The 57,671-nt window shown below is 38.7% G+C and carries 51 protein-coding genes and 3 pseudogenes (1 of these 54 running past the window's edge); 34 read left to right on the top strand and 20 right to left on the bottom strand.

Translation table 11 applies throughout. From position 1 onward, the window contains the following. From FTU79_RS00270 to FTU79_RS00240, 7 genes are all read left to right on the top strand, one after another. Window positions 1-499 carry the final stretch of a DUF932 domain-containing protein gene (locus FTU79_RS00270; RefSeq protein ID WP_180048648.1) on the top strand. Its footprint begins 536 nt before the window's first position, so 499 of the gene's 1,035 nt are visible here — the last part of the coding sequence; the start codon falls outside the window, past its left edge; the stop codon is at window positions 497-499. 132 nt (window positions 500-631) lie between these two features. Next, complete coding sequence (locus tag FTU79_RS00265) at window positions 632-1,705, top strand: YqaJ viral recombinase family protein (RefSeq protein ID WP_180048647.1); 1,074 nt, start codon at window positions 632-634, stop codon at window positions 1,703-1,705. Between the two features lie 206 nt (window positions 1,706-1,911). Next, window positions 1,912-2,796: a hydrolase or metal-binding protein gene (locus FTU79_RS00260; RefSeq protein WP_180048646.1), complete on the top strand. Its 885-nt coding sequence runs from the start codon at window positions 1,912-1,914 to the stop codon at window positions 2,794-2,796. A 76-nt stretch (window positions 2,797-2,872) separates the two neighbouring features. After that, on the top strand, window positions 2,873-3,103 hold the full coding sequence (locus FTU79_RS00255; RefSeq protein ID WP_180048645.1) for an AlpA family transcriptional regulator: 231 nt from the start codon (window positions 2,873-2,875) through the stop codon (window positions 3,101-3,103). A gap of 73 nt (window positions 3,104-3,176) precedes the next feature. Further along, window positions 3,177-3,761 (top strand): bifunctional 2-polyprenyl-6-hydroxyphenol methylase/3-demethylubiquinol 3-O-methyltransferase UbiG, encoded by a 585-nt coding sequence (locus tag FTU79_RS00250; RefSeq protein ID WP_180048644.1) that lies wholly within the window; start codon window positions 3,177-3,179, stop codon window positions 3,759-3,761. Continuing rightward, window positions 3,754-4,767 carry an HNH endonuclease domain-containing protein gene (locus FTU79_RS00245; protein ID WP_180048643.1) on the top strand — a complete coding sequence of 338 codons (1,014 nt, stop codon included), beginning with the start codon at window positions 3,754-3,756 and terminating at the stop codon, window positions 4,765-4,767. Before FTU79_RS00250 ends, FTU79_RS00245 begins: the two co-directional genes overlap by 8 nt. Before the next feature lie 90 nt (window positions 4,768-4,857). Further along, window positions 4,858-6,468, top strand: coding sequence for an HNH endonuclease (locus tag FTU79_RS00240; RefSeq protein ID WP_180048642.1), 1,611 nt, complete (start codon window positions 4,858-4,860; stop codon window positions 6,466-6,468). A gap of 41 nt (window positions 6,469-6,509) precedes the next feature. Here FTU79_RS00240 and FTU79_RS00235 read toward each other — a convergent pair whose 3' ends face one another. Then, window positions 6,510-6,923 (bottom strand): hypothetical protein, encoded by a 414-nt coding sequence (locus FTU79_RS00235; protein WP_180048641.1) that lies wholly within the window; start codon window positions 6,921-6,923, stop codon window positions 6,510-6,512. A gap of 252 nt (window positions 6,924-7,175) precedes the next feature. On the opposite strand from FTU79_RS00235, the gene FTU79_RS00230 reads away from it, so the two are divergent. From FTU79_RS00230 to FTU79_RS00220, 3 genes are all read left to right on the top strand, one after another. Then, window positions 7,176-9,938 (top strand): type I restriction-modification system subunit M, encoded by a 2,763-nt coding sequence (locus FTU79_RS00230; protein ID WP_180048640.1) that lies wholly within the window; start codon window positions 7,176-7,178, stop codon window positions 9,936-9,938. A 1-nt stretch (window position 9,939) separates the two neighbouring features. Continuing rightward, window positions 9,940-11,178 carry a restriction endonuclease subunit S gene (locus tag FTU79_RS16650; protein WP_228737896.1) on the top strand — a complete coding sequence of 413 codons (1,239 nt, stop codon included), beginning with the start codon at window positions 9,940-9,942 and terminating at the stop codon, window positions 11,176-11,178. Window positions 11,179-11,252: 74 nt separating this feature from the next. Continuing rightward, on the top strand, window positions 11,253-14,390 hold the full coding sequence (locus FTU79_RS00220; RefSeq protein WP_180048639.1) for a type I restriction endonuclease subunit R: 3,138 nt from the start codon (window positions 11,253-11,255) through the stop codon (window positions 14,388-14,390). Between the two features lie 37 nt (window positions 14,391-14,427). On the opposite strand, the gene FTU79_RS00215 is transcribed toward FTU79_RS00220, so the two are convergent. After that, the gene (locus FTU79_RS00215; RefSeq protein WP_180048638.1) at window positions 14,428-15,255 is read right to left on the bottom strand and encodes a TIGR02391 family protein; all 828 of its coding nucleotides are present in this window, start codon (window positions 15,253-15,255) and stop codon (window positions 14,428-14,430) included. Window positions 15,256-15,497: 242 nt separating this feature from the next. Between FTU79_RS00215 and FTU79_RS00210 the strand changes: the two genes are divergently transcribed. The 4 genes from FTU79_RS00210 to FTU79_RS00195 are packed head-to-tail and all read left to right on the top strand — an operon-like array spanning window position 15,498 to window position 22,371. Then, window positions 15,498-17,141 carry a PspC domain-containing protein gene (locus FTU79_RS00210; protein ID WP_180048637.1) on the top strand — a complete coding sequence of 548 codons (1,644 nt, stop codon included), beginning with the start codon at window positions 15,498-15,500 and terminating at the stop codon, window positions 17,139-17,141. Window positions 17,142-17,158: 17 nt separating this feature from the next. Then, window positions 17,159-18,121, top strand: a complete 963-nt coding sequence (locus FTU79_RS00205) for a hypothetical protein (RefSeq protein ID WP_180048636.1) — start codon at window positions 17,159-17,161, stop codon at window positions 18,119-18,121. 10 nt (window positions 18,122-18,131) lie between these two features. Further along, window positions 18,132-20,651: an Hsp70 family protein gene (locus tag FTU79_RS00200; protein WP_180048635.1), complete on the top strand. Its 2,520-nt coding sequence runs from the start codon at window positions 18,132-18,134 to the stop codon at window positions 20,649-20,651. Between the two features lie 7 nt (window positions 20,652-20,658). Further along, window positions 20,659-22,371, top strand: a complete 1,713-nt coding sequence (locus tag FTU79_RS00195) for an AAA family ATPase (RefSeq protein WP_180048634.1) — start codon at window positions 20,659-20,661, stop codon at window positions 22,369-22,371. A gap of 47 nt (window positions 22,372-22,418) precedes the next feature. On the opposite strand, the gene FTU79_RS00190 is transcribed toward FTU79_RS00195, so the two are convergent. The 3 genes from FTU79_RS00190 to FTU79_RS00180 all read right to left on the bottom strand — a co-directional run bounded on the left by FTU79_RS00190 (window position 22,419) and on the right by FTU79_RS00180 (window position 25,240). Beyond that, window positions 22,419-22,766, bottom strand: a complete 348-nt coding sequence (locus FTU79_RS00190) for a hypothetical protein (protein WP_180048633.1) — start codon at window positions 22,764-22,766, stop codon at window positions 22,419-22,421. Window positions 22,767-22,931: 165 nt separating this feature from the next. Next, window positions 22,932-24,359: a hypothetical protein gene (locus FTU79_RS00185; protein WP_104426533.1), complete on the bottom strand. Its 1,428-nt coding sequence runs from the start codon at window positions 24,357-24,359 to the stop codon at window positions 22,932-22,934. Between the two features lie 26 nt (window positions 24,360-24,385). Further along, window positions 24,386-25,240: a hypothetical protein gene (locus FTU79_RS00180; protein ID WP_180048632.1), complete on the bottom strand. Its 855-nt coding sequence runs from the start codon at window positions 25,238-25,240 to the stop codon at window positions 24,386-24,388. A 726-nt stretch (window positions 25,241-25,966) separates the two neighbouring features. On the opposite strand from FTU79_RS00180, the gene FTU79_RS00175 reads away from it, so the two are divergent. From FTU79_RS00175 to FTU79_RS00165, 3 genes are read left to right on the top strand one after another with little or no spacing between them, the layout of a single operon-like run. After that, entirely contained in the window at window positions 25,967-27,193 is a 1,227-nt protein-coding gene (locus tag FTU79_RS00175; protein WP_180048768.1) for an efflux RND transporter periplasmic adaptor subunit, read from the top strand. Further along, on the top strand, window positions 27,190-28,413 hold the full coding sequence (locus tag FTU79_RS00170; protein ID WP_180048631.1) for an ABC transporter permease: 1,224 nt from the start codon (window positions 27,190-27,192) through the stop codon (window positions 28,411-28,413). The genes FTU79_RS00175 and FTU79_RS00170 overlap by 4 nt, the downstream gene beginning before the upstream one ends. Continuing rightward, complete coding sequence (locus FTU79_RS00165) at window positions 28,406-29,119, top strand: ABC transporter ATP-binding protein (protein ID WP_004984479.1); 714 nt, start codon at window positions 28,406-28,408, stop codon at window positions 29,117-29,119. The genes FTU79_RS00170 and FTU79_RS00165 overlap by 8 nt, the downstream gene beginning before the upstream one ends. A gap of 259 nt (window positions 29,120-29,378) precedes the next feature. Here FTU79_RS00165 and FTU79_RS00160 read toward each other — a convergent pair whose 3' ends face one another. Then, entirely contained in the window at window positions 29,379-29,687 is a 309-nt protein-coding gene (locus FTU79_RS00160) for a metalloregulator ArsR/SmtB family transcription factor (protein WP_005251415.1), read from the bottom strand. Window positions 29,688-29,807: 120 nt separating this feature from the next. Between FTU79_RS00160 and FTU79_RS00155 the strand changes: the two genes are divergently transcribed. The 7 genes and pseudogenes from FTU79_RS00155 to FTU79_RS00125 all read left to right on the top strand — a co-directional run. Continuing rightward, window positions 29,808-30,224, top strand: coding sequence for a YeeE/YedE family protein (locus tag FTU79_RS00155; RefSeq protein ID WP_005400072.1), 417 nt, complete (start codon window positions 29,808-29,810; stop codon window positions 30,222-30,224). A 1-nt stretch (window position 30,225) separates the two neighbouring features. Continuing rightward, window positions 30,226-30,642, top strand: coding sequence for a DUF6691 family protein (locus tag FTU79_RS00150; protein WP_106986400.1), 417 nt, complete (start codon window positions 30,226-30,228; stop codon window positions 30,640-30,642). Window positions 30,643-30,644: 2 nt separating this feature from the next. Next, complete coding sequence (locus FTU79_RS00145) at window positions 30,645-31,517, top strand: MBL fold metallo-hydrolase (protein WP_180048630.1); 873 nt, start codon at window positions 30,645-30,647, stop codon at window positions 31,515-31,517. A gap of 64 nt (window positions 31,518-31,581) precedes the next feature. Further along, window positions 31,582-32,364: a sulfite exporter TauE/SafE family protein gene (locus FTU79_RS00140; RefSeq protein WP_117008074.1), complete on the top strand. Its 783-nt coding sequence runs from the start codon at window positions 31,582-31,584 to the stop codon at window positions 32,362-32,364. A 100-nt stretch (window positions 32,365-32,464) separates the two neighbouring features. Next, complete coding sequence (locus tag FTU79_RS00135; RefSeq protein ID WP_004988491.1) at window positions 32,465-32,860, top strand: rhodanese-like domain-containing protein; 396 nt, start codon at window positions 32,465-32,467, stop codon at window positions 32,858-32,860. A gap of 55 nt (window positions 32,861-32,915) precedes the next feature. Then, entirely contained in the window at window positions 32,916-33,251 is a 336-nt protein-coding gene (locus tag FTU79_RS00130; RefSeq protein ID WP_180048629.1) for a carboxymuconolactone decarboxylase family protein, read from the top strand. A gap of 111 nt (window positions 33,252-33,362) precedes the next feature. Further along, window positions 33,363-33,680 (top strand): annotated as a pseudogene (locus FTU79_RS00125) (helicase-related protein); the annotation flags it as partial. Between the two features lie 79 nt (window positions 33,681-33,759). Here the strand turns inward: FTU79_RS00125 and FTU79_RS00120 are convergent. Further along, window positions 33,760-34,491, bottom strand: a complete 732-nt coding sequence (locus FTU79_RS00120; RefSeq protein ID WP_180048628.1) for a Fic family protein — start codon at window positions 34,489-34,491, stop codon at window positions 33,760-33,762. A gap of 805 nt (window positions 34,492-35,296) precedes the next feature. Here FTU79_RS00120 and atzF point away from each other — a divergent pair. The 5 genes and pseudogenes from atzF (at window position 35,297) to FTU79_RS00095 (ending at window position 42,657) form a co-directional block, all read left to right on the top strand. Then, a complete protein-coding gene (gene atzF, locus FTU79_RS00115; protein ID WP_180007652.1) occupies window positions 35,297-37,111 on the top strand; it encodes an allophanate hydrolase in 1,815 nt (604 codons plus the stop codon). A gap of 19 nt (window positions 37,112-37,130) precedes the next feature. After that, window positions 37,131-40,730, top strand: a complete 3,600-nt coding sequence (gene uca, locus FTU79_RS00110; RefSeq protein ID WP_180048627.1) for an urea carboxylase — start codon at window positions 37,131-37,133, stop codon at window positions 40,728-40,730. Between the two features lie 2 nt (window positions 40,731-40,732). After that, entirely contained in the window at window positions 40,733-41,422 is a 690-nt protein-coding gene (locus FTU79_RS00105) for a GntR family transcriptional regulator (RefSeq protein ID WP_180007654.1), read from the top strand. Window positions 41,423-41,581: 159 nt separating this feature from the next. Further along, window positions 41,582-41,983, top strand: a pseudogene (locus tag FTU79_RS00100) (guanosine-3',5'-bis(diphosphate) 3'-pyrophosphohydrolase); the annotation flags it as partial. A 536-nt stretch (window positions 41,984-42,519) separates the two neighbouring features. After that, on the top strand, window positions 42,520-42,657 hold the full coding sequence (locus FTU79_RS00095) for a hypothetical protein (protein WP_180007655.1): 138 nt from the start codon (window positions 42,520-42,522) through the stop codon (window positions 42,655-42,657). Window positions 42,658-42,686: 29 nt separating this feature from the next. Here FTU79_RS00095 and FTU79_RS00090 read toward each other — a convergent pair whose 3' ends face one another. Together FTU79_RS00090 and FTU79_RS00085 are read right to left on the bottom strand one after the other, a co-directional pair. Then, on the bottom strand, window positions 42,687-43,382 hold the full coding sequence (locus FTU79_RS00090) for a pirin-like bicupin family protein (RefSeq protein WP_168379153.1): 696 nt from the start codon (window positions 43,380-43,382) through the stop codon (window positions 42,687-42,689). A 192-nt stretch (window positions 43,383-43,574) separates the two neighbouring features. After that, complete coding sequence (locus tag FTU79_RS00085) at window positions 43,575-44,795, bottom strand: L,D-transpeptidase (protein ID WP_180048626.1); 1,221 nt, start codon at window positions 44,793-44,795, stop codon at window positions 43,575-43,577. Window positions 44,796-45,000: 205 nt separating this feature from the next. On the opposite strand from FTU79_RS00085, the gene hemE reads away from it, so the two are divergent. The 5 genes from hemE to FTU79_RS00060 all read left to right on the top strand — a co-directional run bounded on the left by hemE (window position 45,001) and on the right by FTU79_RS00060 (window position 50,991). After that, window positions 45,001-46,071, top strand: coding sequence for a uroporphyrinogen decarboxylase (gene hemE, locus FTU79_RS00080; RefSeq protein ID WP_078191978.1), 1,071 nt, complete (start codon window positions 45,001-45,003; stop codon window positions 46,069-46,071). 40 nt (window positions 46,072-46,111) lie between these two features. After that, complete coding sequence (locus FTU79_RS00075; RefSeq protein WP_180048767.1) at window positions 46,112-46,903, top strand: DUF817 family protein; 792 nt, start codon at window positions 46,112-46,114, stop codon at window positions 46,901-46,903. Between the two features lie 150 nt (window positions 46,904-47,053). After that, on the top strand, window positions 47,054-47,524 hold the full coding sequence (locus FTU79_RS00070) for a DUF3015 family protein (RefSeq protein WP_078190276.1): 471 nt from the start codon (window positions 47,054-47,056) through the stop codon (window positions 47,522-47,524). Window positions 47,525-47,603: 79 nt separating this feature from the next. Next, window positions 47,604-49,508 carry a DUF4105 domain-containing protein gene (locus FTU79_RS00065; protein ID WP_180048625.1) on the top strand — a complete coding sequence of 635 codons (1,905 nt, stop codon included), beginning with the start codon at window positions 47,604-47,606 and terminating at the stop codon, window positions 49,506-49,508. Window positions 49,509-49,614: 106 nt separating this feature from the next. Continuing rightward, entirely contained in the window at window positions 49,615-50,991 is a 1,377-nt protein-coding gene (locus tag FTU79_RS00060) for a diguanylate cyclase (protein ID WP_168379157.1), read from the top strand. A gap of 80 nt (window positions 50,992-51,071) precedes the next feature. Here FTU79_RS00060 and FTU79_RS00055 read toward each other — a convergent pair whose 3' ends face one another. The 11 genes and pseudogenes from FTU79_RS00055 to FTU79_RS00005 all read right to left on the bottom strand — a co-directional run. Then, window positions 51,072-51,428, bottom strand: a complete 357-nt coding sequence (locus FTU79_RS00055) for a cupin domain-containing protein (protein WP_180003198.1) — start codon at window positions 51,426-51,428, stop codon at window positions 51,072-51,074. 118 nt (window positions 51,429-51,546) lie between these two features. Further along, on the bottom strand, window positions 51,547-52,095 hold the full coding sequence (gene folE, locus FTU79_RS00050; protein WP_171262632.1) for a GTP cyclohydrolase I FolE: 549 nt from the start codon (window positions 52,093-52,095) through the stop codon (window positions 51,547-51,549). Between the two features lie 95 nt (window positions 52,096-52,190). Continuing rightward, window positions 52,191-52,880, bottom strand: coding sequence for a Smr/MutS family protein (locus FTU79_RS00045; RefSeq protein WP_180007661.1), 690 nt, complete (start codon window positions 52,878-52,880; stop codon window positions 52,191-52,193). A gap of 111 nt (window positions 52,881-52,991) precedes the next feature. Continuing rightward, window positions 52,992-53,975, bottom strand: a complete 984-nt coding sequence (locus FTU79_RS00040) for a hypothetical protein (protein ID WP_180048624.1) — start codon at window positions 53,973-53,975, stop codon at window positions 52,992-52,994. A 107-nt stretch (window positions 53,976-54,082) separates the two neighbouring features. After that, entirely contained in the window at window positions 54,083-54,889 is an 807-nt protein-coding gene (trpC, locus tag FTU79_RS00035) for an indole-3-glycerol phosphate synthase TrpC (protein ID WP_180048623.1), read from the bottom strand. A gap of 16 nt (window positions 54,890-54,905) precedes the next feature. Further along, window positions 54,906-55,952, bottom strand: a complete 1,047-nt coding sequence (trpD, locus tag FTU79_RS00030) for an anthranilate phosphoribosyltransferase (protein ID WP_180007664.1) — start codon at window positions 55,950-55,952, stop codon at window positions 54,906-54,908. An 18-nt stretch (window positions 55,953-55,970) separates the two neighbouring features. Then, entirely contained in the window at window positions 55,971-56,555 is a 585-nt protein-coding gene (locus FTU79_RS00025) for an aminodeoxychorismate/anthranilate synthase component II (protein ID WP_218945341.1), read from the bottom strand. 116 nt (window positions 56,556-56,671) lie between these two features. After that, window positions 56,672-56,875 carry an AlpA family transcriptional regulator gene (locus tag FTU79_RS00020; protein WP_111884584.1) on the bottom strand — a complete coding sequence of 68 codons (204 nt, stop codon included), beginning with the start codon at window positions 56,873-56,875 and terminating at the stop codon, window positions 56,672-56,674. A 94-nt stretch (window positions 56,876-56,969) separates the two neighbouring features. After that, window positions 56,970-57,227: a hypothetical protein gene (locus FTU79_RS00015; RefSeq protein WP_180026396.1), complete on the bottom strand. Its 258-nt coding sequence runs from the start codon at window positions 57,225-57,227 to the stop codon at window positions 56,970-56,972. Next, a complete protein-coding gene (locus tag FTU79_RS00010) occupies window positions 57,224-57,454 on the bottom strand; it encodes a hypothetical protein (protein WP_180048622.1) in 231 nt (76 codons plus the stop codon). Before FTU79_RS00010 ends, FTU79_RS00015 begins: the two co-directional genes overlap by 4 nt. 107 nt (window positions 57,455-57,561) lie before the next feature. Beyond that, window positions 57,562-57,671: pseudogene (locus tag FTU79_RS00005) on the bottom strand (IS5/IS1182 family transposase); the annotation flags it as partial.

Raw genomic sequence — 57,671 nt, 5'->3', positions numbered from 1 at the left:
TTCAGGTGTGGTCAAAGTGCCGCACAGCACCAAGTTCGATGCAGAGAAAGTGAAACAGCAATTGGGTGTTTCAGTGCGTGCATGGGATGAACACATGTACGAAATGAAACAATTAAGCCAGCGTAAAGTGAGTCAGCAGGAAGCCAAAGCTTACTTTGATGCAGTCTTCAATAACAGCACCATGTCTATTGCAGATCCTGAGGAGAACATTATTCAGTTCTACCGTCAGGTGGCAAGCAACCCACCACAGCAAAACAAAACTGAACCAAATGGAAGAGCGATGACTAAAGCACTCGACATGTTTAATGGTCAGGGACGAGGAGCAGATCTTTCATCGGCTAAGGATACGGCTTATGGCTTACTCTGTTCGATCACGGAATTTGTTGATCATGAACGTCGTGCCATGAGTACAGATCATCGTCTCGACTCAGCATGGTTTGGTGCAGGTGCAAGTCTGAAACAAAGAGGCTTAGAGCAAGCTTTGGCATTGCTTGCCTGAGATACATTTAGCCTAAGCCATATCTAACTAAATACTTTCCACCTCATATCAACCATACCCAGCATGAAGCTGGGTATGGTTTTTTTATGCCGTTCAATATTTACAGAAATCTATATTTATAAGGATGTCGCAATGAATCAAATGATCCCAATAACACACCAGAAAGCTCCACAACCAACAATAAATCCCTTAATCACAGCTAAGCGTTCCAATACAGCCAAACGTTTGGTCAGTACCAAAGATATGGCCTATCAGGATTGGCTTGAAGTCCGTAAACAAGGTATTGGCAGCAGTGATGCTGCAACAGCATGCGGTTTAAACCCCTACATGTCGATGCTCGAACTGTGGCTGATCAAAACAGGCCGTCAGTCGCAGTCGATTGAAGATGAAAGCTCGGGTCTTGCACCACTGTATTGGGGCAAGCAACTAGAACCCTTAGTCGCTGAGTATTACAGCATGCACACCAATTCCAAGGTCCGCCGTGTGAATGCTGTTCTACAGCATCCTGATCCTGACAAGCACTTTATGTTGGCAAACTTGGATTACTCCGTTGTTGGCAATGAGGAAGTGCAAATTCTTGAATGTAAAACTGCAGGGGAGCATGGAGCCAAATTATGGCGAGATGGTGTGCCGCTATATGTATTGTGTCAGGTGCAGCATCAATTGGCTGTGACAGGAAAACTGGCAGCCCATGTTTGTGTATTGCTCTGTGGACATGAAACCAAAATCTTTAAGGTCACACGATCTGAATCAGTGATTGAGCACATCATCAATGCAGAACGTTATTTCTGGGAATGTGTGGAAAACGATACACCGCCATCGGTCGATGCAAGTGCATCGGCAGCGGAAGCAATCCAAAGGCTATATCCAAGTCATGTCCCACTGACAGTTGAAGATCTATCACAGAATGAAACCGCCAATCTCATGTTTGATAAGTTGATCAAACTGAAAGAAGAGATTCAGCATAAGCAGGAGCGATTTGATGAACTTAAGCATCAGATTCAGATGATGATGAAGGATGCTGAGCGTGCAGTATTCAGCCGTGGTTCAGTGGTGTGGAAGAAAGCCAAAGATAGTGTTGGTTTGAATACACAAGCTGTCTTGAAGCATCACCCCGATTTGATTGAGCTTTACCCATTGTATAGAGCTGGAAGCAGGCGCTTCAACATTTATTTAGATTCGTCGCTTTCAGACAGGCCAGCATAAAAAATCGGCAAAGCAGCCCCTTCGCCCCATTCTCAAAAAGAACAGGGCATTGGACAGCTTTGCCAGATCAAAAGACCGATGCACAACATATTCCCCCGTGGCCATTGGTGTGTCTTGTTTTTATTAATTTTAAATTAATCGGCTAAAGGGCGGGTGCTCTATAGATTTGGCCGTTTTGTATAAAAATGCAGAAAGAGGAAAACAGCATGATTAAAGGTTTAGCAATCACGCCGCCAATGCTTGGACGAATCAGCATTGGGCGGGTAGTGGAAAAGAACGGAAAACGTCTGCCTGAAAAAGACGACCAATTCACCATAACCTCCCAAATTCAGAACAAAGAAGGATGGATTAAGCATCCGCTAGATGAGCAGCTGCGGGTCAATGTGCCAAATCAAAAGCTGCGGACGATTCCTGTCCGTATGATCTTCAATGATCCTGATCTGAACTTAAGAGCAGAGTACACCATGTTTGACCGGCAAACGGGTCGACCTGTGTGTATGGGAAATGGTGAAACCTGTCAAAGGCGAACACAGCAAGGGATAGAGAAACTGCCATGTCCCTCGCCAGATATATGTCCATTGGCTCAGGGCGGCAACTGCAAACCTTATGGACGATTGCATGTGAACTTAGATGAGTCTGATGAATTTGGCACCTTCATTTTCAGGACAGCGGGCTTCAATAGTATCCGCACCTTGGCTGCTCGGCTGAGTTATTACCATGCGGCTTCGAATGGCTTGCTTTCATGTCTGCCATTGCAGTTGACGCTAAGAGGTAAAAGCACAACTCAGAGTTATCGCCAGCCTGTGTATTACGTGGATTTAACCTTAAAGGACGGTATTAGCTTGAATGACGCGATTGTCATGGCAAAGCAAATTGATGAGCAAAGTAAACAGGCGGGGTTCTATCAGGAGGCTTTGGACCATATCGCCAGACAAGGCTTTGCCAATGCGCAATTTGAGATGGATGGAGAGGAGGGATTGGAGGTTGTTGAAGAGTTTTATTCGGATGATCAACAGCAGCCGAAAAGTAATGAAACCAATGCTTTTGATATACAGCAGGAGTTAAAGGGAGCAGTGACTGCATTGAATTAAGCCGGCAGGTAAAAACACACAGATGTGCCGTATCTCATGAGCGAGGAGCTCGTCAACATGAGATGAGGAAATAAACATGAATGCATTTACAGGTCAGACATTTCAGATGCAGCAGCTGATTAGCATTAAGCAGGTTGTAGAGTTCGTTGGTGTGGGCCGTTCTACTATCTATGAAATGATGGATGAAAACTCCCCCTATTATGATCCAACTTTTCCAAAGAAAGTAAAGATCACCAAAAATCGTATCGGCTGGTCAGCTTTAGAGATCCATCAGTGGATTGAAAATAAGTTGGCAAGCCGTGAATAATTGGGGAGCTGATGCTCCCTTATTTTTTGGTTTTCGAGTAGACTGAATATGTCTTATAACCTAATAGTTGTTAATGAAAACAATAGATTACTACAATAATTTTGCAGATGATTTTGCTGAAGCAACTTTGCACGTTGATATGGCTAGTTTATACCAACCATTTTTAACAGAGTTGCCTAAAACAGCTCGTATCCTTGATGTTGGTTGTGGGTCAGGTCGTGACACTTTAGCTTTTAAAAATAAAGGTTATGAGGTTGATGCAATTGATTATTCAGAAGAGCTTGTAAAGAGAGCGACTCAACTTACTGGTGTTCACGTGAAGTTTAAGAGCTTTTATGAAGTTAATGAACTCGAGGTTTATGATGGAATTTGGGCATGTGCATCTTTATTGCATTGTGAGCGTGATCGCTTAGCTGAAGTCATTGGGCAGTTGATAACAGCCTTAAAACCAAATGGTGTGCTGTATATGTCATTTAAGTATGGCGACAGTGACCGAGAAAAAGATGGTAGGGCTTTTACGGATTTGGATGTGGCTCAGGCAAAAGCATTACTTCAGCTCTTTGAAGATGTTGAACAAATCCAGCAATGGATTACAGTGGATAAGCGACCTGATCGTGATGAAAAGTGGCTGAATATACTTTGGAAAAAACATGCCTGACTTTATTCCTACTGCACAGGAACAGCTCAAATTTCTAAAGAATATTCAGCTGATTTTACAGTCAGGAAGTTTTAGCAGTACCTATAAGTTTGCTTTACTTATTAGCCTAAGCCGATTGGCGATTGAAAAAGGTGAAGACGCAGGTGGAAGTCTATCGCTCGAATATACAGATATTGCTGAAAAGTTTATCGAGTTGTATTGGAAGCAGGCTGTACCATATGTGTTTAATGATGAAGGTCAGCTGATCCTAAATCAAAACAATGGCAAGCAAGCAGCCATTGTGAATCGCATTATTGCATTAAGGCAGAGCTACTCAACTCTTGGACTGTTAAGGCGCGACTCATTGATATGGTTGAAGCTTGTTAAAGATGTGGCACGCACAGTTAAAGAGATGCCAGTACGTTATCTGCAAAACATCAATGGTCAAAATTTTGAGTTTATATTTCAGCTTAATCAGTGCGGAAAGCAACTCATTCTTTTACCCCAAGTAATGTACTGTCTACGTCAATTCAGCGAGATCATTGAAGAGCTTTGTCAGAAATGTTGGATAGACTACATCCGAAAGAACAGCAGCAACGCACCAATTCTGAATAAATTACCGAATCTTGAACAATTCATGTTTGAACCGAATCGAAACCAGTTGAATGCAGTTGCGAATGTATTGGTCGAGCTACAGGACTGTAAATGCTTCTACTGTAATAAGCCAATGAAAAAAGGCAATTATGCAGTTGATCACTTCATTCCTTGGTCAATGTATTCATCGGACACGGGGCATAATTTTGTCTTGGCGGATTCAAGCTGTAATTCTAAGAAACGCAACTTACTCGCTTCCAATGAGTTTTTGCATAAGTGGCAAGAACGTAATGAAGAACAAGATTCGATTATTGTGGATCGAATTTCTGTACTGGGGTTCCTGACCGATAAAGAGCGGTCACATAAGGTGGCGGAGTGGGCGTATGCTCAGGCGAAAGAAAATAATTATTCTATTTGGTCTATAGACAACTGAAAACAATATGTAAAAGAAGTAGAAACTTATATGATTTAATACTTCAGATAAAAATTTAAATATGTATCAAGAAGGGTGGGTGATTTAGGAATGGCTTCATTATATCTAAATAGATTGAGTGTCAATGAAAGAGAAAAATTGATTAATGATCTTCATTTAGCACAAAAAGGTCAGTGTTTTATTTGTGAAAAGCCAATAGATTTAGTCATTCACTCTGACAGTATTGATATCGATCATGTGATTCCATCTGCTCATAATGGCAAAGATGACCCTAGTAATTTTGCAGTAACCCATGCCAGTTGCAATAGGTCAAAACAGGCAAGCAATCTTGAGGTGGCTCGAATATTACAACGCTTTAAACAATTAAAAGAAGACTTACAGCAGGATAATAAAGTTCCAAATTTAGCGCATATTCTAGATAGAGCTAATGGTGGGAAGCATGAACTCAATTTTAAAATTGAAGGTGACAACATTCAGTTCAGCTTATCTAGTATAGGTGATGAAAAAATTTACCAATTGCCGCTCTATCAAGATGACCTAAGTGGATTCAAATATTTTTTCGCTAAAATGCCAATAGAATATTTACATCATGATCAACGAATTAATCCAAGATCAATTGGTCCTAATATTGGTAAATTGGTTGAAGAGTTTTATCAAAAGAGACCGCAACTACATATTCCTTTAGCATGGATGAAGAGTGAAAATAATAAATCAGGTATCTTTATCTTTGATGGTCAACATAAGGCAGCAGCGCAAATTATGTTGGGCGTGCGTTCTTTACCTGTAAGAGTTTTTGTTGACGTGGATGCTGATGTTTTGATTACGACAAATTTCAACGCTGGCACCACAATAAAACAAGTAGCATTTGATAAATCTGTACAGCGTCATTTGGGTAGTACTTTATATCAAGATAAATTACAGCGTTACCGTACAGATACCGCACGAGACGTAAATGATTTCACCTTTTCAGAAAAGGATTTAGCTTCTCACTTTAAAGGTCAGTCTCGAGAGATCAAACGCTATGTTCTGGATGCTGTTCGCAATGCAGTGATTACTAGCCCAGACAATAAGTTGCGTGACTATATTGATATGGCAGGTAAAGCAACTGAAAAACCAATTTCATATAGCAGTGTAGAACGGACATTCTATTCATTTTTTATTCATTCAGATCTATTAGAAACGCGCTTAGATTATAAAACTGATATAGGAGAAAATCCTCGAGAGCTTGAGATTAGTCAATTGGTCCAGTTGATGAATATCATTGCTGAGGAGTTTTATATCGATAAATATAACTTTGATATTGGAACAGGTCAGATCGAAAGTAAAATTCAAAAAGGTCAGGTCATTCCGCTCGAGCACTTAAAAGCTTTTCGTTTGAGTAAAGAAGAGATTGTTTATAATTGGCTGTTGTTCGTGCGAGATGTAATTAATAATTATTACAGTACGGTAGGTGGTGCTTATTATCCAAATAAGCCATTTCAAACAAAGTTCCCTGATCAGCTTTGGATGAATATTCGCAATTTTCTAAGAAATTTTGCAGCGCTTCCATTTTTAGTGAATACACAACTGTCATCTACGATTTTCAGTGGAAAACGTTCTACTGATTACTGGCAGATGATTTTGAAAACTGGTGAAAGTAATGATGGCATTAAGGTGATGCCTCATGGGATTATTCTTATCCAAATGCAACAACCTAGTTAAATAGTTACCCTTTGCCGTCTTATGGCTGCAAAGGGAAATACTTAAAATTTAGAAATACCGCTAATATTTTTTAGTGCTGTTGCTTCTATGCCAGTTGCTTTTCTTAAGCTAGGTCTTTTGGTCAGAAATTTTTGATGGATAAGCTGCCAGTCTTCATTTGCTTTATCCCATTCTATCGGTAAGGTTAGTAAGGATTTTTTACCTGTATAGGCATATATAAAATCATCCGAGACCATATCAGGCGGTGTTGCTTTTGCGTGAACAGTAAAACAATCAACTAATGTATATCGAGTTTCTTTATAACTTATTTTTTCGCCCTGAATCATCCAAATGATATCACCTGCATTAATGCGAATTTCTTCTTTCATATAGACAATAGATTGCTCAAGAGCAGCGTAAGGAAAGGGATTATCTTCAGAATGCGCTTGATGATAAGCAAGCCAATTTTGCTTCATTTTATTAAGACCTTTGATGTTGCATTGTAATATTCTGCTATTCATTATAAAGGACTCGAATAACTAAAAAATGTTCAATTTTTCATCTTAATTTTGATGGCTGAAAGGCTGTAAAAATAACTCAAAATAACAGTTGTTCAATGCAATCAAATTACCGAGAATATGGATAATTGATTGGTCTGTATTGACAGGCTATAACCTCTTTTTAAGCATCTTAGAATGCTCTAATATTTGATTAAATGTAGACCACCTATGAACAAGCAACAACTCGCTTCCAAAATCTGGGATTCCGCAAACAAAATGCGCTCAAAGATTGAGGCAAATGAATATAAAGACTATATCCTCGGGTTCATGTTCTACAAGTTTCTCTCTGATAAAGAATTAAGTTTTTTAGAAGCCAATGACTTTGCACAGTCAGATATTGAAGCACTGACAGAAGAAGATGCTGAAACCGTAGAATTTATTAAAAATGGTATCGGTTATTTCATTGCTTATGATGACCTGTTCTCAACATGGCTCAATAAAGGCTTAGACTTTACCGTTGCTGATGTCCGTGATGCTCTATCCGCTTTCTCACGTCACATTCATAGCTCTCACAAAAAAGTGTTTGATGGCATCTTTAAGACATTAGAGACAGGTCTAAGTAAATTAGGCGATAACTCAAATAGCCAGACCAAAGCGATCAGTGATTTATTGCAACTGATAAAAGTTATTCCAATGAATAACAAGCAAGACTATGACGTGCTTGGCTTCATTTATGAATACTTAATTGGCTCTTTTGCTGCCAATGCAGGTAAAAAAGCAGGTGAGTTCTATACACCGCATGAAGTTTCAGTTCTTATGTCTGAAATCATTGCGCATCATTTAAAAGATCAGCCTGAAATCAAAATTTACGATCCAACAAGTGGTTCGGGGTCGTTGCTGATTAATATTGGTAGTTCTGTGGCGAAGCATGTGAATGATGCCAATAAAATCAAATACTACGCACAAGAGTTAAAAGAGAACACCTATAACTTAACCCGTATGAACTTAGTCATGCGTGGTATCTTGCCTGCCAACATTGTGGCGAGAAATGCAGATACTTTAGAAGATGACTGGCCATTTTTTGAAGACAATGATCCGATCAATACATACGAACCACTCTATGTAGATGCAGTGGTATCCAATCCACCGTATTCGCAAGCATGGGATCCAGCAAATAAAGATGCAGACCCTAGATACAAAGAATTTGGTTTAGCCCCTAAAACCAAAGCGGATTATGCGTTCTTGTTGCATGATTTATATCATTTAAAACCAAATGGCATTATGGCGATTGTCTTACCACATGGCGTGTTGTTCCGTGGTGGTGAAGAAGAGCGTATCCGTACCAATTTAATTAAGAAAAACCATATTGATGCGATTATTGGTTTACCTGCCAATATTTTCTTTGGTACGGGTATTCCAACGGTCATTATTATTTTAAAACAACAACGTCCAACCGCAGACGTATTGATTGTTGATGCGTCTAAAGGATTTGTGAAGCTCGGTAAAAATAACCATCTTCAAGCATCGAATATCAAGAAAATTGTCGATACCGTGATTGAACGCAAAGACGTTGAACAGTTTTCACGTGTGGTGACACAACAAGAAATTCGTGATCAAGGCTATAACTTAAATATTCCTCGTTATGTAGATTCTTCCGCAACGGCAGAAACTTGGGACATTTATGCCACCATGTTTGGCGGTATTCCGAAAAAAGAAATTGATATACATGCAGCGTATTGGAAGGCATTCCCACAGTTACGCCAAGACTTATTTACAGAAAGTGATACGCCTTACGTTAATTTGGCGACGACTGAAATTAGCCAAGCGATTCATAGCCATCAAGATGTAAAAGGCTTTGTTGGTCAATTTAATACTGCATTTGCTGATTTTAAGGATTACTTGAAGGGTGAACTCATTGGCAAAATGCAAAGCTTGCACATTGCCCAGCAAGAAGACGTTTTAAGTAAGGACATCTTTAAGCGCTTAGCTGATATTCCATTGGTGGATAAATATCAGGCGTACCAAGCTTTAGATGATCAATGGCAAGGAATTGCAGGTGATTTGGAGATTATTCAATCTGAAGGCTTGGATGCTGCCAAAATCGTTAATCCAAATATCGTGATTAAAAAGAAAGATGGTAAAGAGCATGAAGTACAAGAAGGTTGGGTAGGCTATGTATTGCCATTTGATCTAGTACAGCAACGTTTATTGTCTAAAGAATTGGAAGCCTTAAAAGTCAAAGAGCGTGAACTTGCAGAAGCGAGTGCAGAGATCGAGTCTTTGATGGAGTCTTTATCTGAAGAAGATAAAGAGCAGTTGTTAAATGAAGCCAATGATGCCTTTGTGCCTGCTGAAATTGCTAAGGCCTTAAAGCAAGCTTATGCGGAAATTGAAACGCCTGAAATTGTGGCACTCAATGAGTATCTTGAGTTTTTAGGTACAGATCCAAAGCCTAAAAAGCCCCAAAAAGAGCAGTTTGTAAAAGACCATGCAGAAGTGCAATGGTCAAATATTGAAGCCAATAAAGATGGCACTTATGCAGCCCCAAAAGTTAAAGCGTATTTAAAGCAATTACGTTCAGGCTTTAGTTTTGAAGAAGGCAGTTTAGAGGCAACTTTGGTGCGGGTGGATGAGTTACTTGCACAAGAGAAAGAGTTAAAAGCACAGATTAGTAAAGACGAAGCTGTACTGCATCTATTAACCAAAACCACGATAGAAGCTTTAGAAGAAGCTCAAGTGAAAGCGTTGTTAGAAGCGAAGTGGGTTGAACCAATTGTGTCTGCGATTTTGGCATTGCCTAATGAAGTGATTGAGCATTTGACTGATACGGTACAGGCTTTAGCAGATAAATATGCAGTGACTTATACAGAAACTACGCAAAAGCTGACTGAGGCAGAGCATAGCCTTGCAGACTTGATTGGTGACTTAACAGGTGATGAGTTTGATTTGAAAGGCTTGGCACAGTTTCAAGCATTGTTAAAAGGGGTGTAATGTGGAAAAACAAAAATGCCCTGTAGTTCGATTCAGTAAATTTGGAGAAAATTGGGAGGCACAGCCTCTTAAAAATATTTTTGGAAAAATTAGGAATGCCTTTGTTGGTACAGCAACACCTTATTATGTCAAAAAAGGAAATTTCTATTTAGAATCTAATAATGTTAAAGATGGTTTAATAAATAGAAAAACACAAATCTTTATCGATGATTACTTTTATTTTAAGCAGAAAGATAAGTGGTTAAAAACAGGCGACTTAGTAATGGTGCAGTCAGGTCATGTGGGGCATGCGGCTGTAATACCTGAAGAGCTTAATAATTCAGCTGCTCATGCTTTAATCATGTTTTCTGATTACAAAGTTCCGACTAATCCTTATTTTCTGAATTACCAGTTACAGACGAATAATGCTAAAAGCGCTATTGAGAAATTCACAACTGGTAATACCATTAGACATATTCTTTCATCGGACATGAAAGAGTTTTTAGGATTTTTTACTAATTTTGATGAACAATTAAAAGTAGGTGAATTTTTCCAAAACCTCGATCAATCGATTGCTTTGCATGAAAAGAAACTTATTCAAACCCAAAACTTTAAAAAAGCGATGCTGGAAAAAATGTTTCCAAAACAGGGTAGCCTGTGTCCTGAAATTCGTTTAAAAGGTTTTAGTGGGGATTGGGAAGAACGGCAGTTAAAGGATATTTCTTTCAAAGTTCTTGAAAAGAATAGTGAGCATTTGTATTCAGAAACTTTTACGAACTCTGCACAGTTCGGTGTAATTTCTCAGCGTGATTTTTTTGATAAAGATATTTCAAATACAAGTAATATCGGAGGATATTATGTTGTAAAAGATAATGATTTTATCTATAACCCACGTATTTCAAACTTTGCTCCAGTTGGTCCAGTTAAGAGAAATAAGCTTGGTCGTACTGGTGTTGTATCTCCACTATATTTTGTTTTTAGAACACATGACGCTGATCATCAATTCTTAGAAACTTATTTTGAAACATCAGTTTGGCATAAATTTATGCTACTGAATGGTGATACTGGTGCTCGTTCAGATCGTTTAGCGATAAAAGATACGATTTTTATGGAAATGCCAGTTTATTGTCCTTCTTTTGAAGAACAACAGAAAATTGGTCAGTTCTTTAAACAATTAGATGAAACAATCAAGTTACAACAGCAACAGCTCCAAACTGTAAAAAATCTGAAACAAGCATTTTTAGAAAAAATGTTTGTTTAATAATTGCTATATCCCCCTTGATGTAAGGGGGATTTTTAAAATCTAAATACTGACTTTATAAAACTAAATTTGATATGACTTTTAAAAGCGAAACAGCATTCGAACAAGCACTCATTGATCTCCTTTTAAAAAAAGGTTGGCAAGATGTCATTAAAAACCCAACGGAACAGGATCTGATTGATAACTGGGCAGAGATTCTTTTCCAAAACAACCGAGAAATTGATCGACTGAATAATCAGCCACTCACTCAAGGGGAAATGGATCAGATTATTGAACAGATCAATACACTGCGCACGCCTTTTGCTCTCAATGGCTTTATTAACGGTAAAACTGTATCCATTAAACGTGACAATCCAAATGATGAACTACATTATGGTAAAGAAGTCAGCTTAACCATTTATGACCGTCAAGAAATTGCCGCAGGTAAAAGTCGTTATCAGATTGCGCAACAACCCAAATTCCCAACCAAATCTAAAATTTTAAATGACCGACGTGGCGACTTAATGCTGCTCATTAACGGTATGCCAGTTTTTCATATCGAGCTAAAACGCTCAGGCGTACCTGTGAGTCAGGCAGCACACCAAATTGAAAACTACGCACGTTCGGGCATCTTTACAGGTTTGTTTGCATTGGTACAAATCTTCGTGGCAATGAACCCAGAAGAAACTTGGTACTTTGCCAACCCAGGGCCTGATGGAAAATTTAACTCAGACTTCTATTTCAACTGGGGCGATTTTAATAACGAACCCGTGAACTATTGGAAAGATATTGCGGGGAACCTGCTTTCTATACCAATGGCACATCAACTGATTGGCTTCTATACCATTGCGGATAAAACCGATGGTGTTCTAAAAGTCATGCGCAGTTATCAGTGTTTTGCTGTGCATGAAATCACGGATCGGGTGGCAAGTATTGAATGGGATGGCAGAGATCGTTTAGGGGGGTATATTTGGCATACCACAGGATCTGGTAAAACCATGACCAGCTTTAAGGCAGCCCATTTGATTGCCCTGAGCAAAGATGCAGATAAAGTCATCTTCTTGATGGATCGTATTGAGTTGGGTGTGCAGTCACTTGAGCAATATAACAACTTTGCTGAGATTGAAGACTTTGTTCAAGCCACTGAAAATACCCATGCCTTGGTAAGTAAGCTCAAAAGTAAAAATCCAAATGAAGTCTTGATCGTAAGCTCAATTCAAAAAATGAGTAATATCAAAGATGAAGATGGCGGTTTAAATGCACATGACATTGAACTGATCAATAAAAAACGCATTGTCATTATTGTAGATGAAGCACATCGCTCTACATTTGGTGAAATGTTGATGACCATTAAAGATACCTTCCCACAAGCAGTATTCTTTGGTTTTACAGGGACACCGATTCAAGAAGAAAATGAAAAAAATATGAATACCACGGCAACGGTATTCGGCAATGAATTACACCGTTACAGCATTGCAGATGGTATTCGAGATAAAAACGTTTTAGGTTTTGATCCGTATTTAGTTTCAACCTATAAAGATTCTAAATTGCGTAAAGAAGTTGCACTGTATCAGGCAAAAGCCAATACAGAAAAAGAAGCCATCGATGATCCTGACAAAAAAGCAGTCTATCAACGCTTTATGGACAGTAAGCAAGTTGCAATGGCAGGGCGTATAGATAAGACAGGTAAATACATAAAAGGAATTGAGGATTACCTGCCAACGTCACAGTATCACCGTACAGAGCATCGCAATAAAGTTGTTGAAGATATCAAAGACAATTGGGTGCAGTACAGCCAAAATCATAAATTCCATGCCATGTTTGCGACCAGTAGCATTCCTGAAGCGATTGAGTACTATCGACTGATTAAAAAGGCGATGCCAAAGCTCAAAGTCACAGCCTTATTTGATCCAAATATTGATAACAATGGTAATGCTGCCTTTAAACAGGATGGCTTAGTTGAAATTATTCAAGACTACAATGCACTTTATGGTGTGGACTTTAGTTTAGCTACTCACGCCAAGATGAAGAGAGATATTGCAGATCGCCTATCACACAAAGAAGCCTATAAACGCATCGAAAATACGCCTGAAAAACAGCTTGATCTGTTAATTGTGGTGGATCAAATGCTGACAGGTTTTGACTCAAAATGGGTCAATACGCTGTATTTGGATAAGATGTTAGAATATGCGAATCTGATTCAAGCCTTCTCACGTACCAATCGCTTGTTTGGCAAAGATAAGCCATTTGGCATTATTCGTTATTATCGTCGTCCGCACACTATGAAGCGTAATATCGACGCTGCGGTAAAATTATATTCGGGTGATAAGCCATTGGCTTTATTTGTCGATAAATTGCCAAGCAATTTAAAAAACATCAATGACATCTTCGAAAAAATTGATGAGCTATTTAAAAGTGCCCATGTGTCTAATTTTGAGAAGTTACCAGAAGACGATCAGTCATGTGCATTATTTGCAAAACTGTTTAAACAACTCAACGAATATCTTGAAGCCGCTAAAATTCAGGGCTTTAAATGGGATAAGTTAAGTTATGAATTTACTGATGAGCAGAAAAAGAAATTTACCATTCAATTAAAGTTGGATGAGCAAACCTTCTTAGTTCTGGCACTGCGTTATAAAGAACTGTTCTCGAATGGCGGTGGTGGCGGAACTGGTGGCGGTAGCATACCTTTTGAAATAGAAGGCTATTTAACAGAAATCGATACAGATAAAATCGATTCAGATTACATGAACAGTCGTTTTGATAAATATCTGAAAGCACTGCGTAATGGTGATTTAGAACTTTCTATTGAAGATGCGTTAAATGAATTGCATAAGAGTTTTGCAATGCTCAGTGCCGAAGAACAGAAGTTTGCCAACATCTTCTTGCATGATGTACAGAGTGGAGATGTGACTCTTGTTGCTGGTAAATCGTTCAGGGATTACATCACTGAGTATCAATTCCAAGCACAAGAAGATGGAATTCATGATCTTGCAGAAGCCCTAGGGCTCGATGAAACGAAGTTAAGACAACTCATGAATACTCAGGTCACTGTAAATAATATTAATGAGTTTGGACGTTTTGATGAGCTTCTGGCAACGGTAGATAAGGTCAAAGCAAAACAGTATTTAGAAGCTAAGGATGGAGCAACCATTCCTCCTTTCAAAGTGAATATTCGAGTGGATGCAATGTTGCGAAAATTCATCTTAAGTAATGGTAAAGATTTAGCATAGAGATATAAGACAAGGCCATATGACCTTGTCTTATTTTTCATTCTATTGTTATTGCTTCAGCTTCTAGTAGATATAACTCATTGATCAATAAAAATTCTCGGTACTGATGAATTAAGTTTTCATCTTTCTCTCGATGTGCACGGGCGTTCCGAAAAGCCATATATGCACCTGTAAATAAATTTACTCGACCTTTAATCTCAGCACTGTCTGGTACATCCCAAGTAAGCAGACCATTTTCACCTTGAAAGACTTGAGCAAATAGTTTGGTGCTATGCTCACGGATACCTGTACGTGTACGAATAATATCTTCAAGACGCTTATATGCTTTTGTTAAAGCAGAGTCGGGATCTTGTTTAAAGAGTAGAGCAAGGTCAAAAATTCTGTCATCAATAATGGAGTAGGGTAGTTCTAAAGGGTAGTAACACTTTGACTTGGTAGTTTGGGTTACTTCATTTTCGAAAGGATAAATATAATCATGCAGACGAATAGGACGAATGATTTTTTGCTGATAAATAAAATCGATATCCTGATCATTTAATGATGAGTTATTCAATCTATTGAGAAGCTTCGTAGGTATTAGAATTTCTTCAGTTTCAATTCTATGTTTGCTTAAAAGAGCTAATGCTTTTGCTAGACCCTTTGGTCCTTCACCTGAATAACCAGATGTAAAGCCAGAGCGAATGACATAATAATTTTCGGTTAGATCTTTCAGGATAAAGGCATGAGATTGTTCACTTGTCAGCAATAGAGCGTAACTTAGATCTGCATGAGTTTGGATCAAATTGTGCAGGCTTAATAGACATGTTTCTGTAATGCCTTCTTCACCTAAATAATCGACACGATAGTAATTTTCTGTTTTAAACATTTTTATAAATAGAGAATTTTTGTTCGAAAAGATGATGGGGTAAATTGGGGTAAAAATCTAGCGCATTAAATTATTTAAATAATAGATTTAATTAGAAATTTGAACTCAATTCAATTGCCACCACCGCACCATCAAAGATCTTGTTCTTAATAATTTAAAGTGCAATTATCTACTAATAAATTGTTGTTTTTATGTAAAAATGTGATTAAATTACTAAAAATTAAATATTAGTAGAGGGTAACTTGCAGTTCATAATTAATAATCCTTACCGTATTTTGGGGCTCACTGCAAATGCTTCATCAAGAGAAGTAGCAAAAAGAGTAGCTGATTTAGAAACATTTGCTGAGTTTGGTAAGCAAAAAAAATATTCCCTTGATCTAATTGAAATAGCACCTCTTACAAGAACAGTAGATACGATTCAACAAGCTGCTAAAGATATTGAAAGTGATACTGATAAATTAGTCTATGCATTTTTTTGGTTTGCTAAAGTCGATAGTGTGGATGATTTAGCGATAGAGTGTATTGAAAATAATGCAGTTCAAAAAGCATTTGAAATATGGGATCAGCAAATTTCTAAAGATGAAAATGAGGCGAAGTTCTCATGGCGATTAAACCGTGCTGTCATCTCTTTATTTCGATCTCAGGCACCACAATTTGATTCCACCAACTTTGAATTGGCTTTGGCAGATTTAGGGTATTTAACCGATGAGCATTTTGAAGAGGTTAAAGACTTTGTATTTGGTAATAACAGTGTAAATGTTAATCAGCCTCAAGTTGTGAAAAAGATTATCGATGAGCTTATTGGCTTTGTGAGTAATTTGGAAGAACAGCCTTATGGTGAACATTATCTTGATCTTTTGAATGAGTTTTGGACATTTAATTCAGACTTGCAGGATTATATTCAGACGAAATTATTTGCACCTTGTATTAATCAGATCGAGATTGCGATCCAAAAAAGTAAACAGTTGAGAGATGCTGAAAATTCAAGTTCTATAAACCAATATAATGGTTTGAAAGAAGTTGAAGATCTAATTTATGAGATAGACGAGTTTTCAGAAAATTATAAGATTCAGAATATTATCAATGAATACGCCAATGAGGTGAGACGATGCTCACTATATGCATACAATCAGATGGATAATCGTGATTTGGCATATGAATTAATTTCATGGGCCGAAGCGTTACCATCCTATGGACAGGTTGCTCAGGATATTGAGAAAAATAAAGAAGAATTAATTGATTTAATAGAAAATGATAAATTTGAAGAGATCTATGCAACTATTACTGATTATATAAAACGAGATTTACACTCCATAGATGATGCTAGAAAAGTTTTGAATGTATTTAAAATTGAGCTGGCAAAAGTAGATGTACATAACGAAATGTACTATACAGTATCCTCCTACTGCGTTACCAAAATTTTGAATTACTTAATTGATGAATTTAATGAAGCGAGTGATCGATTAGAACGTGATAAAAATTTAGAAGGTTTTTATAGAGTAGCTGTGTCAGTCCGTGATGTTATGGCGCAACTTAGGAATTTTGAAAAATCATCAGAAGTTAAAGAGCGATTAGAAAATAATTATCGAAGTATAAGTTCACAAGCCAATGAAGTGCATAGTATTTTAGAAACTGTCAAAAGAAATGGTACATCGAATTATTCGAATAATAATTCATCATATCCTTCAGCATATAAAGAGCCCGGCTTCTATAAATCTGATACAGATATCATAGTTAGTGGAACCCTCGGTGGGTTGGCGGAACTTTGGGGATGGAGTGCGGGAGTCCTTCGACTTGCTTTCGTTTTAATTAGTGCATTTACGTCTATTTGGCCAGGGGTCATTGTATACATCATATTGAGCATGATTATGCCAAAAAGAAATTAATGATTGAGTATTTAAGAATGAAGAATTCAATGAAAAGAATAGCTGTGCTTATAGTATTGGGTGGATTATTTGGACATGTATCAGCAGCATCGAATGATCAAATCCCACAGGATATCCGCGTTAAATTTGTTGAGGTTGAACAATTAAACCAACAGACATTAGAACAGCTTAAGCAAATTAAGACAGAAAGCCTTAAACAGCAACAAGCTTTAAGTGCAAAGATTGTTGAGCAAGATGAACAACATCAATTGCAAATAAAGACTTTAAATGACGAGATAAAAGTTTTAGAAGCGCAATTACAGGAAAGCATCAAAGCTCAACAACAAACTGTAGATCAGCTCAATCAGCTTGATAAAACAACAGCACAAACTACGGCAACAATTTATGACAGCATTACTGCACGCACGATAGCTGCTTTGATTGGACTTATTTTTGCTGTGGGTTTAATTGCGGCAAGTTATCTTTTACTTCGTAAGAAGCAATCACAATCGAATGAAGATCTATCATCTCAGGTGAAGTTAGCGTTGGATAATGTGCGGCAAACTGAAGAAAATATTGTGAAGTCTGATATCCAGCTTGTTGACCGTTTACATGAAGTATTAACTCAGTTAAAAGAACAAGCGAAGATAGTCCCAGTAGTCCAACAAAATAATGAACCGGATCATAGTTTACCTTTAAAACTCGCAGATGAAATTCATCGTATGCGTAAACGTCTTGCAGCACTTCCTGATGATACAAAGGGATTGAAACCACTCAGCAAGTCGTTAGAGCGCTTAGAAGATGAATTGTCAGAGCAAGGTTATGAAATTATTGATCATACTGGTACTAAATATATAGAAAATATGTCTATGAAAGCTCAGATTATACCAAGTGATGAACTAGAAAATGGTCAAAGTATTATAACCAAGGTTATTGTCCCACAAGTGAATTTCCAAGGGGTAATGATTCGTATGGCAGATGTAGAAGTAAGTGTGGGTTAAGGAAATAAAAATGCGTCAAAAAATTGATTATGGTATTGATTTAGGTACTACAAACTCAGCAATTGCCCGTATGGAAAATGGTGAGAGTGTAATTATTAAAAGTGATGATAATCAGATGGATACAACACCATCAATTGTTTCATTTAATAAAAAGCAAACTGTTTTTGTAGGGCTAAGCGCCAAGAATGCACTAGAGAGAGAAGCCGTCAGTTTTCATAAAAATCGAAAAAAAGCCGAGCCAAATGGTTATCAAGAATTTAAAAGGACAATGGGGACAGATCACCATTATAATTCTTCAAATATGCAGAGATCTTATACTTCGGAAGAGTTATCTGCTGAAGTATTAAAAAAGCTTAAAGGTTATTTCCGTGATGAGGATATAAACTCTGCTGTCATTACAGTTCCTGCAATGTTTAGGCAGAGTCAATTAGATGCAACACAGCGTGCTGCTGAACTTGCAGGATTTAGCTATTGTGAATTACTGCAAGAGCCAATTGCTGCTTCGATTGCTTACGGAATTAAAGCTAACTCTACTACTGGTTATTGGTTAGTATTTGACTTTGGTGGAGGAACTTTTGATGCTGCGTTAATGCATGTTGAAGAAGGTATTATGAAAGTGGTGGACACCGCAGGTGATAATCACCTTGGTGGAAAAAACTTAGATAATGCCATTGTCGACCAGTTATTAATTCCAGAATTAGAAAAGCAATGTGAATTAAATGATACTCTTCAGAATGAAAGTACTAAAAAGCTACTTCAAGACGCATTAAAAAAATATGCTGAAGAAGCAAAAATCACTTTATCTTCTAAAGAGAAATGGGGGTATTTCCTTGAAGACCTAGGTGAAGATGATGAGGGAGAAGAAATTCAAGCTGATCTCGATATTAGTTTAGAGCAGTATGAAAAGGTAGTCAGTCCAATTTTCCAACGTGCAATTGATATAGTTAAGAATGTATTAGTGCGTAATAACTTAAGTGGAAGTGATTTAGAGTCACTGATTTTAGTTGGTGGTCCAACTTTCCAGCAGACATTACGTCGTATGCTTAAAGAGCAAGTGACTGATAAAGTAGATACTAGTATTGATCCAATGACAGCAGTTGCTAAAGGTGCTGCTTTATTTGCTTCAACAAAAGACATCCCTCGTGAATTACAAAAACGCGATAGTTCAAAAGCTCAGTTAAGTTTGAAATATCCAGAAACGACTGTAGAAACCCAGGAAAATTTAGGGATACGTATCGATCGTGAACAATCAACAGCGAATTTACCCGCTACCTTTACTTTAGAAATCATTCGCGGAGATAGTGGTTGGTCTTCAGGGAAGGTAATCGTTGAAGGCGATGTAGAAATTATCGAACTCATGTTAAATGAAGGTAAGACCAACCAATTCAACATTAAATTATCTGGACCTGATGGCTCAAATATTCCGTGTGAGCCAAACTCAATTACCATTATTCAGGGTATGAAAATTGCCAATGCAACACTGCCATATCACGTTGGTATTGAAGTTTACGATACGGTAGATAATAAGCAAGGTGTATATCCTTTATCCGGACTAGAAAAAAATAAGACACTGCCAGCAAAAGGTAAAGGTTCTTTCAAAACCATGAAAGATATACGTCCAGGTCTTAAGGAAGATCAGATTCTAATTCCAATATATGAGTTAAGTCGTGGAAATGATGGATCACGGGCAATTCTAAATACTTTTTTTGGTAAATTTGCTATAACAGGCCAAGATATTTCAGCTTTCCTTCCAGCAGGTAGCGATGTTGAAGTTACTTTAAATATTGATGCATCACGTCGTGGTAAGCTGTCGGTGTATCTACCTGCATTAGATGAAAGCTTTGATGTTGTGATTGAAACCACAATTGAAAAAGATATTAAAAAAGAAGAATTACAAAAAGAGATTGTGGTAGCAAAATCTACTGCACAACGTCTTGCTAATGAAGGGAGTTCAGAAGCTGAGAAGCAGCTTGTACAGTTGGATGAGGCTGAACAAGTGTTAAATGAACGAGGTCATGAGCGTTCTAGTAAAGAGGAAGTAAAAGCTAAACTTCAAGACTCCTTAATTGAATTGGATAAGCAAGAAGCAGAAGGCGAGTGGCCAAAAGTGAAGCAAGAGCTTCAAGAGGCACTGAACGATTTAATCATGCAAAATAAACGATATGGCAATGCTCAGACAAATCGCATCGTTGAAGAGTCAGAAGAGCATGTACGTCAAGTAATTGCTGCTAGAGATATTCAGTCTGCGAAGAAGTTAACGGACCAATTATCATCAATGGCTTTTGAGCTACAGGGGCAAGATATTAGTTTCTGGGTAGGCGCTGTATATTATTTAGATGAGTGTTTTGAGGATATTAAATGGACAAATCGCTCAGAAGCCTATCGTGGAGTACAGAATCTCAAACAACTACTCAATATGAACCCTAATAAAGATCGACTTGAGCAAGCTGTATGGGAAGTTGTGCAATTGATGAGTCCTGAAAGTAAAGCGGCTATGCAGAATGTAAATAGTGATCTGTTGAGACGTTGAGGTTAAGATGACACGAGTCGGTACATTTCCAAAAGAATCTATTATTGCTAATCGATATCAAGTACAAACATATCTTGGTGAGCATGATTGCTGTGAAGTGTACCGCGTCGTTGATATTGAAACTTGTGACCTGAAGTTACTTAAAATTATTCAAAATAAACAGCTCCCAAGTATAGATTTAGATTTATTAGAAAAAACCTTACTTAAATATTCGAAATTACGACATCAAAATTTGATAATTCAATCTGAATTGAAAAATTTTATTGATAATCAAATAACATATTACTATTTTCTTAATAATTATATTTCAGGTGAACCACTCGAAGATTTATTAAGACGAAAACTTAAATTAAGTATATTTGAGAGTTCAGAAATTTTATTTCCAATTTTGGACACATTAGATTATTTGCATTCACAGAAAATAATGCACAAAAATATTAATCCTAGTTATATATACTTAGATTATAGTTTAAATAAAATTAATAGTTTTTTATGTTTGGTTAAAGTTAGTGAATTTAGTTCAGAAGAAGCTAAAAAAATTTACTTGGCATACCAATCTAATAACCGTCTTCTTAAAAAGAATTATATTGGAAACGACGTTTTTTCATGGATGATTATATTTTATAAATCTATTACAGGTGTTCAACCATGGAATTATGATATTGATTGGGAAATTGACGATATTACTTCAATTAGGCAGCGTATAGAACTTCATAGAGCTAGCTATTCATCAACCCCTTTATCTTTTTATGAAATCACCTATGAAAAGGTAGATAATGTTTTTAAAATAGTTTTCGATAAAAATTGCCAAAATTTATTTTTAAATTTTCAAGAATTAAAATCAGATTTAATATCTGGATTTAATTTGGATTCTAAGTATCAGTTTTTAAACATGATAAATAAAAAAGAATCTAACGCTAATTTTCAAATCAAAAATAGTAAGATCGAGAATAAAAAAGGATTACAGAAAATTGCTGGTATGGATGATCTAAAACAACAGTTAGATATAGATGTTATTCAACCTTTAATCCAAAAGGATAAATATCAAAAATATGGAGTGGAACCATTAACCGGTATACTACTTTATGGGCCTCCAGGTTGTGGTAAAACATTTATTGCACAATGTCTAGCAGAGGAAATAGGTTATTCATATTTTGAAATTAAACCATCTGACTTAGCTAGTGTATATATACATGGTACACAAGAAAAGATAGCTAAGTTGTTTAGAAAAGCGGAAGAGAGTAATCCTTCGCTTATTTTTATTGATGAAATTGATGCATTATTACCTAACCGAAGTCAGGAAAATTTGACTCACCATTACGCAAGTGAAGTGAATGAGTTTTTATCACAAATAACAAATTGCGGTGAGAAGGGTATTCTTGTGATTGGAGCCACAAATCGCCCCAAAGCTATAGATCCTGCGATGTTAAGAACAGGACGATTAGAAAAGCATATTTATATAGATTTTCCAGACTTTAATGCTCGATTGGGAATGCTAAAACAGTATTTAGAAAATAGACCTTGTTCTGATGATTTGGATTTGTTCAACTTAGCTATATTAATGGTTGGTTATACTTCTAGCGATCTCAGATATATAGTAAATGAGACTGCTAAATTAGCATTAAAAGAAGATTGTCAGATTAACGATATATTCTTTAAAACGATCATTGAGAAGTATAAACCATCTGTAAGAAATGATGATAGGTTCAGTCAGTTTTAAAAATAATAGATAGTTTGATATTCCAAACTATCTATTATTACTATTAATTATTTTATCAGTTTATCAATACTGTCTCTGAGTCCATCTGCGCTGCGGCCTTCTTCGAGACTGATTTTTTCACGTAGTCTTGTGAGAGCCCGTTTTGCGTCTTCATCATTTCTTAATAGTTCACGAGCTTTATATTGATTTTGGTTATTTATGGCTGCTAAAGCTAAAGCTCGGTTACTTGCATTACTACGTTCTGAAGTATTATTTTGCTTATAGAAATCAATAAGTCTACTTTCTGATGCGCGCTCCATTTTATCCCATTGCTCAAGCTGCTTTTTTGTTACAGCATCAGTCATTGCCTTTCCTGCAGCTTTTCCTGCACTTACTAAAGAATCAAAAAAACCCATAATTACTCCTTATTTCATAGTTAATTGAATTTTATTTTTTAATAAAATTATCAACTTAATTTAACTTTAGATCCCATTTCAATCAAGTAATTTTGTTGAAAAATATATATTAAAATTTGCGGTTTTTTTACCTTAGTTCATTTACTTTGCATATGTCTAATTGTTTTAGTCAAACAAAAAACTTTGTAAATCATTTTCATTTTTCAATATTTTTGATTCTTCGACTCCATAAGCACGAGCTAACATAATACTGGACTCTACAATTGAAATATTTGTACTCAAGTCAAAAGCTTTACTTCTTAAATCAGCAATTTTTTCAAATTCAGTATTAATTTTATTTATGACATTTATATAAACTTCATCAACCTTAGCTACAAAAAGTTGCATGGAAGCTTCCATCTTCTGTGCTAGCTTTTTATCTTCACCTAATAAAATTTCACATACAAACTTTCCTGCGATTGAACCAATGACAGCGCCTAAGACTGGTATAGGGATAAATGTTTGTCCTGCTAGGGCAGCAAGACCAACACCTGCGCTATCAGCACAAACAAAAATTGAATTCATTTGAAACTCTTCGAAAGTTAATTTCCCTTGGTAAAAGTCATGTACTAATGAGCTTACCCCTTTTGATGCGGTAACAAATGCACCGGCTAAGGGGGCAGCTAACCCCGCACAATTAGTCAAACTATAAACTGCAGCACCAGTTACACCTGCTAATGCGGATGCTTTAGCTGTATCTAATCCAACTTCTTTCCAGTCTTCTTTAGTTAGCTCGCCCTTAAATAAATTTTTTCCTTCATTTTTATATTTAAGATATAAAGAGGAACTCAAGGCAATAGCACCACCAACAGCTGCTGCAGCTCCAGCTGCTTTTAGCCCTTCTGTTAAGTTGGCTTGATGTTTATCGTGAATAATGTCTTTCAGTTTTTCATTTTGTTGTTCTAGGTCAACACTGTGCTTATTTAATGTTTCATGCACTTGTCCTTGTTGAACTTCAGCATAATCAGATACCCCAGGACGAACCACCTCATTAAATGGCTGTCCAGACTTGGTTTGGATTTCTTCAATTTTTGCTTGAACAGAATTGATAGTCTTTTGACTTAAACCTTCAATAGATTCACCGCGATGAATTTTAGAAATCAATTCATAATGATCTTTTGGAATATGATAATAAGATCCGTCACGACCAAAGTTTTCATACTTGTCCATGTGTTTGAGCACATGATCAAGGTTGTTACGCAAACCATTAATAAATTTTGATTGAACCTGAATCCCATCAATCAAATAATCTTCGGGCGCAGTGCGTCCCACTCCTTCAAAGGTAGCTCTGACTGTATCACCTGCAAGAGCATCTCTTGCATTACGAATACCTACTTCGACTTGTTCTGCAATTTCTCCATGTTTAGTAAGATCGCTACCTAAAATATTTTCAGGTGTTCCAATAAACTCTCGAACTTGATCAACATGCTTCATTGAATTAATAAAGCATTGATCCTGCAAATTAAGTTGAGTAATTTCGTCGTGCAGTCGAGCAACATTAATGCCATCGACTATGGCACTAGAAATCTGGTCTTGTACTGAAGTTGTTTGCATTAATATTGCCTGATGATTTAATTAAATTAGAGCTCAACTTTCTTTTTCATAAGTAGACATAAGCTCTCTACATGATTTTTCAATGAAATCATAAGTGCTTTTTGGCCGCCATCTAGTTGATTATAATCAAGTGTAGTAAGTGTTGAATCTAGGGTTCTTAATTGGGATTGCATCCCCACAATATGATTCTGTGTCTCTTCCGTAAGTTTTTCTACTTCTAAAGATGCTGCTTTAAATTGTCTAATTAGAACTTCGATTTCCTTTCTTTTTTCATCCGCCTCTTTAGCAATTTTCTCATTTCTACTGCGTGCAAATAGTGCACTTCCGACTAATGCTGTACTGCCAATTGCCCAACCGACCGGTCCTGCAAGTGCTAATAAAGCATTACCTGCAGCCATACCACCACCACCTGCAGCAAGGGCTCCTCCACCTAACCAAGCTAATGCTGCATTAGTGGCTGCTGCACCACCTAAAGCGGAAATGGCGGTACCTGTAGAAGCTGTACCGAAAGTAGTTGCAATGGCCATAGCTGCAGTTGGGGCGAAAGCTGCTACACCTGCACCAGCTGCTACACCTGCACCTGCAGTACCACCTGCTTGTAAATCAATCTGACGTGCATTTTCTTTAATTTGATCAAGTATTTCATTAAATACTTTAAATTCAGCTTTATATTCACTGAACGTTTTATCAAACTCTTTAGGTTTATTAGCGACACCACTAAAGAGAGCTTCAATTTTTGTGATGATGTTGTGGGCATTATCTTTTCTGAGGTTCATCAGTTTTTCAGATTTTCTACCGACTTCTTCACCTAATTTTTCGTAGGTAATTTTAGCATTCTCAAATTTGTTGATAGCATTCTTTTTTAAGTCGCCATTTAACATTCTGTCCCTCTTACATATTATGTATTTTTGTGTGAAATATATCATTTATGTTAGTATTTTTTGTGAAAATTGTAATCATCTCTTTTTGAATAATTCTAATAATTTTTTATGTTTTGTATCGTTGGCAAGAAACTTTCACTTCTATAGTTACCTAGCAGGATGGCAAAAGCTGAAGAATACTTTTTCAATTCACAACTAAGTAAGTATTACTGTTAAAGTGTGTAATGATATATCATTGCGTTTAAATGGGAATTTAAAAATGGTAAAATCAGTATGCCATTTCAAATCCTAAAGCTGGATTTGAACAAAATTAATTTTGTGATTCAATGCACTAAATCTAATTTGGGTAAAAAATGGGTACAGGAAAAATGCTATTGGCTTTATGGTTCACTAAATCAATAGCTTAGGAGTTGAGTTCAATTGACGCCATCACAGCTACTTTACTAAATATGGCTATGTATTACGTTATTGATAGCTGGAATGTTAAAGTCTCAAACGTGTTATTATTTTATATAAAATTATGAAATATATAGAAATATAGGTTTATTTCTTGTTTGTTTTTTTAATCAAAATTATGAAAAAACTATAACAGTAAGAGAAAATAATTTAATAAAAATGGTGTGCTTTTTTAATTTGGTGTGTTGTAACTAAATTTTCATATATATTTAACTAGACATTAATTATTCAATTCAAAAACTTTTCTTTAATCTGGCTTGGAGAATGGAATTGCTTGTTACCCGTTATAAGCCTTGGATCATGATCATACTACTGGTTTTGCTCGTCAGTTTTGCTATATATCGCTGGTGGCAAGGACCATTGTTACCTAGTTATGAAGTCGTATCTAGTCCATTGATTCAGACAGTTGTTGCTTCAGGACGGGTAGAGAAAGTATCTCGGACTCAGATTGGTAGTGAAATTACAGGGGTTGTTCTTGAGCGCTTGGTTCAAGAGGGAGATCGGGTCTCTCGAGGGGATATTCTTTTAGTACTGAAATCTGATGAAATTTCAGCGCAAGTGCGGCAGGCAGAAGCTGAATTAAAAGAACTCGAAACCACTAGACGCCCGCAAGCAGAAGTTGATTTAGCGAATGCCAAAGTACAATTAGAACAGGCTCAAAGAGAGGCGTTACGCAGACGAAATACCGAATCAGGAATATTATCAGCAGAGGAAAGGGAGAAATCGATAGAGGCAGAAAGACTCGCCCGTAATAATTTGGAATCAGCTCGATTAAAAGTTGCTTCACTTGCCCCAAATAAAGTTGAAGAGACAAAATTACGCGAACGACTTGCTGCACTACAAGCGCAACTTGCCAAGACCAAAATTCGTGCAGAAGTTTCAGGTATTATTTTAACGCGTAATGTTGAGCCAGGGGATCTGGTACAACCGAGTCAGACTCTCTTCACTATTGCACTGGATGGTGCGACTGAAATACGAGTGCCATTTGATGAACGAAATTTACCACTGCTGGCTTTACAACAAAAAGCAGCAGTGATTGCAGATGCCTATCCAAATCAATCTTTTCCTGCCCATATTAATTTTATTGCCCCAAGTATTGATGCTCAACGTGGCACAATAGACGTTCGATTAACAGTTGATCCAGTCCCTGATTTTTTGCGTCAAGACATGACGGTATCGGTAAATGTTGAAACCAACAAGCGCGAGCGAACCCTGGTCATTCCAAATGATGCTTTAAGCAGTATAAGTGGAAACAAGGCTATGGTTATTTTAGTAAGAGATAGAAAAATTCAACGTCATCCCATCACACTGGGTTTACGTGGTTTGGTCATGTCGGAAGTTGTAGCTGGATTGAAAGAAGGTGATCACGTCCTTACCGATGCAGAATCAGTGCTTAAAGATGGAACTCGTGTCCGAATAGAGAAAACTAAACCTGTTTTCCAGAGTCAAACGGATCAGAAAAATAGCAAAAATGAATTACCGGTGAAATTCGATTGAAAAACTTTTTTAGGCGACTTTGGACCGAGTGGACCATCGCAATCAGTTTTTTGCGAGAGGGTCGCACACAGTCGATGATGATTACCATTGGCGTCGCGGTGGGGGTAGCCGTCATTGTGTTCATTAGCGCCTTAATTCAGGGTTTACAATCGAATATTGTAGAAAGAACTTTAGGGACACAGGCGCATATTCGTTTGCTCTCACCAGATGAGGTGAATCGTATTGTGCCACCAGCAGCAGGAACACTTCAGTTGTTACAAGAAGATAAGCGTGCACAACGCTTACGTTCTATTAATAATTGGCAGCAGATTACTGGGACTTTAGATCATTTACCGGTGTTGACTGCAGTTTCTCCTGTGGTCTCAGGTCCTGCATTTGTACAGCGCGGAGATGCGATTCAATCTATTGCATTGGTTGGTATCAACCTTGAACGTTATCAACAGATTATTCCGTTGAAGCAATATATGGTGAGTGGTGAATTACAGGTCAGTGCGGATAATGTATTAATTGGGCGTCAATTAGCCAAAGATTTGGGTGTGCAAGTTGGGAGCAAATTAAGATTAGATACCGGGCAACAGAAAAATGCAGTTGTGAACATCTCTGGAATATTTGAATTGGGTGTGCGTGAATTGGATGCGCGCTATGTCTATCTGGATTTGAAACAGGCGCAATCTTTACTTAATTTGCCGGGTGGGGTCACCGTGATTGATCTGACGATCCAAGATATTTTTCAGGCGGATCAAATTGCCTCACAAGTTGGACGCCTGACAGGATTAAAAGCAGAAAGCTGGATTGAAACCAATGCTCAATTAATGAATGCGATTACCGCTCAAAGTCTTTCTACAAACATGATTATTGTTTTTGTAGGGATTTCAGTCGCTTTTGGCATTGCCAGTGTGATGTCGGTGAGTGTGGTGCAACGGACTCGGGAAATCGGTATTTTACGTGCGACGGGGGCGACACAAGCACAAATTTTAAGAGTTTTCTTGTTTCAGGGAGCAATTTTTGGTCTGCTTGGTTCGATGCTTGGTAGTGTAGTCAGTTATGGTTTGATCTGGGGATTTAATCAGTTTGGTCCCGGCTTGTTTTATATTTCGATTTCAATCAAGCTTATCTTGTCGGCATTATTCTTGGCGACAGTGACAGGTATTTTGGCTGCTGCAATACCATCCCGTCGGGCTGCTGCACTTGATCCTGTGGAGGCAATTCGTCATGTTTGATCCATCTCAGGAAGTACTGCGTTTAGAAGCATTGCGAAAGTCTTACAATGTTGGGCAGCCTAATGAAGTGGAGGTATTACATGGAATTGACCTGTGTATTCAACGGAATGACTTTGCTGCATTAATTGGTCCTTCTGGTTCAGGCAAAAGTACTTTACTGAATATTCTCGGCTTATTAGATCAGCCTAGTCGTGGTGAGTTGTACTTGTTGGGGCAGGCTACAAGCCGTATGGATGATACGGCTCGGACAGCATTACGAGGCAATAGTATAGGTTTTGTGTTTCAGTTCCATCATCTTATACAGGCTTTTACTGCCTTACATAATGTACTCATGCCATTAATGCTGAAGCAAGGTAAGCCAGATCAATCTGCGTTGCAATATGCCCATGAATTATTGGCCGCTGTAGGGTTAGATAAGTTCGCTGACCGTAAACCCAATGAGCTTTCTGGAGGGCAGCAGCAACGCGTAGCGATTGCACGTGCACTGATTACTCAGCCTGCACTATTGTTGGCCGATGAACCGACAGGTAATCTGGATACTCAAACTGCTGCGGAAATGTTTGAATTATTTCGTAAAGTACATCGCGAACATGACTGTGCAGTCTTATTGGTGACTCATGATCCTAGATTATCGGCGACCTGTGATCGAACCATTAATTTGGTGGATGGGAGAATTCAGAGTGATTCCAAACACGAGATGGAATGAGCCGGAATGTAGATCACTCTTCTGGTAAAAGCAGTTCAAAACATTGAGTAGACCTCAAAATTCTAGCACGATATAAGAACAAACTTGTAAATCGATAAATTATAACCCTGTGTAATTTGAATAAAATATTTTTCAGATTTAGTTCACTAAATCTAATCTAGAGAAAAAATGAGTACAAGATTTTTCCATATTAAGAGTATTAAAAAAACAAAGGTTTACTGCTTCTGATCATTTCTTTTTGGTTGCATTAAGAGGAGGGCTAGGCGCAATACAGCTCGTACAGCTTTTGCATCAGGCTCAAGACCTTGGGATCACTCAGACGATAGAAAATCTGCTTGCCCTCACGTCGTGTGCTGACCATGTCAGCCTTACGTAGGACAGTCAGTTGTTGTGAAAGTGTAGGTTGATGAATGTCAGTGGATTCTTCAATTTCCTGAACATTCATTTCCCCATCCACCAGTACACATAAGATTTTCAGGCGATCAGGATTGGCCAAAACTTTCAGGCATTGGCTGACGAAATCGACTTGAGAAAAATCAATTTTGGCATTTTCAGCAATCATATCCATAAATGTCCTCACAACTTTTGATGTAGCCCGTGCAGTTTACATAATTTACCATAAAACTGCTTGATTAATATTTTTTATTATATAATATAAAAAAGTATATTATGTAGGGATTAATTCATCATGCATGACTTCCTCATCGCATTTATTGGCGGCTTAATGCTCGGGCTTTCCGTGGTTGGCTATCTTTACGTCAATGGCCGTATTGCAGGAATCAGTGGTTTGATTGGGCAAGTATTAAACTCAAAAACCATGTTTAAAACACCTGCAATCTGGTTTTTATCAGGCTTGATTCTCACACCGTTTATTTATGGTCTGTTTGTACAACCTGAAATCGAATTGAATGCCAGCCCACTGATGATGATTGTGGCAGGTCTGCTGGTGGGTTTTGGGACGCGCTTAGGTTCGGGCTGTACCAGTGGTCACGGAATTTGTGGCATCAGTCGCATGTCTAAACGTTCTTTCATCGCGACCATGACTTTCATGTTTGCAGGTTTTGTCGCTGTTTATATTATCCGTCATATCACAGGAGCATTCTAAAATGAAAAATCTGTTTGCCTTTTTATTTGGTGCACTGTTCTCTGTGGGGTTGATGGTATCGGGTATGTCCAATCCGGAAAAAGTACTCGATTTCTTGGATCTGTTTGGTGACTGGGATGCTAGTCTGGCCTTTGTGATGATGGGCGCGATTGCGGTGGCCTTTATTCCTTTCCAGAAAGTATTACGTACGGCACAACCGAAAACAGTATTTAATGAACCTATTGATTTACCTAAAAATAATCAGATAGATAAGAAGCTGATCACGGGTGCGGTTTTATTTGGTGCAGGTTGGGGCATTGCCGGCATCTGTCCGGCACCAAGTTTTACCTTGATCGGTTTGGGCCACTATCAAGTGCTCTATTTTATTGTAGCAATGCTGGTGGGTGTATGGATTCACCGTAAATGGTCAGGAGCTTAACGATGTCAAACTTACCTATAGTAAAGGATTTTTTTCACGAAGATACCAATACCTTCAGTTATGTTGTACGTGATCCTGCGACCAAAGCCTGCGCCATTATTGATAGCGTTCTGGATTATGATCCGGCATCAGCAAGTACATCCACTATTCATGCCGATAAAATTATTGCCTATATTAAAGAGCAGGGTTTAACGGTTGAGTGGATTCTCGAAACCCATGTACATGCTGATCATCTGACTGCTGCACAATATCTCAAAGCTGAGTTAAGTGGCAAAATTGCCATGAGCCAGAAAATTGGCATTGTACAGGAAACCTTTGGTGCGATTTATCATCTGGATATTAAACAATGGAATGCCCAGCAGCTCTTTGATTATTTATTTGAAGATCATGAGTCGTTCCAAATCGGAACATTGAAAGCCTATAACATTCCAACACCGGGACATACGCCTGCTTGCCTGAGTTATGTCATGGGTGATGCAGTGTTTGTGGGTGATACCTTATTCATGCCAGATTATGGAACAGCGCGCTGTGATTTCCCGAAGGGAAGCGCATCAATCCTTTTTGATTCAATACAAAGTTTGTATCAACTGCCTGAGAAAACACGTGTATTTCTCTGCCATGATTATTTGCCTGAAACACGTGAATCATATGTATGTGAATCTGATATTCAGACTCAAAAAAATCAGAATATCCATATTCACGACGGCACGACCAAAGATGATTTTGTTGAAATGCGTAATAAGCGCGATGCGGGTTTAAGTATGCCCAAACTGATTTTACCTTCGATACAGATCAATATGAAAGCAGGACAATTCCCTGAACCCGAAGAGAATGGTGTTTCTTATTTAAAACTTCCACTGAATTACTTCAAATAGGCAAATTTTAAGATTAAACAACAAGTTTTGTTTAATTGGTTTGGTAATAGAGGGGGCACTAGCGATGTGGATGCTAATACTTGAAGGACTGGCCATCGGTGGTTTGCTTGGGTTAACCGGTGCTGGTGGTGGCATTCTGGCCGTACCCGCACTGATGGCAAGTCAAGGATGGACGGTCGCACAAGCTGCACCTGTTGGCTTGCTTGCAGTCACTTTATCTGCCTTGGTTGGAACATTTGAAGGCTTATTTAAGAAGATAGTACGCTATCGGGCTGCGCTTTGGATTGCACTGATTAGCATTCCTTCAGCACGTTATGGTGTGCATCTGGGAGGAATAATTTCTCCTGTATGGCTTACCTTAGCATTCAGTTTAGTCATGCTCGTGGTTGCTTACCGGATTTTTTTTAAAAAAGTGAATGACCATACAGGTGTGCTGTGTAAAGTTAACCAAACAACTGGTCGTCTGATTTGGAACATGAAAACTGCATTGTCTCTCGGTGCCATTGGTGTCGTGGCAGGTTTATTGACTGGTTTGCTTGGGGTAGGTGGGGGATTCGTGATTGTTCCAGTACTGAGTAAAGTAACTGATCTTGATATGCGCAGTATTGTTGCGACCTCGTTGATGATTATTTTCCTGATAGGTGGTGTCAGCATTTCAGCTCATATTTTAGATGGTTTTCAATACCCCGTTTCGGTCACGCTGACTTTCGTTTTAGCTTGTATGGCTGGGATGTTGATTGGTCGAAGTTTGATGCCTTTAGTTAAGAATAGTCAAATCCAAAAGGTTTTTGCCATAACTGTCATAAGCGTAGCATTTTATTTAATTTCTACAGTCATCATAACTTAATACAAGCAAGAGATTAGAGCCAAATTTAAAAACTGCATTTTAAAGACATGAATATTTAATCAGAGACCAGATTTCTAAAGATCGGAAGAGGTAAAGAGTAATGAAAACAGCAGAACAATTAATTTCAATGGCAAAAAACCGAATTCAAGAAGTGACGGTAGACGGCTTACTTGAAGCCATGAAAAACCATAAAACCATTCTGATTGATGTTCGGGAACCGGATGAATTTCAGGCGGCAGCGATAGACCGAGCCGTGAATTATCCTCGTGGTGTTTTAGAAATGAGAATTCACCAGCATCCTGTGGCGAGCCATCATTGTGATACCTTGCAAGCACTAGAATATCTTAAAGATCAGCCGATTTATTTGATTTGTGGGACGGGTGGCCGATCAGCTCTGGCTACAGATACTTTACAGAATATGGGATTTACTCAGGTGAAATCTGTTCAGGGTGGATTCCAAGCATGGCTAGAGCAGGGTTATCCAGTAGAGAAATAACTAGATTTCTATTTTAAGTCTAACTTAAGTTTATGGACATTCAAGTGAGAAAATCATGAAGTACAAAGAATTAACTCAAAATATTTCAGGCAGTTTAAAGACAATAGCGCAGGATTCTCCTGATTTAATGAAAAGTTTTAATCAATTGTCACAAGTTGCAATGCGAGATGGTGTTATTGATCCTAAAACAAAAGAACTGATTGCCTTAGCGATTGGTGTTGCAGCACGATGTGATGGATGTATCGGTTTTCATGTCAGAACCCTAGTCAAAATGGGAATGACATTGCAAGAATTAGAGGAAGTGCTTGGTGTTGCAGTTTATATGGGGGGCGGTCCTTCATTGATGTATGCCGCTAATGCATTGGAAGCATTTAAAGAATTCACAGCTTAATTTTTTCAATCATTGGGAAACGATATGAATCAGCACTGGGATAATCTTTATTCGCAAACACAGGATCTGTATGGCATTTCGCCCAATCATTTTATTCAACAGATAGCAGATCAGGTTCCAATTGTGGGAAAAACTCTTGCTATAGCAGTAGGGTTCGGGGTAAATATCCAAGCGGCAAATCATGTTATTCATTATACGCGTAGCTGGAATCCTGCTAAAGAAGATCAAGCAACTGACCGCGCTTATCGTATCGGTCAGCAGAAAGAAGTTTATGTGTATTATCCAACGATCTCTGCACCTGATTGGGAGGAATTAGAAACTTTTGAAGTGAAATTGGATAGACTTTTAGGGAGTAAACGCGTACTTGCAACAGATATGCTTCAACCGAAAACGGATGTGAGTAAAGAGTTAATGCAATTAATAGACTAGTGTGATTGTTTAAAATATCAGAGTTGCTAATAACCTAATATTTCCCCTATCATCATTCTGAAAAAATAATAGGGAATTTTTAGATTCCTAAAATTAATTGATATGGTTTAAACCCCTCTAGCACAGCTTCAGCAACCAACTGAATGAAAGGCTCAGTTTTTCCATAAGCCATCCACTGATCTAGAGCTTCATAGTAGGCTAGGCGATTTTCGACTGTAATAACGCAAGGCGGATATCCAGCTTTGAGTAACTCAAGGTTCATCAAAAGACGTGATGTGCGTTCATTGCCATCAATGAACGGATGAATACCTACAAAATCCGCATGTACTTTAGCAGCACGTTCAATAGGATGTAGCGTATGTGCTTCCGAATTATACCAATCCACGAGCTGAGCCATCTTGTCATTCAATAATGTATAGTCGGGTGGAGTAGTCGTTGCACCTGAAATCAATACATTTTGCTGGCGATAGCGACCTGCATTTTCATCATCGATGTTTTTTAGAATGAGTTGATGGATATTGCGAATCTGCCATTCAGAAAACGGTTCTTCTTTGCGGATAATATCTTCAACATAGTAGATAGCATTTCTATGGTTGATTGCTTCGAAATGTTCTCGTAAAGCTTTTCCACCAACAGTTATGCCTTCCAAAACTACTTTTGTTTCTAGCAATGTAAGCGTATTGCCTTCAATTGCATTTGAGTGATATGTCCAACGTAGAATAAGATCTTCTTGAAGGTTTTTTACAATAGCAGGAGAAAGAGGACGATGCTCATCTAATTTTTTCTTTAAAGCATCAATATTTTCAAACATAACCTACCCCCTGAAGTTGTACTCTTGAATGATACATGAAAAAAAGCGATTACAAAAAAGTGATGTTATATCATGACGTTTTTATGGGATTGTAAGGACGTGAGAACCTATATACCATTTCAAAAGTTCATTGCGGATTTGAATGATATCTCCAACTGATTCAATAGACTGAATTTGATGTAGGTCCAAATTACGTTACTAAATTTCAAATTATCAATTTGAAAAAATGAATAGTATTTATACGGTATTTTTTACGGTATATGCTGTCGAAGGTTAATTTTTTATTGTTATAAATCAAAATGATAAAACCTTATTCTTGTGCGCGCTGAGCGCACCATTTTTTAGTTTTGATTGTTGAACTAAATTTTGCGAATCAATAGCTTTTATTATTACTACTTTTCTATTCAACCCGATCAATCTCAAAGCCCAATATTGCTTTAGCCATCATTGATGTATCTTTTTCTATATATAAAATTCAAAATATTTCTCAGTTCTTTTTATTCTAAGTTCAAAGTCATACAAAACATCTAAATTGAAAGCTTATAAAGAGTGAAAATAGAAAGTTCACTGTATTTATATCTGCATCTAAATGAAAAGAATCTATTGAAAACACGATTATAAAAGTCATGCACCAAAATAGTGGAGCTTGGAAACTTAATAGAACATTTATCCTTTTGTACTGGCTAAATAAAATAGGCAAATGATTGATAAAATATATTAAGATATTGAAAAATAAATAATAATTAGAGTTGGCATGATGTGTGCAACACAGTATTCAAACTTGGATACAAGAATGAGCACATCAATGAACTCAATAAAAACTTTAGGCTGGACCTTAGCGGAATGGAAAGCGGCCTACACGAATAACACAATTCAACTTGAAGACTTATATGCCTTGGTCGAGCAATTTGATCGCGTAGACCCAGCATGGATTTCCATTGCATCTATAGAGCAATTAACTTCTCAGATTAAAGCTTTAAAACAAATTGAAAATGCTACGGCCTTACCTTTATTTGGTGTGCCTATTGCAGTGAAAGATAATATTGATGTGGTGGGCTTTGCATCGACGGCTGCGTTTAAATTATTTACGGACATTAAAACTGAAGATGCCTCTGTGGTGCAGCGCTTAAAACAAGCAGGTGCCATCATTGTAGGTAAAACCAATTTAGATCAATTCGCTACTGGTTTAGTCGGTACGCGTTCGCCATTTGGTGCCGTGCCGAATACTGTTAATCCTGACTATGTAAGCGGTGGTTCAAGCTCTGGTTCAGGCAGTGTAGTAGCACGTGGTTTAGTCCCGATTGCACTCGGTACAGATACTGCAGGTTCAGGACGAATCCCTGCAGCTTTCAATAATATTGTCGGTTTAAAGCCGACCAAAGGTCGCTTTTCAAATACAGGCTTATTGCCTGCCTGTAAGAGCTTAGATTGTATTTCAATTTTTGCCTTAACCGTCGCTGATGCAACTGCAGTGGCAGAAGTTATGGAAGGTTTTGATGTAACCGACAGCTATTCACGTGTGAACCCAGCAACAGCGCCTGCAAAGTTCAGCGCACAATTAAAGTTAGCCATTCCAAAACAGTTAGAATTTTTTGGCGATGCTCAATCTGCTGATGCATTTCAGCAAGCACTAACTGAATTAAAAAACTTAGGTGCAGTACTAACTGAAATTGATTTCAGTCCTTTTGCAAAATTGGCTGCACAACTGTATCAAGGGTCATGGGTAGCAGAGCGTACGGCAGCCGTAGCTGAAATTTTAGACAGCCATGCAGATGACTTTGATCCAACAGTTTTAGAAATTATTCAAAAAGGGCAGCAGTACACTGCGGTGGATGCTTATAACGCCGAATATTTAAAGCAAGATTTGGCACGCCAAATTCAGCAAACCTTAGCGCAATTTGATGCTTTAGTGGTGCCAAGTTCGCCAACCATTCACACACTGGCTGAAATGGCAGAAGCGCCAATTGAAAATAATAGCCACTTTGGCACCTATACCAACTTTACTAATTTAGCTGACCTCAGTGCCATCGCTGTACCTACAGGCTTTCGTGCCGACGGGCTGCCTTTTGGAATCACATTCATTGCGCCGGCTTGGCACGATACGGCTCTAGCAGACTTTGCAGAAAAATGGCAAAACCACCTGCAATTACCGCTGGGTGCAGTAGCTAAAACATTGCCTGACGCAGCTTCAGTCATTTCTGCACCATCAGCACAGCATTTTCGTGTTGCTGTTGTAGGCGCACATCTCACAGGTATGCCACTCAATTTCCAACTGACAACACGCCAAGCCGTGCATGTTGAAACCACAACGACTTCTGCCGATTACGCCCTCTATGCACTGCCGGGCACAGTACCGCCGAAACCAGGTTTAGCGCGTCAGGAAGCGGGTCAAAAAATTATTGTCGAGCTTTGGGATATTCCAAAAGCACGCTTTGGTGAATTTGTCGCCGAAATTCCAACACCACTAGGTATGGGCAATGTCGAGCTTGCCGATGGACGTTGGGTGAAAGGCTTTATTTGTGAACCTTATGGCCTAAACGGTGCAAAAAATATCAGTGAATTTGGCGGCTGGCGCGCTTATATCCAATCACTGCAAGCAACAACAGCAAAATCAAATTAAAAAAATCGGGGAAATAATCATGTTTAAAACAGTTTTAATTGCAAACCGTGGTGAAATTGCTGTTCGTGCGATTCGTACTCTAAAAAAATTAGGTGTGAAATCTGTTGCCGTGTATTCAGAGACCGACCGTTATGCACAGCATGTGTTAGATGCAGATGTAGCGGTTTCACTTGAAGGTGTTAAACCTGCAGAAACTTATTTAAGTATTGAAAAATTGATTCAAGCAGCCAAACAAACTGGCGCTGAAGCAATATTTCCCGGTTATGGTTTTTTATCTGAAAGTGCCGACTTTGCCCGTGCATGTGAGGAAAATAACATTGCTTTTATGGGGCCAACGGCTGAACAAATTTTAGAGTTTGGTTTGAAGCATCGTGCACGTGAATTGGCTGCGGCCGCCAATGTACCCATGACACCAGGCACAGGTTTATTGGCAAGTTTGGATGAAGCACTCGCATCTGCTGCAGAGATTGGCTATCCAATCATGCTGAAAAGCACCGCAGGTGGTGGCGGAATTGGTTTAACCCGCTGTGATGATGAACAATCATTAAAAGATGCGTATGAAAGTGTAAAGCGTCTAGGCGAGCAATTCTTTAAGGATGCAGGTGTTTTCCTCGAACGTTTTGTCGATAAAGCCCGTCACGTAGAAGTACAAATTTTTGGTGATGGTTTAGGTCAAGTCGTTGCCTTTGGGGAGCGCGATTGTTCATTGCAGCGCCGTAACCAAAAAGTCGTTGAGGAAACACCTGCACCGCACTTACCAGAAGCAACCCGTCAAAAATTGCACCGTGCTGCTGTAGAGCTTGGTCAATTGGTGAAATACCGCAGCGCAGGTACGGTTGAGTTTATCTATGATGCTGCCCGTGATGAAGTGTATTTCCTTGAAGTGAATACCCGTTTGCAGGTTGAACACCCAGTCACTGAAATGGTGACGGGCTTAGACCTGATTGAATGCATGCTGAAAGTGGCGGCAGGTGATGCTTTAGATTGGGAAAAACTCAGCAATATTCAACCCAATGGTGCTGCCATTGAAGTGCGAATTTATGCGGAAGATCCAGTGAAAAACTTCCAGCCAAGTCCGGGTGTGTTGACGGATGTGTATTTCCCTGAAGATATTCGTGTGGATACTTGGGTGTCTACAGGTACTGAAATTTCACAATATTTTGACCCGATGATTGCCAAAATTATTGTGCATGCTGCAGACCGAGACAGTGCGATTGCCAAGTTAAAAACAGCCTTGGCTGAAACCCGCTTGAATGGCATCAGCACCAACTTAGACTATGCGCATACCGTAGTGTCTGATGCACGCTTTGAAAATATGCAAATTTGGACACGCCTGCTGGATGATTTTAAATATGTGCCAAATGTGATTGAGGTGCTGCAACCAGGTACACAAAGTACGATTCAGGATTATCCGGGGCGTGTGGGCTATTGGGATATTGGTGTACCGCCATCAGGCCCAATGGATGATTATGCATTTCAGTTGGCCAATCAAGTTGTGGGTAATCCAAAATCGGCAGCAGGCTTTGAATTTACCTTACAAGGACCAAGTCTTAAATTTCATGCCAACAGCATCGTAGCCTTAGCAGGTGCGCCATGCAGCGCGGCTCTAGATGGAGTAAATGTCGATTTTTGGCAGCCGATCAACATCAAAGCTGGGCAAACTTTGGTACTAGGACAAGTTGAATCGGGTTGCCGTACATATCTTGCAATCCGCAATGGGTTAAATGTACCTAAATATCTAGGCAGTCGTTCAACCTTTGCATTGGGTAATTTTGGCGGTCATGCAGGGCGAGTGCTGCGCGCAGGCGACATGATTAAAATGGTCAACCCTAGCCTGCCTTTGGATGGATTGGAAATTGCTACAGCAGCACCACAAGCTTTGGCAGCAGAGCGTATTCCAAGCTATGGCAAAGAATGGAAAATTGGCGTGCTGTATGGTCCGCATGGTGCACCCGATTTCTTTAAACCTGAATATATTGAAGAATTCTTTGCTTCAACATGGAATGTGCACTTTAATTCAAACCGTTTAGGTATTCGCCTAACAGGTCCGACACCAAGCTGGGCACGTGAAAATGGCGGTGAAGCAGGTTTACATCCATCCAATGTGCATGATTGTGAATATGCCATTGGGGCGATTAACTTCACCGGTGATTTCCCTGTGATTTTGGCTAAAGATGGCCCAAGCCTCGGTGGCTTTGTTTGCCCAGTAACCATTGCCAAAGCAGAACTTTGGAAGATTGGTCAGCTTAAAGCAGATGACAGCATCAGTTTCTATCCGATGAGTGTTGAACAAGCCAATGCCTTGGAAGTTCAACAAATTGCCGATATCCAAAACTTTGCTCAAGCACCTGAAGCAAAACAGGCGGCAACTTTTGAATGTAAGCCAGAAGGGATATTGGCAGTGCGTGAAGCAGATGCGTATGCGCCGAAAGCTATATATCGTCAGGCAGGTGACAGTTACATCTTGCTGGAATATGGCGAAAACGTTCTCGACCTTGCATTGCGCTTACGTGTTTATCGACTGATGCAGCTGATTCGTGAAGCGAATATTGATGGCATCTTAGAGCTTTCACCAGGTGTACGTTCACTGCAAATTAAATATGATGGATTGCGTTTCAGCCAAGCGAATTTGATTCAGTTCTTATTGGGTCTCGAAAATGAGATGGGCGATTTGAGCCAAATTAAAATTCCATCCCGTATTATTCACTTGCCGATGGCATTTGAGGATTCGGCAACTTTAGGTGCTGTAGAACGTTATCAAGAAAGTGTTTGTGCCAAAGCGCCATGGTTGCCAAATAACGTCGATTTCATTCAGCGTATTAATGGCTTAGACAGCCGTGAGCAAGTCAAAGACATCATTTTCGATGCAAATTACTTAATTTTAGGTTTGGGCGATGTGTATTTAACTGCACCTTGTGCAGTGCCAATTGATCCGCGTCATCGTTTGCTCAGCTCGAAATATAACCCTGCACGTACTTTTACTGCAGAAGGCACAGTGGGTATTGGCGGTATGTACATGTGTATCTATGGCATGGACTCACCAGGCGGTTATCAATTGATTGGCCGTACACTGCCTATTTGGAATAAGTTTAAAAAGAACAAACAGTTTGGCGATCAGCAATGGTTCTTACGCTTCTTTGATCAAATTAAATATTATGAAGTAACCGAAGCTGAACTGGATCAATTCCGTGCTGACTTTGCCAATGGTGTGGCGGAAATCAAAATTGAAGAAACTGAATTTGATTTTGCAGCCTATCAAGCCTTTTTAGAAACAGAAAAGGACAGTATTACCGAATTTAAAGCGCAGCAGCTGCAGGCATTTACAACTGAAGTTGAACGCTGGAAAGATGAGTTTGATGTGCCTGCGGAAATGGAAATCCTGCAAGATGATACCGACTATAGCCAGTATGCAGCCTTGAATGCATCGATGACCGGCAACATTTGGAAAATTTTTGTCGAAGCGGGACAGTCTGTGAAGAAAGGTGAGACTGTAGCCATTATTGAAGCGATGAAAATGGAGCTTCCAGTCTATGCCGATGATGATGGTATCGTGAAAGCGATTATCTGCCGTGCAGGACAAACGGTACATAGCGGTGAGCCGCTGGTTTATATGGAATAAACATGACCACAACCACCATTGTTGGGAAAAGCTCAGACAACTTGTCTGAGCTGGTTTTCCAAAAAATAAAAAACGATATTTTTGATTTCCAGCTCAAACCGGGCGCACGTTTTACCGAATCTGAAATTGCCGAGTTGTATGAAGTGAGCCGTACACCCGTACGTCAGGCTTTATACCGTTTACAGCAAGATGGCTATGTAAGAGTACATTTTCGTAGCGGTTGGGAGGTGAAGCCGCTGAACTTTAAAGCTTATGAAGAACTGTATGATTTGCGGATTTTGCTTGAATGCTATGCCATTGAGCAGCTCTGCAAAATGGAAACAGAACAACTCAAACAGGCTTTACAAGACTTGGTGAATCTGTGGTGTATTCAGCCTGAGCAGTATTTGCATGATTTAAAAACTTTATCGATGCAAGATGAAGCATTTCACTGTCAATTGGTTGAAGCAATAGGCAATAGTGAAATGGCAAAGGTGCATCGGGATGTGAGTGAAAAAATCCGTATTATTCGACGTTTAGATTTTTCTAAAGATTATCGAATTGAAGCCACTTATGCAGAGCATCAACAAATTTTACAATTGATCTTTGGACATAATGTGACAGCGGCATTGGAGAAAATGCGCAGCCATATTCAGCAAAGTAAAGAAGAGGTGAAAAAAATTACTTTGGAAATGTTGGCGCGAATGGCATAGAAGTATTTGCAAAAGATCTACCTCACGATAATTCACGGTAGATATGTATTTTACGAGTCAATCTGTGTCGTTCGAGTAGCGCTTAGAGTTACAAATATCTGTATTCATTGGTTAATATGATGGAGAAAAATAAAAAAGACCACGAAGGGGAGATTCTTTATTTCAACTTTAGAAAATGCGATTTCTTTGGCGACTGAACGCCATTTCGGACAAGTCGATAAAGCGGGACAAGCTTATATTCAACATCCACTTCGTGTGATGCAAAATGTGCAACATCCCGACGCTAAAATCGTCGCTGTATTACATGACATTTTAGAAGATACAGAGACAACAACGGATGAGCTTCATGCTTTAGGTTTTCAAGCCCATATTATCGACGCAATACAGGCACTAACTAAAACAACAGGTGAGAACCGATTTCAAGCGGCGCAGCGTACTGCTAAAAATGCAATAGCGTGTGAAATAAAACTCAGTGATTTACACGACAATATGGATTTGTCTCGCTTAACTTCGGTCACAGTAAAAGATAAACGTCGGTATCAACAATATGTAAAAGTTAAACATAGATTAGAGTGTGCTCGGAGCGTCCATTTACATCTGATCAATTTAAATCTAACAACAGATTATCCGAGATTTCAATTTCAAAGTTCACAGCAAAATTTTCAATATCTTCTCAATGCGATGTTTGATCTAGAGCATTCATTAGGTGGCGTTCAGATTGGAAGTCCACAGGAATGGTGGATTTTATTTGAAGATGTCAGCGCATATTTTGCATATTGCCAAAGAAAGGGAGTAGTTCCCAAGCAGGCAACATTCTTAGATTTAATTTTAACTACAGATGGGGACTATTTCGGGGGCATTTTTCAAACTGAACAAGATCGGCAATTATTTGCCTCTATGTTTTGCGTCTTTATGCAAAATCATTTTTATCGCGTGGAAACCGAAGGTTGATTAGATAGATTGCATCAGCAATAGAATAAAATCACCTTTGATTGATGAATTTTATCTAGATAATTAGATGCTGAGTGTCATTTAAGAATATCTCGAAATGCGTGATTTCGAGACGTTTAAAGTGATTCCATCCATTGACATCTCCAATGAAACATGTGGCCATGCTTGCTGAACCTTATGCCTCAATCCTACATGGCATCATGGTGACTGCGGGATTTATCATTCCAACTTTGGTGTTGATGTGGTTGTATAAACGCAGTGAACGCCTGAGACAAACTGTATAAAAAAGCCCTCACATTTGAGGGCTTTTTCGTTATTTTACTTCGGGTAAATCAAACCAAATCACTTGAGCATCTTCAAGCGCTTCAATTTGGCTATCTTCTAAGAACGCAATTGCACCACCAGCTTCAACTTTATGTTCAGCAATTTGCACTGAACCTGAAATAACATGGATATAGTTGATATGCTGCGTTGCATGGATATCTAAAGATTGACCTTTCGTCAAAAATGCAGATTTAACTTCCGCTTGCTGGCGAATATGCATAGCTGCATTGTCATTTGGACCGACAATTAAATGCCATTGATTGGGTTGATCGCGTGGATCACATTTAATTTGTTGGTAGGTCGGTTCAGCATCACGTTCATTTGGAACGATCCAAATTTGTAGTAAATGCACATCTTCATCACCTTGGTTCATTTCGCTATGACGCACACCTGTACCTGCACTCATCAGCTGCCATTCACCTGCAGAAATGCCACCATGGTTGCCCATACTGTCTTTATGCGTAATGGTACCTTTTAACACACAAGTTAAAATTTCCATGTTGTCATGTGGGTGTTGACCGAAACCTTCATGTGCTGCAATTAAGTCATCATTAATTACACGAAGCGCACTAACGCCCATGTATTTCGGGTCATACCAGTTACCAAAAGAGAAGCTGTGTTTAGACTCAAGCCAGCCCATTTTTACGTGACCACGGTTTTCACTTGGATGTAAAAAAGCATTCATGGCATTCATCCTTATCTTAATTATTGAACATGTGCCTATTTTAAGATTGAACTAAATCGGGATATATAGTTTTTTAGCGACAATTCATCCTATTTTTGCAACGATCATTCATGATTGAGTCTTTTGTTATGCATGAATGCACAGCTATAAAAAAAGCCTGCACGAAGCAGGCTTTTTTAAATGTGACTAAAATTATTCTAAGAATTTAACAGTCACACCAGATTTCACTTTCTTACCTAAGTCATTTGCATCCCAGTTGGTCAAACGAATACAACCGTGTGATGCAGTTTTTGAGATAGCAGATGGGTTCGGTGTACCGTGAATACCAAATGATTTTTTGCTCAAGCCAATCCAGATATTACCGACAGGGCCATTTGGACCAGGTGGTAATGAAAGTGGTTTTTTGTTGTTGCCTTGAACAAAGTTAGACGGTGAGTAGCTGTACCATGGGTTTGGTGCAACACCTGTGACTTTGTATGTACCTGTAGGCGATGGAGTATCTGAACTACCAATCGTTGCAGGGAATGAACCGATCATTTGGTTGCGGCTATTAAACAAGTAAAGTTGTTTCGCGCCTTTATGTGCAACGATTAGGTGAATATCTTCAGGAACTTCGTTACGAATATTCGCTACTAAGATTTTTTCACCAGCTTTTTTAAATGTCGCTTTTGGATTCAACTTTTTCAAAAAGTCTTCATCCATGTGGAATTTTTCACCCAACATTTCAGTCACACGTGTGTAGTACAAGCCCTTCATTTTTGCTTGTAATGCATAGTCGTGTGGAATCGATGCTGCATAAGGACCTTTCAAGTCTGCATCAGTCAATGTGTATTCAATAAATGCAGGTTTAGAACCTTGTTTTGCAATCAGTGCATCCCAAGTTTCTTTAGTTAAAGTCCCTGTAGGTTTCAAGCTATTCATTTGTTGGAATGAAGCGATCGCCTTTAAGGTATTTTTACCACTAGTACCATCAATTGCACCCGGTGAAGCATGTGCATTATTGAGCATGACATGCGCACGTGCATAAACAGGGAATTGACCTTTACCGATATTGTCATACCACTGTGCATTATTTAGGTCATTTAAACCCCAAGCAACTTTGGCAGCAGGCGAAGTTGATGTTGGAGTTGTAGCAGTCGATGTAGCGGGTGCAGCACCGATGTCGGCTTTAACATCTTCTGATTGTTGCAAGCTGTCTAAAGTTTGCGATGCTTGGTTCAGATCTTCTTGTTCTTGAGCGCTAATCTGGCTAGTTGCAGATGAAGCTTCAGTCGCTAACGGATCAATGGGATCCTGAACTGCAACATTAGTCACTTTTTTTGGCGTTAATGGTTGTTCAGCAGTAGATGCGGCAATAGCTGTACCAGCAAATATGCAACTTAGGCTCAGTGCGAGCATGGTGCGAACGAACATGTAATTCAACCTTAAGAATTATTCATTTACTGTGTATTAAAAACTGGCTAAGTATTACAGAAAAAAAGTGGAGATGCAGTAGTTGTTTTGTGTAAATATCATTTTTGGCACTCAACATGATCGGTTTTTAAATGCTTGAGAAGTTATTATATTTACAACCTTTTTGATATGATGATGCGAATATCGAATTAAGTTAGGAAAGTGAATGACGACCTTAAAAAATGATCGTTTCTTGCGTGCCTTATTACGTGAACCGGTAGATGCAACTCCGGTTTGGATGATGCGTCAGGCTGGCCGTTATTTACCAGAGTATCGTGAAACACGTGCAAAAGCGGGTGATTTCCTATCTCTTTGTAAAAATACAGAATTTGCTTGTGAAGTTACTTTACAACCTTTGCGTCGTTATGACTTAGACGCAGCTATTTTATTTTCAGACATTTTGACAGTACCTGATGCGTTGGGTTTGGGACTGTATTTTGAAGCAGGTGAAGGTCCGAAGTTTCATAAAACTGTACGTACCGAACAAGATGTACTGAATTTACCTAAGTTTAATGCCAAATCTGACTTAGATTATGTCATGAATGCAGTGACTACGATTCGTTCAGCATTGGGCGGACAAGTTCCTTTGATTGGTTTCTCAGGCAGTCCTTGGACACTGGCAACCTATATGGTGGAAGGCGGTTCAAGCAAAGATTTCCGTTTTACGAAACAAATGATGTATGCACAACCTGAAGTGTTGCATGCCTTATTAGACCGTTTGGCTGTGGCGGTGACTGAATATCTCAATGCGCAGATTGATGCAGGTGCCCAAGCCGTACAAATCTTTGATAGTTGGGGTGGGGCATTAGCACACCGTGAATACATCGAATTTTCACTAAACTACATGCAAAAAATCGTGGCAGGTTTACAGCGTGAAAAAGATGGACGCAAGGTTCCTGTGATTTTGTTTACCAAAGGTGGTGGTCAATGGTTAGAGCCAATGATTGCAACGGGTGCAGATGCTTTTGGTTTAGATTGGACTACGCCATTAAATGTAGCACGTCAAACAGTCGCAGGCCGTGCAGCATTGCAAGGTAACTTAGACCCAGCAACATTATATGGTTCGCCTGAAGCAATCGCGAAAGCGACGCGTGCTATGTTAGATGACGCATATGCAAACGGTGAAAAAACCGGTTATGTGGCGAACTTAGGTCATGGTATTACTCAATGGGTAGATCCAGCCAATCCAAAAGCCTTTATTGATACGGTACACGAATATAGTGCCAAGTATTTATAAGGCTTCAAGGAAATAGGTTTAGGATTCAACCGTGGTCAAGATGATAAAATCATGTTTTGAGTTCTCTTATAAGGCAGCTTCGGCTGCCTTATTTGGGATATTACTGCTGATCGCTTTTGCATTAACTGCAGCAATGGGAAGTCAGGAATATTTTGGCTTTTTCCGTTATGACTATTTATTGTTTTATGCACTGATCATTCAAGTGTGTTTACTTTACTTAAAACTCGAATCTTGGGCGGAAGCCAAAGTCATAGCACTGTTTCATCTGCTGGCTATGGGGATGGAAATATTTCTCACTCATCCACACATTGCCTCATGGCAATATCCGCAGCCTGCGGTTTTCAAACTGCTGACTGTGCCATTGTTTGCAGGTTTCATGTATTCGGCGGTGGGGAGTTTCTTTGCACGTTCGTTACGTCTATATCAGGTGTCGTTCAGTAACTTACCGCGTTTTGGCAATATGCTGTGCTTAGCCGTTTTGTCATATCTTAATTTTATGACCAAATTTTTTGTGCCAGATATTCGTATGTTTTTGTTTGCTTGGAGTGTGGTGATCTTTTGGAAAACTAAGCTCAGTTTTCAATTACAAAATCATGTGATTCAGTTGCCCATGTTACCAGTACTGTTGATTTTGGCATTTTTGATTTGGATCGCAGAAAATATCAGTACTTTCTATCAAATTTGGTTATATCCAAGTCAGGTCGATGCATGGCATATGGTCGGTTGGGGGAAACTCGGTTCTTGGTATTTGTTGCTATTACTCAGTTTGGTTTTAGTGCTCAAAATTCTTGGAAAACGTGATAAAAATGGTACTTGGTTACTCAAAAAATAGTGAAAAAGAACGTATTATTTTTAGCCAAAAGTTTTAGATGAAAATGTTTTGCCTTATCTGAAAGATCAAGTTAATCTACAGGTGTGTAATCAAAATTACACATGTTTTAATAATTAAAAACAATGGAATAAAATTCCCTGGAGAAGTGCTATGTTAAAAAAATTAGCTTTAGTTGCAGTCGTTGCACTAGGTTCTACAGCTGCTTTTGCTGACCGTGACGTAGGTTGTGGTGTTGGTTCTCAAGTTTGGGCTGGTCAATCAGGTAAAATTCCTAAAATTTTAGCTGCGACTACCAACGGTATTTTTACTAACCAGTTACTTGGTATCACCTTTGGTACTTTAGGTTGTAGCGGTACAGGTACAGTGACTGCTCAAGCGGTAACATTTACCAATGAAAATGCTGAATCACTTGCTCGTGATATGGCAGTTGGTCAAGGTGAGAGCCTGAATGTTTTGGCTGAGCTTTTAAACATCCAATCAACAGATAAAGCACGTTTCTTTGCTGTGTCTAAAGCAAATTTTGCTGAAATCTATTCAGCTGAAAACCAGTCTTCTCTACAAGTACTTGCTTCATTACAAAGTGTAATGGCGAAAGACGAAGTACTTAAAGCTTACGTTTAATCGATGCTTTTAAAACCCTGTCTCTCGGCAGGGTTTTTTATTATCTAAAATATATAAAAATGGATTTGAATATAACTGAATGAAATCAATTGCTTTATTTTGTACTTTTATGATTCCGAGCATCATATATGCTCAGCAAGTTGTAGATTCTACTCCCTCTAAAACCGTAGAGTTACAGCGATATATTGAACTTGCACAATCAAAAAAACTGTCTGAACACATCAGTTGGCAACGACTTTTATATACAGATCATAAAGGACAAAGTGAAGTTGCTTTTTCAGGTTACTTTCTAGCTGAAAATGGCCGTCAAAATGCCCAAGCCGAATTAGAGGCAGATGTCACTGCACTATTTCAAACCGCCGAACCTAATCAAGCCTTTCGTTGTCGTTTCCCTGCGCGTAGTCAGTGGCTGATGCAAGAGTTATCCATCCGTTCAGAGCAGTTACCAGTGGTGAGCTGCCCTGAGTTTGATGAATGGTTTGGAAAAATTAAGCCGTATAAAGCAACATTAATCTACGCCACAGACTTTATGGGTAATCCAAGTTCTATGTTTGGACATACCTTATTGCGTCTCGATCCGAAAGATCAAAAAGAACTAAATTTGGTGTCCTATGCCATTAACTATGCAGCGACAGTTGCAGGTGAAGATAACTGGTCTTATGCATGGAAAGGCTTAACAGGGCAGTATCCTGGTGAATATTCATTGATGCCGTACTACCGTAAAGTGAAAGAATATGGTGATTTTGAAAGTCGTGATTTGTGGGAATATGAGCTAGCACTGACCGAGCAAGAAACCAGTTATTTGGTTAAACATATTTGGGAAATGCAAAATGTCAGTTTTCCCTATTATTTTGCCAGCGATAACTGTGCCTATCGATTATTGGGCCTAATGGATTTGGTTCGCCCGACACTGAATTTAACCGAAAAATTTAAAGTTGCTTCCATTCCCGTTGAGACGATCAAAGCGATCAATGATGAACAACTGATTCAAGCAGCGGTTTATCGTCCTGCATTAGAAACGCAGCTTTTGTCACAAGCGCAGCAACATGGATATCGTTTAGCACGCGAAGCGCATAAGCTCGCTGAAATTGAACCTGCGATGATGTCGACAGCACTCGCTCAGTTTAATGAAGTAGAGCAAGCGAAAATATTAGAAATGGCGTATGACCATCTGTATTTATTACTGATTGGGAGAAAGGTGAGTGCGGAAGAAACGCAGCCTAAATTACGTCAAATCTTGGCCTTACGTAGTCAATCTTCGCAACCAAAACAACGGACTGAACCTAAGCAGCCAAGTCTAGACCCAGTCAATGGACATCATGCGCGAAATTTTTCAGCTACAGTAGGCGAAGTTCAAGGTGAAAAATACATCGAACTCGGTCATCGTCAGGCTTATCATGATTTGATCGATCCGCAAGGTGGCTTTCGGATTGGTACGCAGTTGATGTTTTGGGATGGCTCGATTCAATATCGTGACGACCAACTCAAACTCAATCATTTTGATTTTTTATCGGTCAATTCTTACAACCCGATCACGCCATTTAAAACACCGCTAAGCTGGGGTTTTAATTTTGGCTGGCAGCAAGTGTCTGTAGATGCAGGTCAATTTAGCGAAACGAAACAACATGGCGTTGCTGAATTCAAAGCACAATCTGGTTATAGCTGGGCCAATCAGGAACGCACACATTTGTGTTATGTGCAGTCTCAAATGCAGGTGCAGGGCGGCAAGTCACTAGATGATGGATGGCGAGTGGGCCTTGGGCCGACATTGGGTTGCCAAAATATTTGGTCGGAAAAATTCAATAGTTTGGTTCAGGCAGAGCTTCCGTATTGGGAAGACACACATCAATGGAATCTGAAACTCGATGCTGAATTACAATATATCGTCAACCAACAAAATGCTTTAAGACTAGGCTATGAATACCAGCAGCAAGATGATCAAGATTGGAATAAATTGAAATTGAGTTATGTATTTTTCTATTAATTTTTAAGATAGATAAAATATGAAATATCAAATAAATTTGTTTTTTTATGTAAGTAAAGCAAGGTATGATTGCTAGCTTTGTAATAGCTGTGGTTTGTGTCACCGAATGAATCAAGAATGTATTACAGGTCTAAGTCAGGCTTGGAAAGATATTTGTGATCAATATACTGAAAATGAACATCTTGCAGCATTGCAATTTATCCAAAGGCATGTTGAACATTTAGTTACTGTTTTTTATGAACAAATGTCACGTGAGCCAGAGTCAGCTGAATTTTTTAAAGACGATATCATTCAAAAAAGGCTCATCGACACTTTAAGAAAATGGTTGTTAGAAACGTTTAATGTCGCACTGAATGGTGAATTTGAAAGCTCAGTCAAAAGACAGCAGAAAGTTGGAATGGTACACGCGCGTGTTGGTATTCCGTCATGGTTCATCATGCGTGGTGTACGTGAAATAGAACGTAAAATATTTGAAATTTTAGAGTTAAACCAAACGCAAAATATTCTCCATATGTGCAGTTATATTGTACAAATTATGGGGTTCAGCACAGAAATTATGTGCCGCTCTTATGAGATCAATACAGAAAAAAACCAAGAAACAAAACACAATTATCGCTTATTTTCAGCGATGCAAGATGTAGCAGTGCATAAAGATAAACAACGGGGTTCATTGCTCGACTGGGAAAATGAACTGATGTTTAAAATCTTTTCGGGCAATGTTGGTTTTTATCATCCCTTATTTTCAAAATCAGAGTTTGGGCTATGGTTCATTCATAAAGCGGCATATGCTTTTTCTGGTTCAGATCAGGTTCAACTGATTATTGACAGAATTTATGAAGTGGATCAATTAACCCAGCAAACGATGCAGATGACGGAAAAAGATCAGCTGCAACAGTTGATTCAACAGATTCGTGAATTGAACCGTGAAATTCAGCATCTAGTTGATCAACTATTTCAAGTGGCTGAATATATTGAGTCTGGCAATGATTCTTTGACTCAACTTCTAAACCGCCGCTATCTCAGTACGATTATTTCACGTGAAATTACCTTTGCGCGGCAAAATGAAACGCCATTGTCTTTGCTCGCCTTTGACGCGGATTATTTTAAAATGATCAATGATAAGTTTGGTCATGCAGCAGGTGATCTCGCACTCAAATTTATTGCTGAAGCCTTGCAGCGTTATAGTCAAGGTAGCGATTATGCATTCCGTATTGGTGGGGAAGAGTTCTTATTACTCTTGGTCGATACTGGTGTAAACCGTGCGATGAAAATTGCAGAAAATATTCGCCAATATATTGAAAAGGGCTTGATCCGAACGGCACAAGGTCAGCAATTTAGTTTTACCGTAAGCATTGGTTGTGTGCAGTATGATGGCCATCCTGATTATCAGCGTTTCTTAGATGCCGCAGATCATGCGCTGTATGCGGCAAAAAATAATGGTCGAAACTGTATACAAGTCACAAAGCATTTGTCGTATATCTAATTTATCCTGAGAATAAAAAACTCCCATATGTGGGAGTTTTTTTATGGGTAAATATGTTTTATGGCGAGATGTGCCGTAATTTAAACTTCGACAACTACATAGTATTTTTTGACGGCTTCGACAACTTCAAACTTGCCCTGAAAAGATGGGGGAATAATGCCCGCATGGCCAGCGGAAACCTCGATATATCCACCTTGTTGATCATGAATACGTACTAAACCTTCAAGGATTGTAAAAAATTCTTGTTTATTGGGTGCAAAGACAATATTCCATGCGCCAATTTCACATTGCCAAATCCCGCAGTCCATATTGGGGTGTACATACAGGCTTGCAGTTTCACGTTTAGGATTGCCCTGAACCAAACGGTCTGGGCGAGGGAAGTCTATGCTGTGTTTGGCTTGCGCTAAACCCTGACCGGCAATATATACATCTGACATGATTCATCCTGAAAATAGTGCTTTGCTATCAAAGCAAACGATTTGCGATATTAAAACACAAATAAAAAAAGCCTCAAAAGTTTGAGGCTTTTTTAAAGAGCTGACGCTGAATGTTCTATTAATAGCTTTCAGGCACAGCACTTAGGAATTCACGGCGTTCTTCTTTATTGGTTTTAAAGTCACCGACAAAAGAAACGGTACGGGTTGTAGACTCTTGTTTACCTACACCACGCATCATCATACACATGTGAGCTGAATCAATCACCACAGCAACACCACGTGCACCAGTCACTTCAGCCACAGCTTCAGCGATCTGCTGAGTGAGGTTTTCCTGAATTTGTAGGCGACGGGCAAACATTTCTGTAATACGTGCGAATTTTGATAAACCTAAAACATTGCCTTCTGGGAGATAAGCAATATGTACACGGCCATAAAAAGGCAATAAATGGTGCTCACACAAAGAATAGAATTCAATATTCTTAACTAAGACCATTTCACGGTTATCGGATGGGAAAACCGCATTGTTGGTCACTTCTTCAAGTGTCTGGCTATAACCAGAAGTAAGATATGAAAAAGCTTTAGCAGCACGCATAGGCGTATCTTTAAGACCTGGGCGATTCAGATCTTCACCAACGGCAGTTAGGATATTTGCGTAGGATTGCTGCATAGACATAAGACGTGTTCACTTACACTGAGAGATTGAACAAGGACGGCATTGTAGCAGAAAACTATTACAATGCCTTCTTTTGGAGTTAAATCCGATTATTGTTTAAACTGTGGGTTCTTTTCTGCACGTTTAAGCAGAACCAGTACAGCACCTGTACCGCCTTGTTTTTCTGGGGCGCTCACAAATGCCAATACATCACGATGTTGACGTAACCAACTATTTACATAAGTTTTTAAAATTGCTTCTGGTCCTTTGCCATGCACAATTTTAATGACGTTTTGATTGTCATCTTTCGCCATTTGAATGATTTGCAGCACAGCCGAACGAGCTTCTTCTACAGTGCAACCGTGTAAGTCGACTGCTTCGAACCAACGTAGATTACCGGCTTTTAAATCTTCAAAAACTTTATGTTGTAAGGTTGCAATGCGATAGCTTAAGGCCGCTTGACTGGCAACAGGGTTGAGCATCGCTTGAGTATCAGAAAGCAATGCATCATCTGTTTCCATAGGACCAATTGCAGCAGCACGTTTAGCCAAGGTTTGCGCATCAGGTTTTTTACGACCCACTTTTTCCATTTTTGCAGTATTTCCTGCATTCATTTTTTGAACACCTTGCATTTGCTTTTGGAAAAGCGCTAAGTCTTCTTCCTGCTCTTGTTCAACAGTCTTTGGCGTTGGCTCAGGCTGTTTAGCAATCGTAGAGGAATGTGGATTCGTAATTTGCTTTTTAAAAGATTTCAGTAGGTTGTACTGATCTTTTGAAAGCGAAGAATCGTGTTTGCTCATAATGAAAAAACGGGAAATATACAAAAATTTAGAGCAATTATAGCCTTAAATGGCACTGATTTGAACTGGAAAGACTTTATATAAAGAAGATCTCTTAATTCATTACAAATCCTATTTGGGCTTCAAAGTTGAATTAATTAATTTAATAACTTTTTTATTTTTATATTGTTCTGCAAGAGCTAATGCTGATTGTTCTTCATTAAATTTAGAAATACACACGATTTCGGTTGAAGCGCCTTTTTCAAGTAAATAAGAAATTATCTGATATTGATTTAGGCGAATAGCTTTACCTAATGGGGAGTATCTAGTGAAATAATATGTCTGTGGTTCAACTTCATCTACTACAAGTTCATTTATTTTTCTCAGCTTCATTTTTTTAATGAAAGAAATATCTGCATGCTCGATTGCTGCCATAATTAAGGTGGTATCATAAAATTCATTGTTTTCACCTAAATTTAAATATTCAAGATACAAGTTTTTGGCTTTTTCATAATTATCAATATCATTTTTCTGTGCCAGGTTCTTTATCGCATTTTGGAAAAAATCATTCATATCATCAAAATCATTTATTGCTGCATGGAACATGAATAGATTTATTAAATATGGCTCATCAGCTAAATTCTTTTTCAATAAATGTGGGTTATCTTTATAAAAAATCTGTTCAAAATGATTTAATTTTTCCATGGAAATAGGGTGAGATTTAATATTGATTGGTTTTGATAAAGAATTTTTATGTCCTTTAGACATAGAAAAATAGGTTGAATTTTCAATATTCTTGTTTTTAGTATTGATTGAGTAATTAATGACTATTGGTAAGCCTTGATAACTAATGATTTCAATTTGATTATTATTGAAATCATAATTTTTGCCCTTTAGCACGTTAGTATTTATATTTGGAAAAATTTGATTTAGGTCAATCTGCGCAGCAATGATGCCTTCGGGCATAGTGGAAATATTAAAGTAGAGGATATGATTTTGGTCAATATGATACGGTGAGCCAGTATAAAGAGTTATATTTTTTGCCCAACTTATCTGGTGTAGTGAAACCAAGATTAATGAAATGAATAGAAGAGTAGAAGAAATAATCGACTTCATTATTTTTTAATTCTCAAATGAATAAAAATTATAAAAAGGATGTGTAATTTTTTTAATATGGATGCAAAGGAGGAAAAGGGTGAGCGAACTCACCCTACATATTTCATTTATATTTTATCAGGCACACCAAACAGCTCCTTAAACGCCTGATCAGGACGTGGCTGCTTCATAAAACTCTCACCGACCAAGAAGGCATGAATGTCATGTTCTTGCATCATGGCAACATCTGTGGGTGTGGCAATACCGCTTTCAGTCACAAGTAGGCGAGAAGGCTCAAGTAACTTCTTCAAACGTAATGATGTATTGAGGTCAACTTCAAAGGTTTTTAAATTACGATTATTGACGCCAAGTAGACAGTTGTCAGAAAGACGCATTGCACGCTCAAGTTCTTCTTCGTCATGTACTTCAACCAATACGTCGAGATTGTGCTCAAAAGCAGTTTTCGACATTTCTTCGAGTTGTTGATCTGACAAACAAGCCACGATTAATAAAATACAGTCTGCATGTAAAGCGCGTGCTTCAATTACACCATAAGGGTCAATTAAAAAATCTTTACGTAGCGCAGGTAAGCCACAGTTCGTACGTGCAATCTGAATGTTTTCATCGGCACCTTGGAAAAAATCCACATCGGTGAGAACAGACAAACATGCCGCACCAGCATCTTGATACTGCTGCGCAATTTCAGCAGGGTTAAAGTTTTCACGAATGATGCCTTTCGATGGTGATGCCTTTTTAATTTCAGCAATCACCCCCGGACGTTTAGAGCCGAGGTTTTGTGCAAAACCTCGAACAGGTGTAGCTGCTTGAGCTAGCTCTTCGACATCTTTATAGCTACGTTGTTTAAGACGGGCTGCAAATTCTTCTTTTTTACGTTCAACAATTTTACCCAAAATTGTATTGGCGATATCTACCATGATCTGTGTCCTAATCTTAAGCTTCGTATTCTTTTAAAGTTTTCGTAAATTCAGACAAAATGCCCATTTTTTCTAAGGCTTGACCGCCATAGATAATGTCATGTGCTAATGCAACACCTTGTTTATAGCTTTTGGTTAAGCCTGAAACATAAATGCCTGCGCCTGCATTTAGGGCAATCATATTCGCGGCTTTATCACCGAGTGCAGATTTGTTTTTACCTAAAGCATCTTTGATCAATTTTAGACTTTCAGCAGCACTATCTACAGATAGACCCGTTAAGGTTTGCGACACGATATCTACGGTTTCCGGCTGAATTTCCCATTCAGTGACTTCGCCATCTTTGAGTTCAGCAACATAAGTACTTGATGCAAGGCTAATTTCATCTAAACCGTCTTTTGAATGCACCACCAAGACATGTTCTGCACCGAGTTGTTTTAAAACTTCAGCCATAGGACGACATAATTCTGTAGAGAAAACACCAATCACAAAACGTTTTACGCCGGCCGGATTCGTAAGCGGGCCAAGTAGGTTGAAAATACTACGGAAGCCCAATTCTTTACGTGGACCAGCAGCATATTTCATGGCTTTATGATGATTAGGTGCAAAGAGGAAACCAACGCCCATTTCACGAATACAACGTTCAGTTTGCTGCATGTTAAGGTCAAGGTTAATTCCAGCTTGTTCTAAAAGATCAGAAGAGCCTGATTTTGATGAAACACCACGACCGCCATGTTTAGCAATGGTTGCACCTGCTGCTGCAATGACAAAACTAGACGCAGTAGAAACGTTAAATAAGTTTTGACCATCACCACCTGTACCAACGATATCCACCAAATGTGGCAGATCACTGACATCGATTTTGATCGCAAATTCACGCATTACACGTGCTGCGGCAGTGATTTCATCAATACTTTCACCTTTTTGGCGTAAGCCCATCATGAGTGCGCCAATTTGAGCATCGGTTGCTTCACCTTGCATGATGGTACGCATCACTTCTTCCATTTGAGGTTGAGTGAGTTCAATATTTTTCGTGATGTTATTTAAAGCTTGTTGAATATTCATAATATTTTTTGCACTCGATTAAGCGTAAATTTCTAAGAAGTTTTTAAAGATTTGATGGCCATGTTCACTGAGGATTGACTCAGGGTGAAACTGCACGCCTTCGACAGGCAATGTCTTATGTTTAACACCCATGATTTCTTCCATCGTGCCATCTTCCTCATTGGTCCAGCAGGTCACTTCTAAACATTCTGGCAAAGTCGCTTGATCAATCACCAAAGAGTGATAGCGAGTAGCGGCAAATGGAGAAGGGAGGTTGCTGAAAATGCCTTGATCGCTGTGATACATGTCAGATAAACGACCGTGCATCACTTTTTTAGCGCGAATAATATCGCCGCCAAAAGCTTGTCCTATGGCTTGGTGGCCTAAACACACACCCAGTAAAGGAATTTTTCCCGCAAAGTGTTGAATCGCAGGAATTGAAATGCCTGCTTCACTTGGCGAACAAGGGCCAGGACCAATGACTAAATACTTCGGTTGCCATCGCTCGATATCTTCTAAAGTCACGGCATCGTTACGTACAACTTTTACTTCCTGATTTAACTCGCCAAAATATTGGACGATGTTGTAGGTAAAAGAGTCATAATTGTCGATCATGAGAAGCATATCAAGCGTATCCCTAAGAAATTTATACTAATATTTTGTTTAATGTTTTTTTGTTACCCGCAACGTTACCCGTTTTAAGAACTTCAACTTAAATTAGGCACAAAATATAAAGCCTGCTAAGTGCAGGCTATATTATCAGATTCTTGTTTGTATTTTTCGACTTCTTTCTTCACTTGAGATTCGTGCCAAAAAACATCTTTTTCGCTTAAACGGATTGGCTCGGGAAGCTCTCCTTGCTTTAACATTCTATAGAACTTAGTTTTCCCAACAGAGAGAAGTTTCATAAAATCATTAGCCCGAACTCGACGATCAATTTCCATCAAGACACCTCCTTTAAAATTTGTTTCACTGATTCAAGAAAATCCTCAGAAATACTTTCATGTCCTATATCTGTATCTTTGCCGTTGGGATCCATCACGCCACCTTTAAAATAAGGGCCTGGGCTTGAAGGCGAAGAATAAATTCTTTGCCATTCTTTAGCCATAATTTAAGAAAAAGCTCATAACGCTTTTGAGCAGCACCATTCATGTTTCCCGCATTATCAATCTTCAAACCAGGTTTATTTGCTTTAGTGAAAACAGCTTCACCAACAATTTTATTAATTACGCATTGATATCCATCACTTGCTAAAAACATTGTGAAGGCCGGGACTAATGATTTAGGACAAATCATGAACTCACCTCACTTGCTTGACTCTCAAGCTCGAAGCGACGCTTTTTAACGTAGTCCATTAACTTAGGTTGTATTTCAGGACTACGCGCGGAAACATCAATTTCCAAGGCATCCAATGCAGTTAAGTCTGGTGCATTCTGAATCTGAACCATCAGTGAAGGGGGAGTTTTAATTTCAGCTTCTGCAGGTGCAAGCTCACGTAGGCGCTTATGAATAGCATCCAACAATGGTTTACGCTGTACTTCTGTCCAGTTGCGTGTATAGCCGGTAAGGGCGGTGGCTTCTTTAGGTGTTTGAGCATTTGTTGCACTGGTTATTAGGGGCTGTTGACATTTTATAATGGTAGCCAGATAAATATACAGGCTAGAGCAACTGAGTTTTCATAATTTCGCTTTAGCTTATCGTAACGAGTGGCAATTCCTCTGAAATGTTTTAATCTGGCAA

Origin of the sequence: Acinetobacter sp. YH12144, from assembly GCF_013418345.1 — a bacterium.
GTDB classification, from domain to species: Bacteria; Pseudomonadota; Gammaproteobacteria; order Pseudomonadales; family Moraxellaceae; genus Acinetobacter; species Acinetobacter amyesii.
The sequence above is the reverse complement of the archived record's forward strand: the minus strand, read 5'-3'. Positions and strand labels throughout refer to the sequence as shown.

Bases quoted from the DNA above. Each gene is read 5' to 3' on its own strand.
- FTU79_RS00235 (WP_180048641.1), bottom strand. From the start codon at position 6,923: ATGAAGCAAAATTGGCTTGCTTATCATCAAGCGCATTCTGAAGATAAT.
- FTU79_RS00015 (WP_180026396.1), bottom strand. From the start codon at position 57,227: ATGATTTGTCCTAAATCATTAGTCCCGGCCTTCACAATGTTTTTAGCA.
- FTU79_RS00245 (WP_180048643.1), top strand. From the start codon at position 3,754: ATGCCTGACTTTATTCCTACTGCACAGGAACAGCTCAAATTTCTAAAG.
- FTU79_RS00195 (WP_180048634.1), top strand. From the start codon at position 20,659: ATGACACGAGTCGGTACATTTCCAAAAGAATCTATTATTGCTAATCGA.
- FTU79_RS00130 (WP_180048629.1), top strand. From the start codon at position 32,916: ATGAAGTACAAAGAATTAACTCAAAATATTTCAGGCAGTTTAAAGACA.
- FTU79_RS00150 (WP_106986400.1), top strand. From the start codon at position 30,226: ATGAAAAATCTGTTTGCCTTTTTATTTGGTGCACTGTTCTCTGTGGGG.
- FTU79_RS00255 (WP_180048645.1), top strand. From the start codon at position 2,873: ATGAATGCATTTACAGGTCAGACATTTCAGATGCAGCAGCTGATTAGC.
- FTU79_RS00180 (WP_180048632.1), bottom strand. From the start codon at position 25,240: ATGTTAAATGGCGACTTAAAAAAGAATGCTATCAACAAATTTGAGAAT.
- FTU79_RS00165 (WP_004984479.1), top strand. From the start codon at position 28,406: ATGTTTGATCCATCTCAGGAAGTACTGCGTTTAGAAGCATTGCGAAAG.
- FTU79_RS00260 (WP_180048646.1), top strand. From the start codon at position 1,912: ATGATTAAAGGTTTAGCAATCACGCCGCCAATGCTTGGACGAATCAGC.
- FTU79_RS00095 (WP_180007655.1), top strand. From the start codon at position 42,520: ATGAAACATGTGGCCATGCTTGCTGAACCTTATGCCTCAATCCTACAT.
- FTU79_RS00060 (WP_168379157.1), top strand. From the start codon at position 49,615: ATGAATCAAGAATGTATTACAGGTCTAAGTCAGGCTTGGAAAGATATT.
- FTU79_RS00190 (WP_180048633.1), bottom strand. From the start codon at position 22,766: ATGGGTTTTTTTGATTCTTTAGTAAGTGCAGGAAAAGCTGCAGGAAAG.
- trpD (WP_180007664.1), bottom strand. From the start codon at position 55,952: ATGAATATTCAACAAGCTTTAAATAACATCACGAAAAATATTGAACTC.
- FTU79_RS00205 (WP_180048636.1), top strand. From the start codon at position 17,159: ATGAAGAATTCAATGAAAAGAATAGCTGTGCTTATAGTATTGGGTGGA.
- FTU79_RS00055 (WP_180003198.1), bottom strand. From the start codon at position 51,428: ATGTCAGATGTATATATTGCCGGTCAGGGTTTAGCGCAAGCCAAACAC.
- FTU79_RS00075 (WP_180048767.1), top strand. From the start codon at position 46,112: ATGATAAAATCATGTTTTGAGTTCTCTTATAAGGCAGCTTCGGCTGCC.
- FTU79_RS00105 (WP_180007654.1), top strand. From the start codon at position 40,733: ATGACCACAACCACCATTGTTGGGAAAAGCTCAGACAACTTGTCTGAG.
- FTU79_RS00040 (WP_180048624.1), bottom strand. From the start codon at position 53,975: ATGAAGTCGATTATTTCTTCTACTCTTCTATTCATTTCATTAATCTTG.
- FTU79_RS00135 (WP_004988491.1), top strand. From the start codon at position 32,465: ATGAAAACAGCAGAACAATTAATTTCAATGGCAAAAAACCGAATTCAA.
- FTU79_RS00145 (WP_180048630.1), top strand. From the start codon at position 30,645: ATGTCAAACTTACCTATAGTAAAGGATTTTTTTCACGAAGATACCAAT.
- FTU79_RS00215 (WP_180048638.1), bottom strand. From the start codon at position 15,255: ATGTTTAAAACAGAAAATTACTATCGTGTCGATTATTTAGGTGAAGAA.
- FTU79_RS00140 (WP_117008074.1), top strand. From the start codon at position 31,582: ATGTGGATGCTAATACTTGAAGGACTGGCCATCGGTGGTTTGCTTGGG.
- atzF (WP_180007652.1), top strand. From the start codon at position 35,297: ATGAACTCAATAAAAACTTTAGGCTGGACCTTAGCGGAATGGAAAGCG.
- uca (WP_180048627.1), top strand. From the start codon at position 37,131: ATGTTTAAAACAGTTTTAATTGCAAACCGTGGTGAAATTGCTGTTCGT.
- FTU79_RS00240 (WP_180048642.1), top strand. From the start codon at position 4,858: ATGGCTTCATTATATCTAAATAGATTGAGTGTCAATGAAAGAGAAAAA.
- FTU79_RS00265 (WP_180048647.1), top strand. From the start codon at position 632: ATGAATCAAATGATCCCAATAACACACCAGAAAGCTCCACAACCAACA.
- trpC (WP_180048623.1), bottom strand. From the start codon at position 54,889: ATGGTAGATATCGCCAATACAATTTTGGGTAAAATTGTTGAACGTAAA.
- FTU79_RS00160 (WP_005251415.1), bottom strand. From the start codon at position 29,687: ATGGATATGATTGCTGAAAATGCCAAAATTGATTTTTCTCAAGTCGAT.
- FTU79_RS00120 (WP_180048628.1), bottom strand. From the start codon at position 34,491: ATGTTTGAAAATATTGATGCTTTAAAGAAAAAATTAGATGAGCATCGT.
- hemE (WP_078191978.1), top strand. From the start codon at position 45,001: ATGACGACCTTAAAAAATGATCGTTTCTTGCGTGCCTTATTACGTGAA.
- FTU79_RS00090 (WP_168379153.1), bottom strand. From the start codon at position 43,382: ATGAATGCTTTTTTACATCCAAGTGAAAACCGTGGTCACGTAAAAATG.
- FTU79_RS00065 (WP_180048625.1), top strand. From the start codon at position 47,604: ATGAAATCAATTGCTTTATTTTGTACTTTTATGATTCCGAGCATCATA.
- FTU79_RS00200 (WP_180048635.1), top strand. From the start codon at position 18,132: ATGCGTCAAAAAATTGATTATGGTATTGATTTAGGTACTACAAACTCA.
- FTU79_RS00070 (WP_078190276.1), top strand. From the start codon at position 47,054: ATGTTAAAAAAATTAGCTTTAGTTGCAGTCGTTGCACTAGGTTCTACA.
- FTU79_RS00020 (WP_111884584.1), bottom strand. From the start codon at position 56,875: ATGGAAATTGATCGTCGAGTTCGGGCTAATGATTTTATGAAACTTCTC.
- FTU79_RS00220 (WP_180048639.1), top strand. From the start codon at position 11,253: ATGACTTTTAAAAGCGAAACAGCATTCGAACAAGCACTCATTGATCTC.
- FTU79_RS00230 (WP_180048640.1), top strand. From the start codon at position 7,176: ATGAACAAGCAACAACTCGCTTCCAAAATCTGGGATTCCGCAAACAAA.
- FTU79_RS00185 (WP_104426533.1), bottom strand. From the start codon at position 24,359: ATGCAAACAACTTCAGTACAAGACCAGATTTCTAGTGCCATAGTCGAT.
- FTU79_RS00250 (WP_180048644.1), top strand. From the start codon at position 3,177: ATGAAAACAATAGATTACTACAATAATTTTGCAGATGATTTTGCTGAA.
- FTU79_RS00025 (WP_218945341.1), bottom strand. From the start codon at position 56,555: ATGCTTCTCATGATCGACAATTATGACTCTTTTACCTACAACATCGTC.
- folE (WP_171262632.1), bottom strand. From the start codon at position 52,095: ATGCAGCAATCCTACGCAAATATCCTAACTGCCGTTGGTGAAGATCTG.
- FTU79_RS00045 (WP_180007661.1), bottom strand. From the start codon at position 52,880: ATGAGCAAACACGATTCTTCGCTTTCAAAAGATCAGTACAACCTACTG.
- FTU79_RS00155 (WP_005400072.1), top strand. From the start codon at position 29,808: ATGCATGACTTCCTCATCGCATTTATTGGCGGCTTAATGCTCGGGCTT.
- FTU79_RS00085 (WP_180048626.1), bottom strand. From the start codon at position 44,795: ATGTTCGTTCGCACCATGCTCGCACTGAGCCTAAGTTGCATATTTGCT.